At 68.4% G+C, this 57671-nt stretch carries 57 protein-coding genes (2 of these 57 running past the window's edge); 24 read left to right on the top strand and 33 right to left on the bottom strand.

Features of this window, described 5'->3' with window-relative positions; translation table 11 throughout:
* A protein-coding gene (locus C5E41_RS13185; protein WP_104376095.1) for a molybdopterin-dependent oxidoreductase crosses the window boundary here: on the bottom strand, positions 1-1234 show its 5' portion. Its footprint begins 410 nt before the window's first position; the window shows 1234 of its 1644 coding nt (coding positions 1-1234); its start codon is at positions 1232-1234; its stop codon lies off the left edge, out of view.
* A 271-nt stretch (positions 1235-1505) separates the two neighbouring features.
* Here C5E41_RS13185 and C5E41_RS13180 point away from each other — a divergent pair, with 271 nt between their 5' ends.
* On the top strand, positions 1506-2771 hold the full coding sequence (locus C5E41_RS13180) for a S1C family serine protease (protein ID WP_258080935.1): 1266 nt from the start codon (positions 1506-1508) through the stop codon (positions 2769-2771).
* A 77-nt stretch (positions 2772-2848) separates the two neighbouring features.
* Here the strand turns inward: C5E41_RS13180 and C5E41_RS13175 are convergent, their stop codons facing one another.
* The gene (locus C5E41_RS13175; protein WP_104376134.1) at positions 2849-3349 is read right to left on the bottom strand and encodes a winged helix-turn-helix transcriptional regulator; all 501 of its coding nucleotides are present in this window, start codon (positions 3347-3349) and stop codon (positions 2849-2851) included.
* A 117-nt stretch (positions 3350-3466) separates the two neighbouring features.
* On the opposite strand from C5E41_RS13175, the gene C5E41_RS13170 reads away from it, so the two are divergent.
* Together C5E41_RS13170 and C5E41_RS13165 are read left to right on the top strand one after the other, a co-directional pair.
* On the top strand, positions 3467-4168 hold the full coding sequence (locus tag C5E41_RS13170; RefSeq protein ID WP_104376094.1) for an SDR family oxidoreductase: 702 nt from the start codon (positions 3467-3469) through the stop codon (positions 4166-4168).
* Between the two features lie 38 nt (positions 4169-4206).
* Positions 4207-4632 (top strand): tautomerase family protein, encoded by a 426-nt coding sequence (locus C5E41_RS13165; RefSeq protein ID WP_104376093.1) that lies wholly within the window; start codon positions 4207-4209, stop codon positions 4630-4632.
* Positions 4633-4696: 64 nt separating this feature from the next.
* Here C5E41_RS13165 and C5E41_RS13160 read toward each other — a convergent pair whose 3' ends face one another.
* The 5 genes from C5E41_RS13160 to C5E41_RS13140 all read right to left on the bottom strand — a co-directional run bounded on the left by C5E41_RS13160 (position 4697) and on the right by C5E41_RS13140 (position 10602).
* Entirely contained in the window at positions 4697-5122 is a 426-nt protein-coding gene (locus C5E41_RS13160; protein WP_219823149.1) for a VOC family protein, read from the bottom strand.
* A gap of 169 nt (positions 5123-5291) precedes the next feature.
* Positions 5292-7082, bottom strand: coding sequence for an AMP-dependent synthetase/ligase (locus C5E41_RS13155; protein ID WP_104376091.1), 1791 nt, complete (start codon positions 7080-7082; stop codon positions 5292-5294).
* Between the two features lie 124 nt (positions 7083-7206).
* Positions 7207-8133, bottom strand: a complete 927-nt coding sequence (locus C5E41_RS13150) for an alpha/beta hydrolase (protein WP_104376090.1) — start codon at positions 8131-8133, stop codon at positions 7207-7209.
* A 22-nt stretch (positions 8134-8155) separates the two neighbouring features.
* The gene (locus tag C5E41_RS13145; protein ID WP_104376089.1) at positions 8156-8986 is read right to left on the bottom strand and encodes an SDR family NAD(P)-dependent oxidoreductase; all 831 of its coding nucleotides are present in this window, start codon (positions 8984-8986) and stop codon (positions 8156-8158) included.
* Complete coding sequence (locus C5E41_RS13140; protein WP_104376088.1) at positions 8983-10602, bottom strand: flavin-containing monooxygenase; 1620 nt, start codon at positions 10600-10602, stop codon at positions 8983-8985. The genes C5E41_RS13145 and C5E41_RS13140 overlap by 4 nt, the downstream gene beginning before the upstream one ends.
* 60 nt (positions 10603-10662) lie before the next feature.
* On the opposite strand from C5E41_RS13140, the gene C5E41_RS13135 reads away from it, so the two are divergent.
* On the top strand, positions 10663-11322 hold the full coding sequence (locus C5E41_RS13135; protein ID WP_104376087.1) for a TetR/AcrR family transcriptional regulator: 660 nt from the start codon (positions 10663-10665) through the stop codon (positions 11320-11322).
* 2 nt (positions 11323-11324) lie between these two features.
* On the opposite strand, the gene C5E41_RS13130 is transcribed toward C5E41_RS13135, so the two are convergent.
* From C5E41_RS13130 to C5E41_RS13110, 5 genes are all read right to left on the bottom strand, one after another.
* Positions 11325-13085 (bottom strand): MFS transporter, encoded by a 1761-nt coding sequence (locus tag C5E41_RS13130; protein ID WP_104376086.1) that lies wholly within the window; start codon positions 13083-13085, stop codon positions 11325-11327.
* 7 nt (positions 13086-13092) lie between these two features.
* On the bottom strand, positions 13093-13665 hold the full coding sequence (locus C5E41_RS13125; protein ID WP_104376085.1) for a hypothetical protein: 573 nt from the start codon (positions 13663-13665) through the stop codon (positions 13093-13095).
* Positions 13666-13734: 69 nt separating this feature from the next.
* Positions 13735-15795 (bottom strand): bifunctional phosphatase PAP2/O-acyltransferase family protein, encoded by a 2061-nt coding sequence (locus tag C5E41_RS13120; protein WP_181063221.1) that lies wholly within the window; start codon positions 15793-15795, stop codon positions 13735-13737.
* A gap of 31 nt (positions 15796-15826) precedes the next feature.
* Positions 15827-16744 (bottom strand): DMT family transporter, encoded by a 918-nt coding sequence (locus C5E41_RS13115; RefSeq protein ID WP_104376083.1) that lies wholly within the window; start codon positions 16742-16744, stop codon positions 15827-15829.
* A 98-nt stretch (positions 16745-16842) separates the two neighbouring features.
* Positions 16843-17883, bottom strand: a complete 1041-nt coding sequence (locus C5E41_RS13110) for a glycine betaine ABC transporter substrate-binding protein (protein ID WP_104376082.1) — start codon at positions 17881-17883, stop codon at positions 16843-16845.
* Between the two features lie 190 nt (positions 17884-18073).
* On the opposite strand from C5E41_RS13110, the gene C5E41_RS13105 reads away from it, so the two are divergent.
* From C5E41_RS13105 to C5E41_RS13095, 3 genes are all read left to right on the top strand, one after another.
* Positions 18074-18748, top strand: coding sequence for a response regulator transcription factor (locus tag C5E41_RS13105; protein ID WP_104376133.1), 675 nt, complete (start codon positions 18074-18076; stop codon positions 18746-18748).
* Positions 18745-20328, top strand: coding sequence for a HAMP domain-containing sensor histidine kinase (locus C5E41_RS13100; protein ID WP_104376081.1), 1584 nt, complete (start codon positions 18745-18747; stop codon positions 20326-20328). Before C5E41_RS13105 ends, C5E41_RS13100 begins: the two co-directional genes overlap by 4 nt.
* Before the next feature lie 107 nt (positions 20329-20435).
* Positions 20436-20765 carry a heme-binding protein gene (locus tag C5E41_RS13095; RefSeq protein ID WP_104376080.1) on the top strand — a complete coding sequence of 110 codons (330 nt, stop codon included), beginning with the start codon at positions 20436-20438 and terminating at the stop codon, positions 20763-20765.
* Between the two features lie 79 nt (positions 20766-20844).
* Here the strand turns inward: C5E41_RS13095 and C5E41_RS13090 are convergent, their stop codons facing one another.
* From C5E41_RS13090 to C5E41_RS13075, 4 genes are all read right to left on the bottom strand, one after another.
* On the bottom strand, positions 20845-22065 hold the full coding sequence (locus C5E41_RS13090) for an NAD(P)-dependent malic enzyme (RefSeq protein WP_439956413.1): 1221 nt from the start codon (positions 22063-22065) through the stop codon (positions 20845-20847).
* Between the two features lie 578 nt (positions 22066-22643).
* Positions 22644-24233 (bottom strand): FAD-dependent oxidoreductase, encoded by a 1590-nt coding sequence (locus C5E41_RS13085; protein WP_439956414.1) that lies wholly within the window; start codon positions 24231-24233, stop codon positions 22644-22646.
* A 51-nt stretch (positions 24234-24284) separates the two neighbouring features.
* The gene (locus tag C5E41_RS13080) at positions 24285-24551 is read right to left on the bottom strand and encodes a hypothetical protein (RefSeq protein WP_104376078.1); all 267 of its coding nucleotides are present in this window, start codon (positions 24549-24551) and stop codon (positions 24285-24287) included.
* Positions 24548-25402 carry a PHP domain-containing protein gene (locus C5E41_RS13075; RefSeq protein ID WP_104376131.1) on the bottom strand — a complete coding sequence of 285 codons (855 nt, stop codon included), beginning with the start codon at positions 25400-25402 and terminating at the stop codon, positions 24548-24550. Before C5E41_RS13075 ends, C5E41_RS13080 begins: the two co-directional genes overlap by 4 nt.
* Positions 25403-25434: 32 nt before the next feature.
* On the opposite strand from C5E41_RS13075, the gene C5E41_RS13070 reads away from it, so the two are divergent.
* The gene (locus tag C5E41_RS13070; RefSeq protein ID WP_104376077.1) at positions 25435-26517 is read left to right on the top strand and encodes a magnesium and cobalt transport protein CorA; all 1083 of its coding nucleotides are present in this window, start codon (positions 25435-25437) and stop codon (positions 26515-26517) included.
* 63 nt (positions 26518-26580) lie between these two features.
* Here C5E41_RS13070 and C5E41_RS13065 read toward each other — a convergent pair whose 3' ends face one another.
* The 4 genes from C5E41_RS13065 to C5E41_RS13050 all read right to left on the bottom strand — a co-directional run bounded on the left by C5E41_RS13065 (position 26581) and on the right by C5E41_RS13050 (position 30022).
* Complete coding sequence (locus tag C5E41_RS13065) at positions 26581-27180, bottom strand: suppressor of fused domain protein (protein WP_104376076.1); 600 nt, start codon at positions 27178-27180, stop codon at positions 26581-26583.
* A gap of 22 nt (positions 27181-27202) precedes the next feature.
* The gene (locus C5E41_RS13060; RefSeq protein WP_104376075.1) at positions 27203-27694 is read right to left on the bottom strand and encodes a general stress protein; all 492 of its coding nucleotides are present in this window, start codon (positions 27692-27694) and stop codon (positions 27203-27205) included.
* Between the two features lie 161 nt (positions 27695-27855).
* On the bottom strand, positions 27856-28905 hold the full coding sequence (locus tag C5E41_RS13055; protein WP_104376074.1) for a fused (3R)-hydroxyacyl-ACP dehydratase subunits HadA/HadB: 1050 nt from the start codon (positions 28903-28905) through the stop codon (positions 27856-27858).
* A 169-nt stretch (positions 28906-29074) separates the two neighbouring features.
* Complete coding sequence (locus C5E41_RS13050; RefSeq protein WP_104376130.1) at positions 29075-30022, bottom strand: HpcH/HpaI aldolase/citrate lyase family protein; 948 nt, start codon at positions 30020-30022, stop codon at positions 29075-29077.
* A 50-nt stretch (positions 30023-30072) separates the two neighbouring features.
* Between C5E41_RS13050 and C5E41_RS13045 the strand changes: the two genes are divergently transcribed.
* From C5E41_RS13045 to C5E41_RS13005, 9 genes are all read left to right on the top strand, one after another.
* Entirely contained in the window at positions 30073-31425 is a 1353-nt protein-coding gene (locus C5E41_RS13045; protein ID WP_104376073.1) for a magnesium transporter MgtE N-terminal domain-containing protein, read from the top strand.
* On the top strand, positions 31422-32030 hold the full coding sequence (locus C5E41_RS13040; RefSeq protein ID WP_104376072.1) for a DUF1003 domain-containing protein: 609 nt from the start codon (positions 31422-31424) through the stop codon (positions 32028-32030). The genes C5E41_RS13045 and C5E41_RS13040 overlap by 4 nt, the downstream gene beginning before the upstream one ends.
* Positions 32031-32142: 112 nt before the next feature.
* Positions 32143-33639: a lytic transglycosylase domain-containing protein gene (locus C5E41_RS13035; protein WP_104376071.1), complete on the top strand. Its 1497-nt coding sequence runs from the start codon at positions 32143-32145 to the stop codon at positions 33637-33639.
* Positions 33640-33802: 163 nt separating this feature from the next.
* On the top strand, positions 33803-34639 hold the full coding sequence (locus C5E41_RS13030) for a lytic transglycosylase domain-containing protein (RefSeq protein ID WP_104376070.1): 837 nt from the start codon (positions 33803-33805) through the stop codon (positions 34637-34639).
* A 140-nt stretch (positions 34640-34779) separates the two neighbouring features.
* On the top strand, positions 34780-35916 hold the full coding sequence (locus tag C5E41_RS13025; RefSeq protein WP_104376069.1) for an Mrp/NBP35 family ATP-binding protein: 1137 nt from the start codon (positions 34780-34782) through the stop codon (positions 35914-35916).
* Between the two features lie 61 nt (positions 35917-35977).
* Positions 35978-36943, top strand: coding sequence for a DivIVA domain-containing protein (locus C5E41_RS36175; protein WP_439956415.1), 966 nt, complete (start codon positions 35978-35980; stop codon positions 36941-36943).
* A complete protein-coding gene (locus C5E41_RS13015; RefSeq protein ID WP_104376068.1) occupies positions 36940-37512 on the top strand; it encodes a DNA-3-methyladenine glycosylase I in 573 nt (190 codons plus the stop codon). Before C5E41_RS36175 ends, C5E41_RS13015 begins: the two co-directional genes overlap by 4 nt.
* Positions 37513-37691: 179 nt before the next feature.
* Positions 37692-37859: a DUF3117 domain-containing protein gene (locus C5E41_RS13010; RefSeq protein WP_064902036.1), complete on the top strand. Its 168-nt coding sequence runs from the start codon at positions 37692-37694 to the stop codon at positions 37857-37859.
* 141 nt (positions 37860-38000) lie between these two features.
* A complete protein-coding gene (locus C5E41_RS13005; protein ID WP_104376067.1) occupies positions 38001-38903 on the top strand; it encodes a putative RNA methyltransferase in 903 nt (300 codons plus the stop codon).
* 154 nt (positions 38904-39057) lie between these two features.
* On the opposite strand, the gene C5E41_RS13000 is transcribed toward C5E41_RS13005, so the two are convergent.
* Positions 39058-39918 (bottom strand): sigma-70 family RNA polymerase sigma factor, encoded by an 861-nt coding sequence (locus C5E41_RS13000; RefSeq protein ID WP_104376129.1) that lies wholly within the window; start codon positions 39916-39918, stop codon positions 39058-39060.
* A gap of 72 nt (positions 39919-39990) precedes the next feature.
* Between C5E41_RS13000 and C5E41_RS12995 the strand changes: the two genes are divergently transcribed.
* On the top strand, positions 39991-40491 hold the full coding sequence (locus C5E41_RS12995; RefSeq protein WP_104376066.1) for a DoxX family protein: 501 nt from the start codon (positions 39991-39993) through the stop codon (positions 40489-40491).
* Here C5E41_RS12995 and glgA read toward each other — a convergent pair.
* On the bottom strand, positions 40467-41624 hold the full coding sequence (gene glgA / locus C5E41_RS12990) for a glycogen synthase (protein WP_104376065.1): 1158 nt from the start codon (positions 41622-41624) through the stop codon (positions 40467-40469). The genes C5E41_RS12995 and glgA overlap by 25 nt on opposite strands.
* 170 nt (positions 41625-41794) lie before the next feature.
* Here glgA and glgC point away from each other — a divergent pair, with 170 nt between their 5' ends.
* Positions 41795-43009, top strand: coding sequence for a glucose-1-phosphate adenylyltransferase (gene glgC / locus C5E41_RS12985; RefSeq protein WP_104376064.1), 1215 nt, complete (start codon positions 41795-41797; stop codon positions 43007-43009).
* A 27-nt stretch (positions 43010-43036) separates the two neighbouring features.
* On the opposite strand, the gene C5E41_RS12980 is transcribed toward glgC, so the two are convergent.
* The 5 genes from C5E41_RS12980 to C5E41_RS12960 all read right to left on the bottom strand — a co-directional run bounded on the left by C5E41_RS12980 (position 43037) and on the right by C5E41_RS12960 (position 47501).
* Positions 43037-43285: a hypothetical protein gene (locus C5E41_RS12980; RefSeq protein ID WP_181063220.1), complete on the bottom strand. Its 249-nt coding sequence runs from the start codon at positions 43283-43285 to the stop codon at positions 43037-43039.
* Between the two features lie 130 nt (positions 43286-43415).
* Complete coding sequence (locus tag C5E41_RS12975; RefSeq protein WP_104376063.1) at positions 43416-45074, bottom strand: ABC transporter permease; 1659 nt, start codon at positions 45072-45074, stop codon at positions 43416-43418.
* Positions 45071-46036 carry an ABC transporter ATP-binding protein gene (locus C5E41_RS12970; protein ID WP_104376062.1) on the bottom strand — a complete coding sequence of 322 codons (966 nt, stop codon included), beginning with the start codon at positions 46034-46036 and terminating at the stop codon, positions 45071-45073. The genes C5E41_RS12975 and C5E41_RS12970 overlap by 4 nt, the downstream gene beginning before the upstream one ends.
* 24 nt (positions 46037-46060) lie before the next feature.
* The gene (locus C5E41_RS12965; RefSeq protein ID WP_104376061.1) at positions 46061-46714 is read right to left on the bottom strand and encodes a TetR/AcrR family transcriptional regulator; all 654 of its coding nucleotides are present in this window, start codon (positions 46712-46714) and stop codon (positions 46061-46063) included.
* A gap of 148 nt (positions 46715-46862) precedes the next feature.
* On the bottom strand, positions 46863-47501 hold the full coding sequence (locus C5E41_RS12960; RefSeq protein ID WP_086006960.1) for an O-methyltransferase: 639 nt from the start codon (positions 47499-47501) through the stop codon (positions 46863-46865).
* Between the two features lie 216 nt (positions 47502-47717).
* On the opposite strand from C5E41_RS12960, the gene sigE reads away from it, so the two are divergent.
* From sigE to C5E41_RS12935, 5 genes are all read left to right on the top strand, one after another.
* Positions 47718-48578 (top strand): RNA polymerase sigma factor SigE, encoded by an 861-nt coding sequence (gene sigE, locus C5E41_RS12955; protein WP_104376060.1) that lies wholly within the window; start codon positions 47718-47720, stop codon positions 48576-48578.
* Between the two features lie 65 nt (positions 48579-48643).
* A complete protein-coding gene (locus tag C5E41_RS12950) occupies positions 48644-49033 on the top strand; it encodes a hypothetical protein (RefSeq protein ID WP_104376059.1) in 390 nt (129 codons plus the stop codon).
* Entirely contained in the window at positions 49018-50592 is a 1575-nt protein-coding gene (locus C5E41_RS12945; protein WP_104376128.1) for a trypsin-like peptidase domain-containing protein, read from the top strand. The genes C5E41_RS12950 and C5E41_RS12945 overlap by 16 nt, the downstream gene beginning before the upstream one ends.
* A gap of 9 nt (positions 50593-50601) precedes the next feature.
* Complete coding sequence (gene tatB / locus C5E41_RS12940) at positions 50602-51066, top strand: Sec-independent protein translocase protein TatB (RefSeq protein WP_104376058.1); 465 nt, start codon at positions 50602-50604, stop codon at positions 51064-51066.
* Between the two features lie 139 nt (positions 51067-51205).
* Entirely contained in the window at positions 51206-52042 is an 837-nt protein-coding gene (locus C5E41_RS12935; protein WP_104376057.1) for a hypothetical protein, read from the top strand.
* 58 nt (positions 52043-52100) lie between these two features.
* Here the strand turns inward: C5E41_RS12935 and C5E41_RS12930 are convergent, their stop codons facing one another.
* The 6 genes in view from C5E41_RS12930 to dapE are tightly spaced (at most 45 nt apart) and all read right to left on the bottom strand, a layout consistent with a single transcriptional unit that may run on beyond the window.
* Positions 52101-53024: a glucosyl-3-phosphoglycerate synthase gene (locus tag C5E41_RS12930; protein ID WP_104376056.1), complete on the bottom strand. Its 924-nt coding sequence runs from the start codon at positions 53022-53024 to the stop codon at positions 52101-52103.
* The gene (gene folP, locus C5E41_RS12925) at positions 53021-53899 is read right to left on the bottom strand and encodes a dihydropteroate synthase (RefSeq protein ID WP_104376055.1); all 879 of its coding nucleotides are present in this window, start codon (positions 53897-53899) and stop codon (positions 53021-53023) included. The genes C5E41_RS12930 and folP overlap by 4 nt, the downstream gene beginning before the upstream one ends.
* 45 nt (positions 53900-53944) lie before the next feature.
* Complete coding sequence (locus C5E41_RS12920) at positions 53945-55714, bottom strand: long-chain-acyl-CoA synthetase (RefSeq protein WP_104376127.1); 1770 nt, start codon at positions 55712-55714, stop codon at positions 53945-53947.
* Positions 55715-55755: 41 nt separating this feature from the next.
* Entirely contained in the window at positions 55756-56322 is a 567-nt protein-coding gene (locus C5E41_RS12915) for a TIGR00730 family Rossman fold protein (protein ID WP_439956416.1), read from the bottom strand.
* Entirely contained in the window at positions 56316-57119 is an 804-nt protein-coding gene (locus C5E41_RS12910) for a TIGR00730 family Rossman fold protein (protein ID WP_104376054.1), read from the bottom strand. Before C5E41_RS12910 ends, C5E41_RS12915 begins: the two co-directional genes overlap by 7 nt.
* Before the next feature lie 18 nt (positions 57120-57137).
* Positions 57138-57671 carry the 3' end of a succinyl-diaminopimelate desuccinylase gene (gene dapE, locus C5E41_RS12905; protein ID WP_104376053.1) on the bottom strand. It continues 567 nt past the right edge of the window, so the window shows 534 of its 1101 coding nt (coding positions 568-1101); the start codon falls outside the window, past its right edge; its stop codon occupies positions 57138-57140.

Genomic DNA, 57671 nt, shown 5'->3' with positions numbered 1-57671 from the left:
ACTTGGTGGCCGAGACGTAACCGTAGAGTCCGGGCACGACCAACCGGGCCGGATACCCGTGTTCGACGGGCAACGGCTCACCGTTCATGCCGACCGCGAGCAGGGCGTCGCGACCGTCGGTGAGCGCGGCGAGCGGACTTCCAGCGGTGAAGCCGTCGGCACTGCGCGACAACACCATATCGGCGTCCGGATGCGGCCCAGCCTCGGCGATCAACTCGTCGAGCCGATAGCCCAGCCAGCTCGCGTTGCCGATCAGATCGCCGCCGATCGGATTCGAGACGCAGGTCAGCGTCACCAAGCGCTCCACCGACGGCCGGCGCGCCAGATCGGCGTAATCGAGCCGGATTTCGCGGTCCACCATGCCGTGGATCCGCAGTGACCACGTCTCCTTGCTGACCTGCGGAACGGTCAGGGCGGTGTCGATCCGGTAGAAGTCGGAATTCGGGGTGAAATACGACGCCAGTCCCGGTACCCGCAGATCCGCGGCCGGATCCACCGGGGGCACAGGCACATTCGGCGGCGGCAACCGCACCGCCGCCCGTTCCCCCGCCACACTGCGCGCGCTCGCCCCGAGTACGCGCCCGGCGATTCCGGCCGCCACCGCCAGTACTCCCACCCCGACGATCCCCCGGATCACCTGCCGCCGATCGACCTGCGCCACATCGGGTTTCGCCAGGCGCGGCCATGCGGCTCCGTGTGCGCCGGCACCGCCACCCGAGCCCGCGCCGACCTGTTCACCTTCGATCCGAATTTCCGCCGCCGCGGCCCCGCCACCGCTACCACCCCGAGCCATGGCCGGCGCACCGACCGCCTCGTATCGCCGGATCAGCCACCGCAGCGACACAATTGCCAGCGCCACCCCGACGAACGACGGCAACGCCCAGGTCCAATCGGCCGCAGGGCGTTCGAGCGCAGCCCATGCCGCACCGATACCGAAGACGCCGAGCACCACCGATCCGATCGGCCGCGCGGTTCGCTCGACCACCCCGGCCAGCGCCGCGACGATCAGCGCCACCACACCCATCAGCAGGTACAACATCATCTTGTCGTCGGTGCCGAAGGTGTCGATCGCCCATTCCCGCACCCCGTCGGGCGTGTGGTCGACCACCGTCGCCCCGATCGCCGCCAACGGCGCGCTCCCCGACCCCACCGGCACCGACACCAGTTCCGCGACACCCAGCGCCAGCCCCGCGGAGACGATCCCGCAGGCCGCGCGCAGTCCCGATCCGGCCATAACCGCGAGCGTACTGCGGATTCCACCCGACGATCCCGCCCGAACGGCCGCACCGACCACAGCGTCACAGATTCGTCAGAAAGGGCGGATTCCGCCTGCCGGACGGCGGGACCGACCTCGATGACCACGCAACCACCACTCACGCCCGGCGTGATCCGGCCCACGTCGGCAGTTCCACGGCAAGGACCCAGCCACTTCTCAGGAATCGCGCGCTTAATTGATACAAGGATCCGAATGCGTCGGGGCCCGGGTCCGAGCCGACACACAGGATGTGACCGAACAGGACGTGATGAGCGTGTATCCGAACGAGGGCAATCGGCCGCACCAGCCCGGACCGTACGAACCACGGTCGGGCGCGTATGGTCCGCACGGGTATCCAGGTCAGCCGCCCTACCCGGGGCAGTATCCGGGACAGCAGCAGTACCCGCCGCGAGGACGCGCGCCACGGCACGGCCTGACCTTCGGAATGCTGGCGGCCCTGGTCGCGGTGGTGGCGCTCGCCATCGCCCTGGTCGGCTCCCGCATCGACGCCCACGGCCCCGGCCAGGCGGCCCCGTTCGGCCACGGCCAGGGTTCGGTGGTGCAGCCGGTCGATTCGCAACCGCAGTCCACGGCGCTGGAGCAGGCGGCGAATGCGGTAGTGCCGGGCATCGTCGTGATCAACACCGAGCTCGGCATGCAGAACGGCGCGGGCGCCGGAACCGGCATCGTGCTCGGCTCGGGCGGCACCATCCTCACCAACAACCACGTCGTGGAAGGTGCTACGGACATCTCGGTCACCGACCTCGGCAACGGCCGCACCTACAGCGGCAGCGTCGCCGGATTCGACCGTCGAGACGATCTGGCCGTGGTGACGTTGCAGGGCGCCTCCGGCCTGCAGACAGCGCCGCTCGGCGATTCGGACCAGGTGAAGGTCGGCGACGCCATCGTCGGTGTCGGCAACGCGGGCGGCACCGGCTCCCCGACCGCCGCGGCCGGACGCGTCACCGCACTGGACCGGTCCATCACCGCCAGCGACGAATCGGCCGGCGCCGCCGAGCAGCTGACCGGGCTCATCCAGGTGGCCGCGAACATTCAGCCGGGTGATTCCGGCGGTCCGCTCATCAACAGCTCCGGCCAGGTGGTCGGCGTGAATACCGCTGCCTCCCAGGGTTTCCAGCTCGGCGCGAGCGGCGGTCAGGGCTTCGCGATTCCCATCGACACGGCGAAGACGATCGCCGCGCAGATCCAGGCGGGTAAGAGTTCGGACCACGTGCACATCGGCGATTCGGCGTTCCTCGGTATCACGATGAGCGATGCCAACGGTTCGGGTGCGCTGGTCCGCAACATCGTGAGCGGCGGTCCAGCACAGGCCGCGGGCCTGGCCCCAGGCGATGTGATCACCGGGCTGGACGGTCACAGCATCGATTCGGCGACCACCATGACCAACACGATGGATCAGCATCACCCGGGCGACACCGTCACACTCACGTGGGTCGACCGCTCCGGACAGAGCGAATCCGGTCGAGCGTCGCTCGCCCAGGGACCCGTCGGCTGACCCTGCGGCCGACGACATCCGACCCCGCCGCATCCCAGCGAGGATGCGGCGGGGTTCGCGTATCGGCCGCCGTCCTCTCAGTCCGCGGCCGGCGAAGGTCGCTTCCGCCCCGACGAGTTCACCCGGATCTCGATCTCGTCGGCCTTCTTGTCCGGTACCTGCTCAGGCGTCACCCGCACCCTCACCACCGCCCCGGATTCCCGGTCGACGAACGACAGCGGCGGCTTTCCGTCCTGCAGATATTTGTCGCCCCACTGCATCAGCGACAGGAATATCGGCAACAGATCCTCACCGGCCGCGGTCAGGCGATACTCCGCGCGTTCGCGCCGACCGGGTTCGCGATACGGCACCCGCTCCACGACGCCCGCCGATTCGAGCTGTTTGAGCGCGCGCGAGACCGCCGGCGCCGACGTCCCGATCCGGGTCGTGAAGTCCTCGAATCGGGTTGTCCCGTAGAAACATTCGCGAACGACGAGGAATACCGTCCGAGTGCTGAGCAACTCGAGCACCCGTCCGGCCGAACATCGGTCACCGATCGACCAGGCATCCCGGTCGCTCAGTCGCGGCTCGAACATCATCGACACGAGACCATGTTACCTAACGCTTGCGTTACTCAGCCAGCTGTGCTGTCATCTAACTAACGAAATCGTTACCCAGGGCGGACGGTCGCCCCGAACGATCCGAAAGGACGAACGATGGCCGAAATCGAAGGCGCGGTCGCACTGGTGACCGGCGGGCAGCGGGGGCTCGGCAGAGCTTTCACCGACGAGCTGCTCAGGCGCGGCGCCGCCAAGGTCTACACCACCGCCCGCGCCCCGAAAACCGCCGGCGACCCCCGCATCGAGCCGCTCGCCCTGGATGTCACCGACGCAGATTCGGTTGCCGCCGCGGCACTGCGGGCCCGCGACGTCGAGATCGTGGTGAACAATGCGGGCGTTCTCCTGCCCGCACCGCTGCTGACCGCCGATATGGCCGACATCGTCACCACGTTCGATACCAACGTCTTCGGCGCGCTGCGAGTAGCCCAGGCATTCGCGCCGATTCTGGCGGACAACGGCGGCGGCGTCCTGATCGACATCCATTCGGTGCTGTCCTGGGCCGCGGGCGCGGCGGCCTACGGTGCGTCGAAGGCGGCGCTGTGGTCGCTGACCAATTCGCTGCGGCTGGAACTGGCCGCACAGCGCACGCAGGTGGTCGGCGTTCATCTGGGATTCGCCGACACCGAGATGGTGCAGCGCCTCCCGGGCGACAAGCTCGCGCCGAGTGTGGTGGCCGAGGCCGTCTTCGACGGCGTGCTGCGCGGCGATACCGAGGTGCTGGTCGACGACGTCACGCGCGGCGTGAAGGCGGCGCTGTCCGGCCCCGTCGAGGGCCTCGCACTGACCATCTCCCGCTGAACCCGTTACCGCACATCATCTTTCGAAGGGAATCACCGATGCCACTGTGGCATGTCTACCATCCCGCCGACACCTACTCCGACGCCGACAAACAAGACTTCGCCCGAGATATCACCGCGTTGTACACCTCGTTCGGCTTGCCGGAGTTCTACGTCGTCGTACTGTTTCGGGAGATCGAGGAGACGTCCTTCTTCGTCGGCGGGAAGCCGTCGAACACCACCGTGCGAATCGTCGTGGAACATCTCGCCCGCCATCTGGACGACCCGCAGATGCGCAAGCGGTCGACGCAGCGGCTCAACTCGATCATGGAGCCCTACACCGGCGCGCGTGGATTGCACTGGGAATTCCACACCTACGAATCCCCGCGCGATCTGTGGATGATCGACGGACTGTTCCCACCGGACGCCGGCAGCGAGGCCGAAAAGGCATGGGTGCGCGCCAACGAACCCATTCCCTACAGCTAACTCTTCCACCACCGACGCCGCCCCGCCGCGGACGATGCGGCGGGACACGGCATGCGGTCGAAATCTATTCGCCGCCGTACAGATTGATCATCCACGGCACCGAGAATTTGTCGGTGACCATGCCGAACTGCTGCGCCCACTCGGTTTTGCCCAGCGGCATGGTGACCTGTCCGCCCGCGGACAACCCGGTGAAGATCCGTCCGGCCTCGGCCTCGTCGTCCACATCCAGGCAGACGCTGAACGGCACGTTGTCGTGGTTGATCTGCTGATCGGGCGGACAGTCCGACCCCATCAGCAGCTGGTCCTCCCGCCAGGTCAACGCGGCGTTGGCGATTCGTTTGCCCACCTCGTCGGGCAGATTCCCGCCACCGCCGTCACCCATGTCGCGATAGCGGACCATCTGCAGTTCCCCACCCAGTACCGACTGATAGAAGGTGAATGCCTCCTCGGCATCACCGTCGAACAACAGATATGCGGTAGCCGACTTCACGAGTGCCTCCTCCGGAATGAATACGGGCCTGCGGCCGGCGGCCGCGGCCCCACAGATGAGACGGCGGCAGCCGGAGAAAATCATCGCCGGTGATCGCGCATATCGTCGCACGTCGCGAACCAGAACGGCCCGCCTTCGAGAAGGCGGGCCGTTCGGCGTACGGGCGGGCTCAGCCGTAGATCGCCTCGACCTCGTCCGCGTAGTTCTTCATCACCACGTTGCGTTTGAGCGACATCTTCGGCGTCAGCTCACCGCTCTCCTCGGTCCAGTCGACCGGCAGGATGCGGGTCTTCTTGATCGCCTCCGCGTGCGAGACCAGCTTGTTGGTGTCCTTGACCGCCTTATCGATCTCGGCGGTCAGTTCGGGTAGCTCGATCAGCTTCTCGATCGGCGTGTCCTCGGGCACGTTGTTACGGGTCTTCCAGCCGGGCAGCGCCTCCGGGTCGAGGGTGATCAGCGCGCCGACGAACGGCTTGCCGTCGCCCACCACCATCACCTGGCTGATCAGCGGATGCGAGCGCAGGGAATCCTCGAGCATCGCCGGAGAGACGTTCTTACCGCCGGCGGTGACGATGATTTCCTTCTTGCGACCGGTGATCGTGATGAAGCCCTGCTCGTCGATCGCACCGAGATCGCCGGTCTTGAACCAGCCGTCGTCGAAGGCGTCCTCGGTGGCGGCCGGGTTGTTCCAGTAGCCGGCGAAGACGACCGGACCGCGCAGCAGTAGCTCGCCGTCGTCGGCCACTTTGGCGGCGTGACCACCGAGCGGGCGGCCCACCGAGCCGACCTTCAGGTGCTCGGGGGTGTTCACCGACACCGCGGCGGTGCTCTCGGTCAGGCCGTAGCCCTCGTAGATCGTGACGCCGATGCCACGGAAGAAGTGGCCCAGCCGCGCCCCGAGGGGGCCGCCGCCGGAGACCGCGGACTTGCACTGCCCGCCCATGGCCTCGCGCAGCTTGCCGTAGACCAGCTTGTCGAACACGGTGTGTTTGACCTTGAGTACGAGGCCCGGGCCACCGTTGTCCAGCGCCTGGCTGTACTCGACGGCGGTGTCGGCGGCCACATCGAAGATCTTGCCCTTGCCGCCGTCGTGCGCCTGCTGCTTCGCGCCGTTGAACACCTTCTCGAAGACGCGCGGCACCGAGAGGATGAAGTCCGGCTTGTACTCGCCGAACTGCTCGACCAGCGTCGACCAGTCGGCCGTGTGCGCGACGGTGACGCCCGCGTCGAAGGCCGCCAGCGCGACCGCGCGGGCGAAGACGTGGGCCAGCGGCAGGAACAGCAGCGACCGGTGGCCCGGCTTGAGGAACTGCGGCATCGCGGCGCGGTCGGCAGCCGATTCGGCGTAGAGGTTGGCATGCGAGAGCATGACGCCCTTGGGCCGGCCGGTAGTGCCGGAGGTATAGATCAGCGACGCCGGCGACGCGGCCTTGACCTGCTTGCGGCGCTCGTGCACGGCCTCGTCGCCGAGGTCCTTGCCCCGGGCGACCAGGGTGTCGATCGCACCGTCGTCGATCACCAGCGGTTCACCCAGTTCGGGCAGGCCATCCTCGATGTCGGCGATGGTGGCCCGGTGCCGGGCGTTCTCGACCACGATCAGCTTGGTGCCCGAATCCGACAGGATCCAGCGCGCCTGTTCGGCGGAGGAGCTGTCGAAGATCGCGACCGTGCAGCCGCCTGCCGCCCAGATGGCGAAGTCCAGCACGACCCACTCGTACCGGGTGGAGGCCAGGATGGCGACCCGGTCGCCGAGTTCGATGCCGGAGGCGATCAGTCCCTTGGCCACCGCGGTGACGTGCTTCGCGAATTCCGCCGCGGTGACATCTGTCCAACCGCCCTTGCCGTCCGGCCTGTTGAACACCACCAGGCCGGGCGTGCGCTCGGCGTGCCGGAAGGCGCCATCGGACATATTGGCGTCTTCGGGGATGGTGTAGGTAGCCGGGACTTCGAACTCTCGCATCGGTGCCCTTCCACGTGGTCTACTCGCCAGTAATTTACGCCAGCCACAACGGCAGGTTCCGCCTGGCCGCCCGGTCGAGGATTTCCGACAAGGGTGCGGCCGGGCGGAACCTGTCCTACGGCTTCTATCCTATGGATCCGGTTTGCGCTGGTTGCAGCGACTGACCGAGGAATCCTGCCAGTTCGCGCGCGGCGAGCGCGGCCGGCGCCACCAGCGAGGCCTGCAGCTGCGAGACGTGCCAGAGCCCGCGCGTCACCGAGAACCGAACCGGCACCTCCGCGGCCCGCAGCGCGGCCGCCAGGCGCACGCACTGCGAATGCAGCAACTCACCCTCGTCGACCTGGACGTAGGTCGCGGGCAGCCCATCCAGCGACCCCAGCAGCGGCGCGTAGCCCGGATCCAGCGGATCGCCGTCGCCCAGATAGGCGGCGGCGCACAACCGCGACCACGCCCTGTTGACCACCAGATCCCGCTCGCGCGCCGGCAGCTCGTTCGGATCGGCCCACGGGGCGATCAAACCCAGTGCGGCGGGCCGCATTCCGTGCCCGTCACGCAGGCGCAACGCCAGCGCGAGCGACAGGCCGCCGCCGGCGGAATCGCCCGCGACCGCGATCTGCTGCGGCGCGAGCCCGGTGGACACCAGCTCCGAAAATGCCGCCTCGGCATCGTCGAGCGCGGCCGGATACGGATGTTCCGGCGCCAGCCGATAGTCCGGAACATAGACCGGACAACCGATTTCGCGCGACAGATGCGCCGCAAGCGACCGATGGGTGGCCGGCGACCCGATGGTGTATCCACCACCGTGCAGGTACAGCACCGCACCCGGGCCGTCGGCCGGTCCGGCGGTCACGCGCTCGGCGGGACGCCCGCCCAGCCGCATCCGATGCACCCGGGTGCCGGCGGGCAGCGTCTGCAGCACCGAACCGGCGTCGAGCAGGTAGCGCTGGGCCTCCCACGGCAGCCGGCTGTGCATCGCGAACCGGAACATCGGCCCGAGGACGGCCCGCGCGACGGGCAGCGGCAAGGACAAGGGTTTCGAACGACCAGGCATCACAGTCGGTTCCCGCGGCGAATCAGGGCAGGAATCGGCTGTTGACGAGGTTCGCGATGCGCTGGTAGTAGGACGCGGTGGTGCGCACGAACAGATCGAGCGCCTTCGCCTCCCAGCCGATCAGCACCCGGCCGTGGCCCTTGCGTACGGCCTCGGTGATGACCTGCGCGGCCATCTCCGGGGTGTGCAGCGCGAGTTGCTTGTCGAAGAACGAGGAGAACTTCTGGGCGTCGATCCCCTCGGCGTAGGTGGCGTTGCGCGCCACGGCGGTCTTGATACCGCCGGGGTGGACGCAAGTGACCTTGACCGGGTGCTTGCGCGCCATCATCTCCTGGCGCAACGATTCGGTGAATCCGCGCACCGCGAATTTGGCCGCGTTGTAAGCACTCTGGCCCGGCACCGCGATGAGGCCGAACAGGCTCGACACATTGATCACGTGGCCGTCACCGGAGTCGATGAGGTACGGCAGGAACGCCTTGGTGCCGTTGACGACGCCCCAGAAATCGACATCCATGATCCGCTCGATGTCTTTGAACTGGGAGTCGACCACCTCGCCGTGGAAGGCGATACCGGCGTTGTTGTAGATCTGGTGCACCACGCCGAAGTGCTTTTTCACCTCGTCGGCGTAGAGCAGCACCGCTTCACGCTCGGCCACGTTGAGCCGATCGGACTTCACCTGCGCACCCAGCGCCTCGACGCGGCGGACGGTTTCGGCCAGGCCGTCGGTATCGATATCGGAGAGGGCGAGTTTCGCGCCCCGGCGGGCCAGATTCTCGGCCAGCGCGCGGCCGATACCCGAGCCGGCGCCCGTGATCACACATACCTTGCCCGTGAAATACGCGTCATTGCTCACTGTGCTGCTACCACTTTCAGATCGGGACCCGCGGCCCCGTCGGTCGCTCGGGTCGTGTCGTATGCCGCGACGTCGAATTTCTCGGTCAGCTTGCGGAAGCGGAACGTGAAATCGGGCCACAGCGTGGTGTTGTTGCCGTGCTTGTCCAGATACCAGCTGGCACAACCACCGTTGAGCCAGACGCTGTTGGACATGCGGTGCTGCAGATCGCGGTTGTAGCTGTCCTGCGCGTCTTTTCGCACCTCGACCGTGCGCAGGCCGCGCTGGTCGAACGTGGCGATCGCGTCGGCGATGTAGTTGATCTGCGATTCGATCATGTACACCATCGAGGTGTGGCCGAGGCCGACGTTCGGGCCGAGCAAAAAGAACATGTTCGGGAAGTTGTGGATCGCCGCGCCCTTGTAGCCCTGCTGCCCGATCTCGTCGAACAGTTCGGTGAGCGTGCGGCCGTCGCGACCGGAGATCGTCTCGTACACCGGCGAATCGGTGACGTGGAATCCGGTCGCCACGATGAGCGCGTCGATCTCGCGCTCGGTGCCGTCGGCGGTGACGATGGAATTCGCGCGAATCTCGCGGATGCCGTCGGTCACCAGGTCGACGTTGTCGCGGCCGAGCGCCGGATAGTACTCGTTGGAGATCAGCATGCGCTTGCAGCCGATGCGGAAGTTCGGCGTGACCTTCTCCCGCAGCCGCGCGTCCGGCACCTCGAGCCGCAGCTTCAGCCGGGCGAGGCCCTCCAGCGCGAGCATGGCCGGCGGGAATTTCGCCAGGCCGACGACCTGCGTTTCGCGGGCGGCGTAGATGGCCGCGCGCGACAACTTCTGCACGCCCGGAACGTATTTGAAGGCCAGCCGCTCGGGCAGCGTGTACGGGCGGTCGAACCGCGGCAGCAGCCACGGCGCGGTGCGCTGGTACACGTCGAGATGGGCCACCTTCGGCGCGATCGACGGCACGATCTGAATGGCCGAGGCGCCGGTGCCGATCACCGCGACCCGCTTGCCGGTCAGATCCGCCTCGTGATCCCAGCGCGCGGAGTGGAAGACACGGCCCCGAAAATCGTTGATGCCCTTGATATCCGGCAGGTTCGGCTCACACAGCGCGCCGACGGCGGAGACCAGGATATCGGCGGTGAACGCGCCCTTGCTGGTCTGCACCTCCCAGCGGGCCTGCTCCTCGTTCCACCGGGCGCCGGTCATCTCGCAGTCGAAGATGTGCTTGTCTCGCACGCCGTGACGGTCGGCCACGCTCTGGATGTAGGACTGGATCTCCGGCTGCTTGGAGAACGAGCGCGACCAGTTCGGATTGAGCGCGAACGAGTAGGAGTACAGCTGCGACGGCACATCACAGGCCGCGCCGGGGTAAGTGTTGTCGCGCCAGGTGCCACCGACGTCGTTGCCGCGCTCGAGCACAAGGTAGTCGTCGCGACCCTGCTGGCTCAACCGGATGGCCAGACCCAGCCCCGAGAATCCACTGCCGACGATCAACGTATGCACATGACGCGCCCCCGCTGCACTGCGGCTCCGCTCATCCCGGCCTCCGCGGTGCTCTCCGTGGTCACGCAAGCTGCCACCTCCGAGCGCGGCGCTACGGTCGATGTCTGTAACCCTACGACTCATGTATCAAACCCTACGATCCTATTGAGCAGGAGTCAACAGTATTGACTACCGTTCAGTAGGATGGCAACCGTGAGTCACAACGGTCCCGGCACCAAACGGGTACGGCTGAGCCCGGACGAACGCCGCGAACAGCTGGTGTCTCTGGGCGTGAAAATGCTGCGCGACCGCACGCTGGAGGACATTTCCATCGGGGAGATCGCGCGGCAGGCGGGAATTTCGCGCGGCCTGCTCTTCCACTATTTCGCCTCGAAACAGGATTTCCAGCGCGCCATCGTGCGTCGCGCCAACGAGGAACTACTCGCTCGCACCATGCCCGACCGCAGCCTCGATCTGTTCAGCATGCTGCGCGACGCGGTCGAACGCTACATCGACTATGTCAGCGAGAACCGGATCTCCTATCAGGGCTTGCTGCGCGGTCCCGCCAGCGGCAGCCCCGAACTGATGGCCCTCGCCGACGCCACCCGCGATGCCATGGTGGACCGCATCCTCACCGAAACCCCGCTCGCGGCAGACGATCCCGAACTGCCGCGACTTCGCCTGGTCTTCCGCGGCTGGATCGCGTTCGTCGAGGAGACGACGCTGATCTGGTTGCGGGAGGAGCAGATCGGCCGTACCGAGTTGATCGACACCCTGGTCGGCGCACTGCCCGCGCTCGCCATGCATCCCGTGCTCACCGAATGGCTGGCCGGTTCGGCCGACGGCAGCATCCTGCCCGCGTGATCTCACTCCTCGTGCACGTATCCGGCGCGATCGCCGCGCCGGGGTAGCCAGAGCGCGGTGACCACGGCGGCGACCAGAATCATGATCGCCGACACCAGCAGCGCCACCTCGAGTCCGCGATGGAAGGCCTCGTAGGTGGCATGGATGACCCGGTTCACGATCGGCCCGTAGGCGGCCGAGGCCGCCGCGTCACCCCCGGCCGGAACGTCGCCGGTCTCGATGGCGTCGATGACGATGGCCTGGAAATTCGCCGGAACGCCGATCTGCTGCAACCGATCCCGCAGGTCGGAGTTCAGGAAAGAGTTGACCAGCGACCCCAATACGGCCACACCCACCACGGCGCCGACCTGACGCATGGTGTTGGTGGCCGCGGCGGCCATACCGGAGTGTTCTGCCGGCACCCCGGACAGAACGGCGGAGGTGAGCGGCACCACGGCGATCCCGAACCCGAGTCCCGCCAGCATCAGGGCCAGTGCCAGGGGCGTGAATTCGACTGTGACGCCCAGGAACTGGCGAGTGAGCAGAATCCCCGCGGCGCCGAGCACGCAGCCGGCGATCATCGGTGTGCGGGAGCCGCGCAGTGCCACCCAGAATCCGGAGATCAGCGAGCCGACGATGATGGCCACGGCCATCGGGCCGAACACCGCCGCGGTTCGCCAGCCCGAATAGTCGACCACCTCCTGCAGATACAGCGCGGTGAAGAAGAAGATCGAGAAGATCCCGAAGTAGACCGCGAACGCGACCACCAGCGCACTGCGCACCAGTGGGCGCTCCAGGTAGTGGAAGTCGAACATCGGATTGGCCGCGCGCGACTCCACCACCAGGAAGGCGACGAGGGCGATCGCTCCGATCACGAACAGCGTGATCACCGAGGCGGCCGAATAGCCCACCTGCTCACCGGAGATGGCCGCGTAGATCACGCAGCCGAGAAATGTCGCGCCCAGGACGAATCCGGCCCAGTCGACCGGGCCCGGCTGCGGATCGGCGCTCTCCGGCACGAATTTCAGCGCCGCCGCCAGCACGATCACGCCGACGATCAGGTTGAACCAGAAGATCGAGCGCCAGCCGAACGCCCCGACCAGCAGGCCGCCGATCACCGGCCCCAGCGCCAGCGCCAATCCGGAGACCGCCGCCCACGCGCCCAGCGCCTTCGCGCGGGCGCCGCGACCGGGGAAGATGTGCCGGATCACCGACAGCGTGCCCGGTTCGGAGGCGGCCGCACCGACCCCCATCACCGCACGGCCGGCGATCAAGATCGAGACACTGCCGGCCACCGCGGACAACACCGAGCCGAGGGCGAACACCACCAGCCCGCCGACCATGACGCGTTTGCGGCCCCACCGGTCGCCGAGGGTTCCCGCGGTGAGCATCAGACTCGCGAACACCAGCGTGTAGGCATTCACCACCCACTGCAGCGACACGACACCGGCATGCAGGTCGGACTGGACAGCGCCGAGGGTGATGCTGACGATCGTGGTGTCGAGGAAGGTGACGAACAGGACGGCCGTGACCACCGCGAGCGCCACGTAGGGACGCGCGGCGCCGGGCGATACAGGTTGCGCCGCAGTGGAATCCACCGGCTGCGCGCCGACCGCACCGCTCGCCGCCGCGGTCTCGGCACGCGCACTCGCGACGGGACCGGTCCCCGGCGCAGCGGATTCGGAGCCCGCCCCCGCCCCGGCAGCCGGTGCGGCCGAGGCGTCGCGGCGCTGCGGGCGACCCGATCCGGCACCGGGGCGGTCCGACGGGTCCGACGACGTCATCGCGACCTCAACTGGTCGGCGCGGGAAGAATGGTGGGGTTACCGGGCGCCGCGGGGGTCGCGCCGGAGGCCGGCGGCGCAGCCGGACTCGGCGTCCCCGAGGCCGCACCGCACACCGGCGGGGCCGCGCCTTCCAGTGTGAGCAGCGCGCAGAAGGTCGCGGCCGTCACCTTCCAGGTGCCCTCGATCTGCACCGCGCCGCCCTGCTGCCCGGACAGCGCCGGGGTGCCGTTGAACAGCACGTCGAAGGTGACGTCGGCGTGATCGGTGCTGATGCTCGCGACATTGGTGACCTTGGCCGAGGCCGATTCGGCCATCGGCGAATCGGCCTGCGCCTTGATCACGGCGGCGAAGGCGGGCCCGTTTTCCAAGAGGGCGATCTTCTGGTCGGCGGAGGTGGATCCGTCGAAGAAGCGCTCGAAGTTCCGGCTGACCGCCTGGGTCACCGTCTGGGCCCCGCTACTCGACGATTCGGCGGACTTGCCGTCGGAATCACCGCTGCCGCAGGCGGCCGCCGCGGCCACCAGCGCGGTAAGTGCGCATGCCGCAAGCATTTTCGCCGCGATCCCACGATTGAACATAATGCGGCCTCCCTCGGTGACGGTAGGCTCGGTGATCAACTCGCTCGAAGACTACTCGCCGGGCCGGGGCTACGGACGCTTATCGGACACGAATGTGGCGTCGGCGAGTTCGGCCAGTACGTCGGGCAACTCGGCGACGACTGCCCGGGCATCGAGGATCGCCGGATCCACCGACAGCCCGATCCCCAATTCGCCGTTCCAGCTCAGCACCCCGGCGACCAGCGGCACTCCCGGCGCCGACGGCAGAATCGGAAACACCTGGGTGATCGGCATATTCGCGAAAGTCATCGCCACATCGGGGCCGGCCATATTGGAGACGATCGCGTGGAAGAACCGCCCGCCGTACACCGACCGCGCGAAGGCTCCCACCGCCGGTTCGGGAAACAGCCTGAGCACCCGATCCATCACGAAATGCGAGGCGAGCGCCCGGGTTCCGGAATGCAGCCGGTCGCTGCGAGTGCGAATCTCGGCCAGTCGCTGGGCCGGGGTCGCCGCCGTCAGCGGGATATCGATCATCACGGCGGCGGTCGAATTGCCCTCCGCCCCCGTCGTAGGGTCGCGCACCATCAACGGCACCGCCACCCGGATCTGCCCGTGCAATCGCTCACCCAGGTCGGGGCGCAGACGCTGCAGCGCGGTGACGGTGACGCTCAGCAGCACGTCGGTCACCCGGGCGCGGTGCGAACGGGCCACGGCCCGAACGGTTTCCAGATCCAGCGAGCAGACGGTGAACACGCGTCGCACACAGTCGTCGGGCAGTGTTCCCTTCGGCTGGGCGTCGGCGGCCAGCTGCGCCAGGCCGGCCGCGGTACCGGCGACGGCGGTACCCCAGCTCGGCGGTTTACGCTCGGCCACCGGCAGATCGATGGTCGGTCGCAGCAGTCGCAGCGCCTGCACCACCGTGCCGATGCCGTCGGCGACCACGTGATGCAGCAGCAGGACCACGCCGATCGCGCCCGCCTCCGGGTCGCGCACCAGCACGAGGCGCCACAGCGGCCGATCCTTGGGCAGCACCTCGGCGGCCAGATCCGTGACCACCCGGCCGATTCCGTCCACCCGCCGCGCCACCGCGCTCGGCGTCATCGCCACTTCGGCCGTCGCCGCACCGAAAGCCGTCCCGGGCCCGGCCTCTCGACCACTCGGCTCATCGGCGACACCCGGATCGCTACCCGGAATCGTGCGCTCGGTCACGTGCCAGTCCCAGTCGACCGGACTGTCCACCCAGCGTGCCCGGCGCCACCGCCCCGGCTGGTCCAGACGCTGCTGGAACCGCGGCAGATGTGCCAGCTCGCCCTGGACCAGCTCCCGCACCGCGGCGAGGCCGGGCCCGCCGTCGGCCCGCGGCTGGAACACGACCATGCCACCCACCTGCTGCGGAATGCCGGACTTCTCGATGTGCAGGAAGAACGCGTCGGCGGGAGGCACCACGGGCGGTCGCGCATACCAGCGGTCGACCAGCTGGATACTCACCGCGACGAAGGCTACCGCGATCACCGCATCGAGGACGAAGTGGTTCGCGGTCGCAACGATCACATAGGTGGTCAGCCCGACGTGCACGGCGCTGAGCACCTGCACCACCCAGCCGCCGGAGACCCGGGCCAGCACCACGCTCACCCACAGCGCCCAGCCGACGTGCAGCGACGGCACGGCCGCGAGTTGATTCGCACCCGACACCAGCGACGAACCCCAGGACCCCCAGGTGTGGCCGTTGACGACGGTGTCGGTGAAGCCCAGCTCGGGCAGCAGTCGCGGCGGGGTGACCGGGAAGAGCGCGAAACACGCGATGGCCAGGATGTTCAGCAGCAGGAACGAGTCACGGGCGCGGGCGTAGTCGGCGCGGCGGCGAAAATACAGCCAGAACAGCAGCGCGAAGGCACTGACGATGTAGGTGAAGGCGTATTCGTAGTTGGCCAGTGTCGCGAGCAGCGCGCGCGACTCGAGCCAGCGGTTGAGCGGATGCTCGAAGTCGATCGCGAGCCACTGTTCGAGATCGAAGATGCGATGAGCATTGCGATCGGCCAGTTCGCGGCGGGCCGGGGTGTGCAGCGCGTCGACCGCCAGGTACAGCCCGAAGACCGCGAGCCCGACCACACAGTCCCGCCATAGCACCGGACGCGACGGATTCCCCACACAACCGTCATAACACATGTGTCGCAAGCTTTTACGACATCAGGCTGGGCGATTCGTCGGTAATCTCCTTGTTACCGGCGTAGAAGGCGCGGGCCAGCGGCGAATGGGCGAGTCCGCCGATTCCCGCCGCGATCAGCGCTCCGGCGACCGCGACCCCGGCCAGCGACCCGGCGGTGTGCGGTAGCGCGACCTTGAAGGCCAGCACGCCGACCACGTAACTGACTATCGGATTCGTCACACTCATGGCCGCGATCGCCCACGGCAGCGGCCCGGCGGCGAAGGCGGTCTGTTCCAGGACCAGCCCACTGAGGGTGGAAACGGCGAGCAGATAGCCGGGCCAGTCGGTGGCGGTGGCGGGAATGCCGCGATCGATCAGATCCTCGGTGGTCAGCTTCATGAAGACGGCGCTCATCGCGAAACAGACGCCGGCGGCCATCGCGACGAGATTCGCCGCCACCCAGATCGGACAGCGGATACTGATCAGGGCCAGCAACGCCACCAGCGCCGCGGCGGAGAAGGTGGCCAGCAGGACGCGCGCGCGATCCGGGTCACCCGCCAGCGGCGCCACGCCGCCGACGCCGAACAGCACGCCCAGGCCGGCGCAGACCAGCAGCGCGAACCAGATGTCGCGCCCGCGCGGGCGACGCCGACGGCCGAACGCCTCGAGCGGAACCGCGAACAGCAGCTGCGTCGACATCAGCGGCTGCACGGCGGCCACCGAGCCCAGATGCAGCGCCGCCGCCTGAGTGAAGAAGCCCGCGAGATTCGTGATCCAGCCGCGCAGCCACGTGCCACTGCGCAGCAGCCGGTGCATGAGCGTGGTCATCCCGAAGACCCGGGCCGCCCGGGGTTGTTCGGCGACCACGGTACGTGCCGCGCGCTGCTGCAGATAGCCGGCCGCGGCGAACAAGAATGCGGCCAACACTCCCAACGCAATGACCAGAACCATGCGGAACTCCGCTCAGGTGATCTATTCGCACTGTACGCCCGAATCCGTATCGAACCTGATCATGACCGATGAGCGGGAACGGCGGACAAGCGGGGTGCTTAGAGGGCGTGTTCGTCGAGCCAGGCGCGGGCGAGGTCGGCCGCCGAGGCATGTTCGTCACGCACGCGGCGGATCATGGCCGCGAATTCGGCTGTGGTGAGCTCGCCGGCGACGTAGTTGAGTTTTTTGACCTGCCGCTGGTCCAAGGCGCCCTGACGCAGTAGCGGGACGACGTTCTGGGCGCGGAAGGCATAAGCCGGATCTGCGACGACGGCCGGATCCGCGCCGGCAGCCGAATCGCCGGGGCCGCCCGGCAGCAGGGCGACGGCGGAGGTGAACACGCCCGCGTCGACGGTTCGGTCACGCAATGCCTGTCGTAGCTCGGCGTCGCCCGGAAATTCGGCGTGGTGGGTGATGTCGCAGCCGTAGACCGTGCGCAGCGGCGTTACGACGTCGCGCTGCGGGTCCGGCGGCGTCCGGAGCGGGTCGAGTTCGCGCCCGCCAGCGATGCCGACGGTCAGTTCACCGCAATGCGGCGCCAGATCGGCCGCGTTCGCCGGATAGCGCGCGGCCGCCGCGGCACCGAGCGCGAGTTGCGGGCGCAGATCGGTGGCGTCGGCGAGATCGGACACCGCCAGTCCCTCCGGGACGGCCCGGCTCAAGTCGTCGGCGACCGAGCCGACATAGCGCGCCTCGAGCGTGACCGGCGACCCCGCCGTCATGTCGACCGCCGGGCCGGGCGCATGATGTGCTGCGACGCTCTCGGCCGTCGCCCGATCCGGCGCGGTCGCCGACGACGAGGAGTCGAAGGTGGTCAGGAGATCACCGCTGGTATCGCCGACCAGAGTGATCGTGCCCGCGTCCAGGGCCGCCAGATAGTCCGCACGCTGTCCGAGATGCTTCTTCACCATCGTCGGCGTACCGGCGCGCGCGAGCGCCTGGGCATAGATTTCGGCGAGCACCTCCGACTGCGCCGAATCGCCGGCGCCGACAGTGATCGTCGATTCGCCGTCGTCGTTGGCACATGCCACCGCGAGCGTGGCGACGGTGACGGCGACCAGAACCCGGGCCGTCACTCGCACCGATCCGGCCAATCCCATCCGGCGACACCCACTCCCGATAGTCAGCGACAACCACATCCGGCGGCCGGGGCGCCCCGGCACAGGAATCGTAGGTGGGCCGCGTCCGGGCGGCCGACCCGCACCCGCCCCGCACTCCCCGCCGACCCGCGAACCGGACTCTCGAGCAGGATTCAGCCGGGTCTCAGCGGGCGCGACGAATAATGTGCGGGTGCAGCCGGGACGCATTCTCCTGATCGAAGACGCCGACGCCATTCGCACGGCGGTCGCCGCGGCCGTGCACGCCGCCGGGCACGAGGTCCTGGCCCGCGAGCACGGCGATCGGCTCGAGCCCGACCTGGAGCGATTCCGACCCGACGTCGTCGTCCTCGACGTGATGCTGCCGGGTCGCGACGGTTTCGGCCTGCTCGAGGTGGTGCGCGCCCGCAGCAGCGCCGGGGTGGTGATGCTGACCGCGCGCGACGGTGTGGAGGATCGGGTGCGCGGACTGCGCTCCGGTTCCGACGACTACGTGGTGAAACCCTTCGACCTCGCCGAACTGGTGGCACGGATCGAGGCGTTGCTGCGGCGGATGGGGCGCATGCACCGTCGCATCGTCATCGACGATCTGGTGCTGGAAACCGATTCCGGCGTGGTGCTGCGCGGCCGCGATCCGATCGGCCTCACGGCCACCGAATTCAAACTCCTCGCCTACCTCGCCTCCCATCGCGACCGAGTCGTCACCAAAACCCAAATCCTCACCGCGGTCTGGGGTTACGAGGACTACGACCCGAACCTCGTGGAGGTCTACGTCAGCGCGGTGCGCCGCAAACTGGAGGAACACGGACCGCGACTGCTGCACACGGTGCGCGGTATGGGCTACACGTTACGGGCGAACTCGCGATGAGCGGCAACCCGGACGACATCGCAGCCGCGCCGCCCGGCCGCCCGGACGATGCGGGGTTCCCCCTTTCCGGTTCCCAGCCGGGCCGAGACCGGCCGTCTCCACCGGCCGCAGCGGAACCCGAATCGCGCACACTGCCGACGATATCGCTGCGACGCCGGGTAACCGTCACGGCGGCAGCGGTTTCCGGCCTCGCACTGATCGTGGTGGCGCTGGCGGTGCACAGCTTGTTCGCGATCGTGGTGGCGCGCAGCGAGAATACGGTACTCACCGACCGAGTCCAGCTGGCCCGCCAACTCGCGCAGCAGAACACCCCGCCCACGGAATTGATCGCGCGCCTGGACAATCGCTCGGTGCGGGCGCGGCTGATCCTGGCCGACGGCAGTGTCTACGGCAGCCTCTCGCCCCGGCACGTCGGTGACGGCAGCGCCCGCACCAGAACCATCACCCTCGCGGGCGGCGCGGTGGACCGGGCGCGGCTTACCCTGCAGGTCGACACCCCGCTGCTGGACAAACTGCGCTCACGCCTGGGACTGGTTCTGATCGGCGTGACCGCGACCGCCATCGTCGTCATCACAGCGGCACTGTGGTTCGGGCTGCGCCGGGCGCTGGCGCCACTGGATTCGATGACCCGGCTGGCCCGCGAGATCGCCCACGGCGGCCGCGGCCGCCGCCTCTCCCCCGCCCGCACCGATACCGAATTGGGCCGCACCGCCAGCGCTTTCGATGAGATGCTGGACGCCCTGGAGGGCGCCGAAGTGCGGGCGCGAGCCTCCGAGCAGCAGATGCGCGCCTTCGTCGGCGATGCCGCGCACGAACTGCGCACCCCGATCGCGGGGATCAAGGCCATGGCCGAAGCGGTGCTGCACCAGCCCGCCGATATCGACACCGAAGAGCGCGAACACATGTACCTGCTGCTGGTGCGCGAGGCCCAGAGAGCCGGTCGGCTGGTGGAGGACCTGCTGGATATGGCTCGCATCGACGCCGGCCTCACGCTGCACCCGCAATCGGTCGATCTCCACGACCTGGTTCGCATCCAGCTGGATCGAATGCGAGTCCTGAATCCCGATATCGATGTCCGACTCGCCGGCCGGCCGGTGCGGGCGCTCGTCGACCCCGAACGCATCGGCCAAGTTCTGGTCAATCTGCTGGCCAACGCCTGCCAGGCCATGGGACCGGGCGGAACGGTGAGCGTGACCGTCGCCGGCCCCGCCACGCCGGATCACGAACCGGGCGGCGACCCGCATGCGATCGCCGCACCGACCGGGCCGCACGGCATGGCCCCCGTCGCCGAAATCCGTGTCGCCGATACCGGTCCGGGCGTACCCGCCTCGGAACGCGAGCACATCTTCGACCGCCTGGTCCGCCTCGACGCCGCCCGCGACCGTCGCCGCGACGGCGCGGGTATGGGCCTGGCCATCGCGCGCGGGATCGCCAGGGCCCACGGGGGTGACCTCCGCTGCGTCGAGCCGCCGCCCGGAACCACCGGCGCGGTATTCGTACTCACGCTTCCGCCGGCTCCGCCGCCGGCCGGTGCTCACCCCAGCCGCGCAGGGAGCGCCGAGGGCCGCCCCCCTTGCTGAAGTTCGGCTGAAGATCCGCCGGGTCCACTCGGCGTTTTCAGGGTCCTTTCAGATTCGGCGCGCAGATTCGGATCCGACACGTTCCCGTCACGAATGGAGTTACCGGTATGAAGCGCACTGTCGCCGCCCTGCTGGCCGGCACCGCCGGAATCGCCGCCCTCGCCGTCGCCGTGCCCGGCGTCGCCTCGGCCGACGCCCCGCAGTGCAGCCCGCAGGCACGCGCCCAGGTCCAAGCCCAGACCGCCCCGCAGGTCGCCGCATTCCTGGCGAGCCACCCGGATCTGGCCGCCGAGCTCGCCAAGGTGAAGGGTATGCCGAAGGATCAGCGCAAGGCCGAGATGCAGGCCTACCGCCAGGGCCACCGGCAGGAGCTGAAGGACTTCCGCGGGGTACGGCAGCCGATGATCGACTACCACAAGTCCTGCCACAAGAAGTAGCGGCCGCGCATCGGCAGCGGAATACGGCGAGGGCGCCCCGGGAGTTCCCGGGGCGCCCTCACTGTGGTCGAACCTGGTGTTACGCAACACCTTCCGCGCGCGCGGCCGCGGCCACGGCCTCGGCGACCGCCGGAGCGACCCGAGGATCGAGCGGGCTGGGGATGATCTTGTCGACCGAGAGTTCGTCGGCCACCACACCGAAGATGGCGTTGGCGGCGGCGACCTTCATGCCCTCGGTGATCCGGCGCGCACCGGCATCCAGCGCGCCTTTGAACACGCCCGGGAAGGCGAGCACGTTGTTGATCTGGTTCGGGAAGTCGCTGCGACCGGTCGCCACGATGGCGGCGTAGCGGTGCGCGACCTCCGGGTGGATCTCCGGGTCCGGGTTCGACATGGCGAACACGATGGACTCCGGCGCCATCGAGGCGATCAGCTCCTCGGCGATGGTCCCGGCCGACAGGCCCAGGAACACATCCGCACCGGCCAGCGCCTCGGCCGCACCGCCGGTGACGCCACGCGGGTTGGTGCGCTCGGCCAGATCGGCCTTCACCTCGTTGAGGTCCCCGCGGTCGCGGCTGACGATGCCCTTCGAGTCGAGCACCACCACATCCGACACGCCGGCGGCCAGCAGGATGTTCGAGCAGGCCACACCCGCGGCGCCGGCGCCGGAGACGACCACCTTCAGGTCGGCGATATCGCGCCCCTGCACCGTGGCCGCACCGTTGAGCGCCGCCAGCACCACGATGGCGGTGCCGTGCTGGTCGTCGTGCATGACCGGGCAGTCCAGCGCCTCGATGACGCGCTTCTCGATCTCGAAGCAGCGCGGGGCGGAGATGTCCTCCAGGTTCACCGCACCGAAGCTCGGACGCAGGCGCACCAGGGTTTCCACGATCTCGTCGACATCCTTGGTGTCGAGCACGATCGGAATCGAGTCCAGTCCGGCGAACTTCTTGAACAGCGCGGCCTTGCCCTCCATGACCGGCAGCGACGCCCGCGGACCGATGTCACCCAGGCCGAGAACCGCGGTGCCGTCACTGACCACGACCACCAGACGATCGGTCCACGTGTAGCGCTTGGCCAGCGCCTCGTCCTTGTGGATGGCGCGACTCACCTGCGCGACGCCCGGCGTGTACGCGATGGACAGATCCCGCTGGGTCTCCAACGGTGCGGACAATTCCACCGAAAGCTTGCCACCGAGATGGCCGGCGAAAATTTCCTCGTGCGTGATAGCGGACAGATCGGTCGTATCGGTTTCACGGCTCGCTGTAGTGGCATTCGGTGCGTCAGTCACAGATGACACGATTTCACTCCTGCTCGGTCCGGGCTGAACCGGCTCACGGTTACCGCCGGGTTTTCGTTTAAAAGGTCGTCGAAATTCGAACGATGTGCGCCGACCGGGCGTTCACGCGGTCGCGTAAAACCGTCGGTTGTCAGGTCGCGGCATGCCGTGGAGGTACTTCCGACTACGGCATACGCGCGTTTGCGCCTTTGCGGGCTTGCTTCATTGCGATCTGGCCGCGCACGATCCATCGAGCGAGAACCGGACGGGTGGTCCGGGCAAGGCTGCGGGGTGATCCGCGGATCGGAGCCGTGCGTCACGAACCGAAAGTCACCAACCGTCCCGGACCGGGCGGTGGCGTCGGCCGGGAATCCGCAACATTCTGCCAGTACGGACAGGGAGTTGCAAAATCGCTCCTCGACCCCGGGCGTGGTCCCCTCGATGCGGGACCGGCCCGGGGCCGGGTGTCTACTGCCATCTTCCGAGGGTAGGGCCGCCGAATTACCTGCGCGTAAGGGGATACTCGCCCCCGCTGGGAAGCAGCGGTGAACAGTCCCACCGCCACCCGGAACGCCGATGTGAGCTCATGCCCTATTCGCTCACGCCGGGCGCACCCAGATCTCGTTCACGCCGCCGGTCAGCAGGCGGCGGCGCCAGTTGCGGACCGGGCCGGGATGATCGGTGCGCCGATGCAGGCCCCGGGTCTCGGTGCGCGCCAAGGCGCTGTACTTCGTCCAGCGGGCCACCGCCAGCAAGGCCGCGGCCTGCCGGGCCCGCACCTGGTCGGCCCCGGTACCGCCGAGCCCGTATTCGGTGACCGGCCACATCGCGTCGAGTTCGGCGATGCTGTCGCGCAGACTGCCCGCACTGCGCCAATAGCTGCGCCGCAGCGGCAACGTATGTTCCTGCACCAGCCCGATCACGGCACGAGGATCGATGTCCGCGCGCGGATCGGCCCCGGGATGCGAATTCAGCCCGGCCCCCGGAACCGGCCGCGGTTCGCCGACGCGGCCCCGGCGGCGAGCGAACCGCGCCGCGCCCGATCCGGCCCACATGCCGGACGAGATCGCCCACCCGCCACCGTGCCCGTCGAACCCGCCGACCGCACCGGTGATCGGCTCCCGCGATGCCACGTCCCCTGCGGCGTACAATCCGGCAACCGTTGTGGCGCAATCGAATCCGACCAGCCTGATCCCGCCGGAGCCGCGCACGGTGCCCTGCAGGACCGGACGCAGACGCACCCGGCCGGCCGACGGCGACCCGCCGACGCCGGCCCCGGTGCTCGCCGGTACCGCCGTGGTTCCCGGCGGCGCCGCCGACGCGGGGCCGTACCGGACCGCGGAGTCCGGCGGAATGTCGGCGTAGACCGCCCTCCCCTCCGCCAGCGCGGCGAGGGCCACGGACCGGGCCGTGAAGTCGTCACCGTCGATGCGAGCCCCCGATTCGTCGTACAGCGACGCGAACCGGGGCTCACGCAGATCTCTCATCGTCGCGAGACCGTACGCGCCGGAGAACTCCATCCCCGACAATTCGGTGCCCGCCTCCGCCGCCATCAGCAGGCCCTCACCGGTATCGACATCGGTTCCCGCGCCGCCGGCCAGGAAGGCGCACCCACCGGTGGCCAGCACCACAGCGCCCGCGCGAACGGTCCAGCCGCGATACCGGTCGTCACCAGCGAGCCCACCGGCCCCGCATACCACGCCGTCGGCATCCACCAGCAGATACAGCGCCGGATGATGGTCGACGACCTGGACACCCAATCGGAACAGCGTGCGCCGCAGCGCAGCCAGATATCTCCGGCCCTCGAGATAGACGCGCGCCGACGGTCCGCCTCCGGTCTGCCGGTAGCCCCAGCGCAGCAGATGGGCGATGCGGTGATGAGTTTCGCCGAGCACCCGATCCATCCACTCGAGGTCACCGAGATCGCCGCCGCACGACAGGCTGTGCGCCAGGGCTCGCTCCCGATCCACTCCCGGCGGGATATCCCACAGTGCGACAACACCTTTCGACGTCGGACCGCATTCCCCGCAACGGCCCTTGTCGACCAGGATCACTCGCGCCCCAGCCGTCGCCGCCGTCAACGCCGCCCAGGCGCCCGCCGGGCCGCCACCCACCACCAGCACATCGGCGGACGTCTCCGCCGCGAACTCGGATTCCGCGCGAATAGTGGACCGGTTACGCACGCTCACAAAGGAAAATATTCGGCCACAATTCATCCGGCCGCAACGGTTACGCGGGGTTCAATTCCACCATTGCGTAACCAATAGGTAACCCGCCGCCACAAAGACGACCAGAGATCCGAAAAACGCCGGAATTCCCCGACGCCGGTCGGAAAGAATTTGCGCGCCTAGTGCCAGCGCCGCCATTCCGATATGCCAGCCGACACTGCTCGCACCCGGCCCCGGAAACCCGCGCCGCGCCCCCAGGACCGCAGCGCCGACGACCACCGCCGCCAGCACGACCAGTCCGGCGGCCACGGTTCCGCTGAGCGCCCGCACGACTCTCACGAGGCGATCACCGCGACGCCGCTCGCCTTCTCGGCCAGACGCTCGAATTGCTCTGCGCCCGTGCGGCATTCGCCCAGCCCCACGGGTTTGTCGGCGCCGTGGTAATCCGAGGATCCGGTACCTATGAGGTCCAGTTCGCGTGCCAGCTCGCGCAGCACCGCCCGGTCGGCGGGATTGTGGTCGGGGTGATCGATCTCGAGTCCCCCCAGCCCGTGCTCGGCCAGATCGCGGATGTCGTCGATGGCCAGCAGCCGCCCCCGGGTGCGGGCGCGCGCGTGCGCGACCACGGTCACCCCTCCGGCCGCGGCCACCATTTCCACCGCCTGCCGCAACGGAGTGTCGGCCTTCTCGACGTAATAGCGGCCGCGCGGAGCGAGCAGATCGTCGAAGGCCGCGCCGACCGTCGGGACCACACCGGCCTCGACCAGCGCTCGCGCCAGATGTGGGCGTCCCGCTGCCGGGCCCGCCGCGGCGAGTACCGCATCCGGATCGATCGGCAGACCATCGGCCACCATGAGATCGGCCATCGCGCGCACCCGTGAGACGCGTTCGGTGCGCAACCGCTCGCGTTCGGCGGCGAAGGCGGCATCGCTCGGATCGAACAGGTAGGCCAGCAGATGCACCGGCACCGGCCGGCCGTCCTCCCCCATGCCGACGCAGGACATCTCCATCCCGCGCACCAATCGCAGCCCCGGCGGCAGCGCGGCGACCGCCTCGTCCCATCCGGAGGTGGTGTCGTGATCGGTGATCGCCACCACGTCCAGCCCCGCCGCCGCGGCCGCGCGCATCAGATCGCCGGGGGTGTCGGTGCCGTCGGAGGCGGTCGAATGGGTGTGGAGGTCGATACGCACGCGTTCCATCTTGCCCAACTAGCATCCGGGGCGTGCCCTCGATACCGCCGTTTCCCCCGTTCCGTGGCTCCGGGAGGTCGCGGCGCGGGCCGCAGCTGCCCCGGATTCCGGTTCCCACCGCCCGCGCGATCGTCGACTGCGGCGTCTATATCGACGGCCGCCGCCAGTCCGGACATGTGACCCCGGCTGCCGCGCTGGCACAGGTGCGCGAGCGCGGTGACGGCTTCGTCTGGGTGGGCATGCACGCTCCCGACGTGGATCAGATGGCAGAGGTAGCCGAGATATTCGGCCTGCACGAACTCGCGGTCGAAGATGCCGTGCACGCCCATCAACGCCCCAAACTGGAACGCTACGACGACACGCTGTTCCTGGTGTTACGCACCGTGAAATACCTCGAACACGACCCCAATTCGGTCAGCGAGATCGTGCAGACCGGCGAGATCATGATCTTCATGGGCGCGGATTTCGTGGTCACCGTCCGCCACGGCGAGCACACCGCGCTGAAGGTGGTCCGCGAGGAGATGGAGAAGCGTCCCGAACGCCTGGCGCTGGGACCGGGCGCGGTGCTGCACGCCGTGGCCGACCACGTGGTGGATTCGTATCTCCTGGTGACTCAGTCGGTCGAAGACGATGTGGAGGGCATGGAGGAAGAGGTCTTCACCCCGCGCAGCCGGCTCACCATCGAGGCCATCTATCAGCTCAAGCGCGAGGTGGTCGAGTTGCGGCGGGCGGTCAATCCGCTGGCCTTGCCGTTGCAAGTGCTCAGCCGCAGTTCGGAGCTGCCGATGCCGAAGGAGATCAGCCGCTATCTGCGTGATGTCGCCGACCACCACACCGCGGTCGCCGAGCGGATCAGCGATTTCGACGAGGCGCTCAGCGCGCTGATCAACGCGGCGCTGGCGAAGGTCAGCGTCCAGCAGAACACCGATATGCGCAAGATCTCGGCTTGGGCCGCGATGGCCGCGGTGCCGACCATGATCGCCGGTATCTACGGCATGAATTTCACGCATATGCCGGAGCTGTCGTGGACCTACGGATACGGGATGGTGTGGATCGTGATCCTGGTCATCTGCGGTGCGCTGTTCGTCGCGCTGCGGCGCAACAAGTGGTTGTGAGGCTCGAAGTCGTTCCGAGACCCTGAGTTTCGCCGCACCGCGCCTGCCGTGCGCCCGCGCGGTCTACAGGTTCGCGGCGGCCCGGTGCGGATCCCGGACGTCGATCCCCGCTTCTGCCCACGCGTCCCGTAGCGCCGCGGCCCCGCGCACTCGCACCCACGCCGCCTCGGTGGCGGTGATCGGCGCGACCGCCAGGAATCGCACCGGATCGGCGGGTTCCGGCAGTGGAACCTCGGCGATATCGGCCTCGCCCAGCAAGACCGCGGTGAAAGGAGCGTTGTGCCACAACGGTTCTCCCAGGTCGAGCAGCGCATCCTGTTGCAGCACAACGCCTTCCACCGCGGGCGCGGCGATCAACACGCCGAGTCCGCGCGGCAGCCCCGCCTGGGCACCGGCACCGCCGCGCAGCGTCAGCACCAGTTCGGCGCGCGGGCCGCGCACGGGGTCGGCCAGCGCCGCCGCGGAATCGGTCATCGGATGCCGGGAGCCGCCGAGGGTGACGTAGTGCACGAACTCGCCGTCGGGGATGCGCAGGATGTCGATCGGCTCCAGGCCGAGGAAGGTCACCGACGCGGAGTCGAAGCGGGTGTCGTCGAATCCCGACCCCGTTCGGGGGATGTCGAAATGCGTCAGTACCGCGGCGCGCACCTGATCGAGTTCCATGGTCCTAGAGCGTGCCAGAGCCCTACAGCGCCAGGCGCGCCAGCATATCCCGCGCCTGCTCGGCCACCTTCGGGTCACACAGGACGTCGTAGCGGCCGGCGACCAACTGCATGGTGGAGGCGAAATCGCGGGTGCCTCGGGTGGCGGCGTACGGGATCACCGCCGAGATGAGCCCGAAGATGACGCCGCCGACCAGGCCGACCACCAGCGGCCCGATCACGCCGCCCGTGGTGAACAGGCTCAGCAGCAACCCCAGGAACAGCCCCAGCCAGGCGCCCGAAACCATGCCGCCGCCAATAACTTTGCCCCAGGTCAGCCGGCCCAGCACTCGTTCGACCTGCATCAAGTCGACACCCACGATGGTCATGTTCTCCACCGGGAACTGGTTGTCGGCCAGATAGTCGACCGCCCGCTGTGCCTCGGCGTAGGTCGGATAGGAGGCGACCGGCCACCCCGACGGCGGCGTCGGCAAGCCGGGCCGATTGCGATTCGAACTACCCAACGGATTGGTCATAACTCCACGATCCTAGGTCGATATCGGCGCTGCGGCTGGATGCGGCGCCCCGGCGGCAGCCCCGCGTGTCCGATTTTACCGCCGAAGGGTAGCGAATCGGACATCACACCGCTGAGGATCGCACAGGGGGACAGTGATCATCGACCCGGAGGAACCCCGCATCACGCCAAGCGGACCTCGGCGGTGGCCAGACCGAATATCTTGCGGCCCGCCGACTTCGCGACGACCACCACCACGGCGGTGCGCGTCTGGGGATCGAGGGATTTGATCCGGCCGGTGAATTCGACGACGCCGGCGGACCGGGCATCCACGATCGTGTAGTTCGACAGCCGCACGGCGTATCTGGTCAGCGCTCCGGGGTCGCCGAGCCATCCGGTGACGAAGCCCGCGCCGAGCCCCATCGTCAGCATGCCGTGTGCGATGACGTCGGGCAGGCCCGCGAGCGCGGCGACGCCATCGTGCCAGTGGATGGGGTTGGCGTCCCCCGAGACACCCGCGTAGTTCACCAGATCACCGCGTGTGACCCGCGCGGTGCGCGGCGGGAGCTCATCGCCGACCGCGACCTCTTCGAAGCGAACCACATTGTGCAGCACACGCTCTCGCGATACCTCGGAGAAGCGGTGGGCGCGGCGTGGCGCTACGGCGGCTTCGAGCACGTCCGCCTCCGAAAGACCCTGCGCCGCCGACGGAGCCCGGACACCGTGCATGATCACCCGTTCGATCGCGCCGCCGATTCCCGCGTCGATGTCGGCGCCGGTGACACCGACCGCGGTCGTGTGCATCACATGGACGACCTCGTCGAGGTGATCGGTGAAGGTGTTGGTGACGGTGATCAGATCCTTCCCGGCGATGCTGCGCACCGCGGCGACCTCGACATCGCTCACCAGACGGTCGCCGGAGACCACCGGCCGATGGAACTCGAAGACCTGATCGGTCTGCACGTACACGTCGTAGCCGGTGATGACGCGTTCGAACAGCCGGCGATTGGCCAGCAGCGCGGGGATCGACATGAAGGTGGGCGGTGCGACCACCGCGCCGTAGCCGTAGCCGGCCGCGGCGTCCTCCCGCCAGTGCACCGGACAGTAATCCTGTACGGCACGCGCATACTCGCGGATCTTCTCCCGCCCGACCTCGTAGTAGTCGTCGGCCCGGTACGCGTACCCGACCAATGACCTGGTGTACGCCGCCACATCCACGGCTGCCTGCGACAAGCCCGACTCCTCAACTCTCGGCTGCGCCGAAGTCTACGCGGGGCCCAACCGCCGAGCTGTCGATCCGCGGGGGCCTCAGGACATTTCATGATCCGCGGGCCGCGTGGTTGTGAGGTTGTGAGGTCGCGTCGCACCAGCGGTGGCGATGGGCTCGACGGCGACGCTGCTCCTACGCCTGCGGCGGCACGAAACTCGTCGTGCGAGTCATTCCGGCGGCCCGGCCCTTCTCCGCGACGACCTGCGCCATCTTCGCGCTGGCCTCGTCGATCATCTCGTCGCCGAGCATGACCGCGCCGCGGGCGCCGCCGGCGGTCGAGGTGTGATAGGCGTAGGCGTCCAGGATCTCCTCGGCGCGGTCGTAGTCGGCCTGGCGAGGGCTGAAGATCTCGTTGCACGCCTCGACCTGAGTGGGATGCAGCACCCATTTGCCGTCGAAACCGAGGGCCGCGGTGCGGGATGCCGCGCGGCGGAAGCCGTCGAGGTCGCGAATCTGCAGATAGGGGCCGTCGATGGCCTGCAGGCCGTGAGCCCGGGCGGCGAGCAGGATGGTCATCAGAATGTGGTGGTAGGCGTCGCCGGGTTCGTAGCCCTCGGGCTGTTCACCGACCACCAGGGTGCGCATATTGATGCTGGCCATGAAGTCGGCGGGGCCGAAGACCAGGGTCTGCACGCGCGGGCCGGCGCTGGCGATCTCGTCGATGTTGCGCAGTCCCTGCGCGTTCTCGATCTGCGGCTCGATGCCGATGCGGCCCACCTCGAGGCCGTTGGCCTTCTCCAACTGCGTCAGCAGCAGATCGAGCGCGCGCACCTGGGCGCCGTCGAGCACCTTGGGCAGCAGAATCGCGTCCAGATCGCGGCCGGCGCCCTCGACCACCGAAATGACGTCGGCGTAGGTCCATTCCGTCGTCCAGTCGTTGACCCGCACCACCTTGATCTGCTTGCCCCAGCCGGGCGAGTTCAGCGCGGCCACGATATTGGCGCGGGCGGCGGCCTTGGCGGGCGGGGCGACCGCATCCTCGAGATCGAGAAAGATCTCGTCGGCGGGCAAACCCTTGGCCTTGTCGATCATCCGTAGATTACTGCCGGGTACGGCTAACACCGATCGACGCGTTGACATGGGCGGCTCCTGAATCGTCTCGCGGGGCTGCACCACATAGCCTTGCACTTATGGCAGCAACGAAAGTTTTCGCCGCCAGGCTGGCGGGCCTGGTGGTACTGGGTCCGGACGGCGAGTCTATCGGCCGTCTGCGGGACGTGGTGATCTCCATCCGCTACGACCGCCAGCAACCCCGGGTGCTGGGACTTCTGGTCGAACTACCCACGCGCAAACGTATTTTCGTCCCGATGCTCCGGGTCAACGCGATCGAGCCGAACTCGGTCAACCTCAACACCGGCACCGTGAGCCTGCGCCGATTCGAACAGCGGCCCGGCGAAATGCTGGCGTTGGCGCAGGTGCTCGACTCCAAGGTGCGCGTGGTCGATCCCGAACTCCCGGACCTCGAGGGGGTGGACGTCTTCGTCGTCGACCTCGGCATCGAACAGAGCCGCACCCGCGACTGGGTGCTCTCGCGGGTGGCGGTGCGCGGACATCGGCGACTGGGCCGACGCCGCGAGGTGCACGTGGTCGAGTGGTCGGATGTGCGCGGGCTGACCCAGCACGAATTGAATCTGCCCGGTCAGGACGTCACCCAACTGCTCGGCCAGTTCGAGGGCCTGCGCCCGGCCGATGTGGCGCATCTGCTGCGCGAACTGCCCGAGAAACGCCGGATCGAATTGGCCCGGGCCCTCGACGACGAACGACTCGCCGACGTGGTGCAGGAACTTCCGGAGAACGACCAGGTCGACGTGCTGCAGAATCTGGGTGTAGAACGCGCTGCAGACCTGCTCGAGGCGATGGACCCCGACGACGCCGCCGACCTGCTCGGCGAACTGCCCACCGGCGAGGCCGAGGCGCTGCTGGCGCTGATGGATCCGGAGGAATCGGAGCCGGTGCGGCGCCTGCTCGAATATTCGCCCTACACCGCGGGCGGCATGATGACGCCCCGCCCGGTGGTGCTCACCCCCGCGGCGACCGTCGCCGAGGCACTGGCCCGCATCCGCGACCCCGACCTGACACCCGCGCTGGCGTCGATGGTGTTCGTGGTCCGCCCGCCGACCGCGACGCCGACCGGCCGCTATCTGGGCTGTGTGCATACCCAGGCGCTGCTGCGGGAACCGCCCGCGACGCTGGTCGGCGGGCTGGTCGACAGCGACCTGACCCAGCTGCATCCCGATGCCCCGCTGACCGCGGTCACCCGCTACTTCGCGACCTACAACCTGGTCTGCGGGCCGGTGGTGGACGAGGAGAATCACCTGCTCGGCGCGGTCAGCGTCGACGACGTGCTGGACCATCTGCTGCCCGAGGACTGGCGCGAACAGGACGAGGACGCCTCCGAACCGGCGCACACGATTCATTCCATCGCCGTGGCCGCACGCGCAGCGGAGGCAAGTAGGGCGGCGGCCGGGAGGGCGAAGGCATGAGTGAGCGCGGCGAACGCACGGCCCGCACGGACAAGCCGATCGCCCGGCAGCGCTTGGAGACTCCCGTCGAATCGCGGTTTCGCTTCGAGATCGACGCCGAGGCGGTGGCGCGGGGCAGCGAGACGGTGGCCCGATTCCTGGGCACCGGTCGTTATCTGCTGTTGCAGACGGTCGTGGTCGTGGTGTGGATCGGGCTCAATGTCTTCGCGGTCAGCCTGCAGTGGGATCCGTATCCGTTCATCCTGCTCAACCTGGCCTTTTCCACCCAGGCCGCGTATGCCGCACCGCTGATCCTGCTGGCCCAGAACCGGCAGGACAACCGCGACAAGGTATCTCTCGAGGAGGATCGCCGCCGCGCGGCACAGACCAAGGCGGACACCGAATTCCTGGCCCGGGAGCTGGCCGCGCTGCGGATCGCGGTGGGCGAGGTGGCTACTCGCGACTATCTGCGCCGGGAACTCGAGGACATCAAAGACGCTCTGGCGCGGCTCCAACTCCATACGCCTCTGGACGACGAAGATGCTGTCGAGACCGCGAAGTCCAAGAAAAGTACCGATAGAAAGAGGAGTCGAGTACCGATTTCGCCTCAAATAGATGGCGGCTGACCGGAATTATCGATAACAGGTTGCTGACCGACAGGTAACCTGGATCACGTTGTCCGTGGCGGCCCCGCGCGAATCAGGTCGCTCAACGACTACGAGGGGATTGGTTGTGCCGATGCGAATATCTGGACCGATCACCGTATCGGCGCTGGTGGTTGCGGGCTTGATGGCTACGGGTTCGGCGGCGCACACGACCGCCCGAACCAGTGCCCCCAGGACGGCCGAGGCGCGCTTGGCGGCAGCGAGCTCCCCCACCGACGCCGGCAACTCCGACGCCGAGGCGGTGGGGCTGGTACCCGCCGCTCCCGAACCCCCTCGCAAACTCAGAGCTATGACGGCGCCCGCGGATGGGGCGCCGTTGTTCGGCGGTACCGTGCCGCTGCAGGACATCGCATTGCCGGGCGGTAGCGGTGCCTTCGGAATTCCGGAGATCGTGCTCGCCGCCTATCGCAATGCCGAACTGACACTGCAGTCCTCGGAGCCGAACTGCGGTCTGAGCTGGAGCCTGCTCGCCGGCATCGGGCGGATCGAGTCCAATCACGCCGGGCACGGCCGCACCGACGCCGCCGGGACGACCATCGGCACCATCTACGGACCGTCGCTGGACGGCACGCTGCCGGGTAACGAGGTCATCAAGGCCGCCGACGGCAATTTCGTGCGGGCGGTGGGGCCGATGCAGTTCCTGCCCAGCACCTGGTCGCTGTACGCGTCCGACGGTAACGGCGACGGCGTCGCGGATCCGAACAACGTCTTCGACGCGTCGCTGGCCGCGGGCAAGTACCTGTGCTCGGGCGGGCTGAATCTGCGTGACCCGCAGCAGGAACTGCGCGCGGTCCTGCGCTACAACAACTCGATGGCCTACGCCGCCAACGTGCTGAGCTGGGCCAATGCCTACAAGACCGGCGGCGCGCCGACCCAGGTGCAGATCTCGCCCGATCTGATTCCGCCGGGCACGATGCAGGCCCCGCCCGCAGGCCCGGACATCCTCGCCGCGAACGGCAGCATTCCGACCACCACCGCGCCGCCGTCGCAGGCCACCACCACCGTGCCCACGCCGCAGCAGCCGACCCAGGTCATGATCAATATCCCGGGGCTGCCGCCGATTCCGTGCGGCATCTTCTGCCCGCCACCGCAGCCGAACCCGTGCGATCCGGCCGTGGTGCCGGCGCCGATGCCGCAACCCGGGCAACCCGCACAACCGGCCGCACCCGCCCAGACCCAGCGCTGGGCGGCGGGCGAGCCGGTGCGCCCGATCGATCCGCAGGCCGCCGAAGGCAAGCCCGTCGATCCGAACGCGCCCGCGAATCCCAATGCGGCCCCGGCCGATCCGAACGCACCGAAGCCGGCGGCCCCGGCGTGCACGCAGCCGCAGGGCCAGCCGGCGCCCGGCGCCCAGCCCGGGGCACCGGCACAGCCGAACGGCGCACCGGCGCCGGACGAGCCCGAGCAGCAGTCGCAAACGCCTTCCAAGACACCGGAACCCGGTCCGGAGGCTGCCGCGCCCGCACCGGCGGCGCCGCCGAGCCCGACACAGCAGCCGGGAATCACGCTGCCGTTCGGAATCGTCGTCCCGCTGCCCGTCCTGCCGGGTCCGCCGGCGCCGCCGCAGTAGTCGTTCGTGACCCTCGCCCGATCCGAAACCCCCGCTGAGGCGGGGGTTTCGGCGTAAACGGGACGAGCGGTCACGAAGCAGTAACGAAAAGGTCTCGGGTGCGGTAATCTGATCTCGTTGTGTCACGAAAAGCTCACAGCGAGCATTGGAGGGTCACCACATCGTGGGACGTCACCGTAAGCAGCCGGCCACCCCTGTCCGGCGAGGATCCGTTATCGCTCTGACCGGACTCGTCCCCGCGGGACTCGTCGCCGTCGGCGCCTCTGTCGCCGAGGTCAACACCGGCGAATTCACCGCTGTGGCTCTGCCGCAACACATTCCGGACGCCCAGCAGTCCGTCGACCAACAGGCGGCGCCGGACGAAATGATGCGCGCCGCAAAGCATCCCGGCCCGCCGATCGTGAAAACCGTTGCTCAACCCGAAGGCCGGGTCGCCGCCGATCTGCCGCCAGGACCGAACGGTATGCCAGGCATCGCCTACGCGGCCTACCAGAACGCCGAACGCATTCTGGCCCAAGAGGAACCGGACTGCCACATGCCGTGGTCGGTGCTGGCCGGGATCGGACAGGTCGAATCGCATCACGCCTACGGCAAGGCCGATTCCAAGGGCGTCGCGCTCGACCCGATCTACGGGCCCGTCCTCGACGGCAGCCTGGCGGGCAACAACGTCGTGCACGCGACCGGCGACGATCTCGACGGCGGTATGCAGGGTTTCACCCGCGCGGTCGGCCCGATGCAGTTCCTGCCCGAGACGTGGCGCAAATACGCCGGAGACGGCGACGGCGACGGCATCGCCGATCCGCAGAACCTGTTCGACGCCGCCCTGACCGCGGGCAATTACCTCTGCTCTGGCGGGCTGGACATGACGGATCTGTCGCAGCAGTCCAAGGCGATCATGCGCTACAACAACTCGATGGCCTACGTCGCCAATGTGATGGCGTGGGAGGTCGCGTACCGGACGGGTGTAGCGCCCAAGCCCAGCCAGCTGCCGCGCATCTGAGTCGAACAGTGACGGGCCCAGGCTGCCGCCTCCGGCCCCGTCGCTCCGGTCGCTGTGTCTATGGCGACCTACGCGGTGGCCTCCGTGGTTACGCAGGCTGCCGCCTCCGGCCCATCGCTCCGGTCGCTAGACTCACCACTATGCCAGTGGTTACGGAAGCGGATGTGCGGGGCGCGCTCGCAAAGGTGGACGACCCGGAGATTCGCAAGCCGATCACCGAACTCGGCATGGTCAAGAGCGTCTCGGTCCGCGACGACAGTAGTGTGCACGTCGAGATCTATCTGACGACCGCGGCCTGCCCGCTGCGTACCAAGCTCACCGAGATGGTCACCAAGGCGGTGGCCGACGTCGCCGGCGTCGGTGCCGTGACCGTCGACCTCGATGTGATGAGCGACGAGCAGCGCACCGAACTGCGCAAGCAGCTGCGCGGCGATTCCGCCGACCCGGTGATCCCGTTCGCCCAGCCGGGGTCGCTGACCCGCGTATACGCGGTCGCCTCCGGCAAGGGCGGCGTCGGAAAGTCGAGCGTCACCGTCAATCTCGCGTCCGCGCTCGCCGCGCGCGGTCTGTCGGTCGGCGTGCTGGACGCCGATATCTACGGCCATTCCGTACCGCGCATGCTCGGCACGGACCAGCGGCCCACGCAGGTCGAGCGGATGATCATGCCACCGGTCGCCCACGACGTGAAGGTCATCTCGATCGCCATGTTCACCCAGGGCAACACCCCGGTGGTGTGGCGCGGCCCGATGCTGCACCGGGCACTGCAGCAGTTCCTGGCCGACGTGTTCTGGGGCGATCTGGACGTGCTGCTGCTGGACCTGCCGCCCGGCACCGGTGACGTCGCTATCTCCATCGCTCAGCTCATTCCCAATGCCGAGATCCTGGTGGTGACCACGCCGCAGCCGGCCGCCGCCGAGGTCGCCGAACGAGCCGGGGCGATCGCCCTGCAGACCCGGCAGCGCATCGCCGGCGTGGTGGAGAACATGTCGTGGCTGGATCTGCCCGACGGGTCCCGCATGGAGCTCTACGGTTCGGGCGGCGGCCAGGCCGTCGCCGACCGGCTTACCCGCGCGGTTGGCGCCGAGGTGCCGCTGCTCGGCCAGATCCCGATCACCCAGGAATTGCGCGAGGCCGGTGACGAGGGCACCCCGATCGTGCTGAGCGACCCGGAAAACCCCGCGGCACAAGCCCTTCGAGGGATCGCCGACAAATTGGCGGTGCGCCGCCGCGGGCTGGCCGGTATGTCGTTGGGCATCGACACCACCCGTCACCTGTAAAGCGACACCGGCCCGCCGCAGCTGCCGAGATCGCTGTCGGTGTCGCCACTAAGCTCGACCTATGCTCACGCTGCTGTTGTACGTGCTCATCGTCGGCTTGGTGGCCGGGTTGCTGTTCCTGGTGGCCAGTGCGGTGTTCGGGCGCGGGGAGGAATTGGGGCCGCTGCCGGAGGGGACGACGGTGACGGTGCTGCCCGCCGCGGGGATTCGCGGATCGGATGTGCGCGCGTTGCGGTTCCAGCAGGTGTTCCGGGGGTACAAGGCGGGCGAGGTCGACTGGGCGCTGAGCCGATTGGCCGCCCGGATCGACGAGCTGGAAATGCAACTCGAGCGCAGCCGCAGCACCTCCCCGTCCACCGCCGGAGAACCGGAAACCCCACCGGCGCAACCGAATACGGGAAGCGTGCGCCCTCCCACGGACGCTCCCCCGGCCGCCGGTAACGGCACGACCACCAACTTCGGCACCGGAACCTTCTACGGCGGCGCCGGCTTCACGTCCCCGGCGGGCTTCGCCCCCGGCGTCGGTTTCGGCAGCCTGCCCGCCGGACCGGGAATGCCGACCGGCACCGCCTTTCCCGCAACCGGATACCCGGCGAACGGGTACGCACCGGCCACCGGCACCGCCCCGACAGTCGCGGGTCCCCGCACCGACACGCCCACCGGGTCCACCGTGGGTGAGCCGGGCAGCATCGGTCAGGCCCACGGCACAGTCGGTGGTGTCGCTTCGCCGACCGACGTCACCGCACAGGCCGCGGCACCGGCATCGGGCTCCGTCGAGCAGGCCACCACCCCGCAGGCTTCCGCCGGGAACGACGGGGTGGCGCCGACCGATCGGTCGACGACCGTCCGCCCACCCGATTCGGAGACCACGACCGAACCGGGAGCGGCCGGAACCACCGGTTACATCGCCGCCCCCGGGCCGGACTCGAAGACCGGATTCGCCCCGGCGACGCAGGCACCCGCCACCGGCTGGGCGCCGCCGCCGTTACCGGGCGACCCGCCTTCGGCCGCCGGAGGGCTTCGATGAGCGTCGAAGCGGTGGTGGACGACGGGAAGGTGCGCTGCGGCTGGTCGCAGTCCTCGCAGCTCTACCGGGACTATCACGACACCGAATGGGGACGGCCGCTGCACGGGGACGATGCGCTGTTCGAGCGGATGTGTCTCGAGGCATTCCAGTCGGGGCTGTCCTGGATCACGATCCTGCGCAAGCGGCCGGCGTTCCGGGCGGCCTTCGCCGGATTCGCCATCGACCGGGTGGCCGAATTCGGGGACGACGATGTGGAGCGGCTCCTGGCCGATCCAGGCATCGTGCGCAATCGCGCCAAAATCCTTGCGTGTGTCGCCAATGCCCAGGTTGCGCGAGAGCTGAGCCCCGGGCTGGACGAGCTGCTCTGGTCCTTCGCGCCGCCCGCTCGCCCGCGTCCGCGAGAACTGTCCGACGTGCCCGCCGTCACACCCGAATCCGTCGCTCTCGCAAGAGAACTCAAGAAGCGCGGGTTCCGGTTCGTGGGTCCGACCACGGCCTACGCATTGATGCAGGCGACCGGAATGGTCGATGACCATCTGGCCGATTGCTGGGTCGATCTGCGGCGTTGATCTCGCGCCACGCCGGTCGGTTTTCGAACTCAGGTACCCGACCGGTTCGCTGATAAGGAAGAATAGGCGTGGTGCAGCCCACCGGACATGCCTGTCGCGTCCGGCGGCTGCCTGTTGGTGACAACACATTAGTTCCGAGAAGTGCGCAGCAGACCGCGCGGATCTGGAGGGAGCAGAGGATGGCGGCCATGAAGCCCCGCACCGGGGACGGTCCCCTCGAGGCAACCAAGGAAGGGCGTGGAATCGTCATGCGGGTTCCACTCGAGGGTGGCGGGCGTTTGGTCGTCGAGCTCACGCCGGAGGAAGCGGCAGCTCTCGGTAAAGAGCTCACCGCGGTGACCAGCTAGCCGCTCGACCCAACGACATACACCGGTGCTGAAATTGCCGGCGCCGACCCGCGCGCGCAGATCCGGCCGGGTAACCGGCCGGATCTACGCCCGTCGCGTCGGCTTCCTCGACCGGGCGGCCGCGAGTGTCCGGCGGATCACATGACCGGTCCGAACCCCGGGACACGCCAGGCGACACCCGGCACGGCACCGGACCCGCCCACAGCCCCCGCCGCACCCCTGGCGGCGGTCGCATCCGCGGTGGCCTGCCCGGAATGTCATGGGGGTGTCGCGCTCCGGGACCGTCGCCTGGTGTGCGAGTCCGGCCACAGCTTCGATATCGCGAAACAGGGCTACGTGAGCCTGCTGACCGGCGCCGCGACCAAGATGACCGGCGATACCGCGGACATGCTGGACGCCCGGGCGCGATTCCAGAGCGCGGGCCATTTCGACCCGATCGCGCGCGCGACGGCCGACGTCGTCGCGGACGGCGCACCGACCGGAACGATTCTCGAAATCGGCGCCGGCACCGGTTACTACCTGGCGGCCGGGCTGGAGGCGGCGCCCGCCGCACACGGCATCGCACTCGACGTCTCGAAACCGGCGGCGCGCCGGGCCGCTCGGGCCCATTCGCGTGCGGCATCGATCCTCGCCGACGTCTGGCAGGGGCTGCCGATCCGGGACCATGCGCTCGACCGGGTGCTGTGCGTCTTCGCCCCGCGCAATCCGGCCGAGGTCGCGCGGGTGCTGCGCCCCGGCGGCACCTTCGTCGTCGTCACACCCACGCCGCGCCACTTGGCCGAACTCATCGCCCCGCTGGGGATGGTGGGCGTGCAGACGGGTAAGGACGCGCGCCTGATCGACGCGCTGTCCGCGGATTTCCGGCCTGCCGGACGCGTCACGGTCGAATACGAGATGACTCTGGATCACGCCGCGATCGCGAATGTGGCCGGTATGGGACCGTCGGCTCACCACGCCGCCGAATCCCGCGGCGACCGGATCGCCACGCTGCCCGAGTCGATGCCGGTCACCGCCTCTGTCACGGTCGCCGTCTACGGCCGCTGATATCGGCCCCGGCCGCCGGCATCCGCCCGATCCGGCGACAACCCAGCCGACAGCACGACCGCCCCCGTTTTCCTCCGCGTCCAACATGGGAGGCAGGACGAGCCGGCACACGCTCCCGGTCTCGAACATCGACGCATCAACATCTACCTGGCTCTCACCGGAAGAACGCCCCCACCCGCTGCCGGTCGGCATAGACGTAGATCTCCGCGATGCGTCCGTCCGCCACCGTGAAAGCCAGCAACACTCCCGGCTGTCCGTCGAACATGACTACCGCACCGGGTGCGTCGTTCACCAGCACCGGCCGCACATCCGAGGAGGGCCGGGCGAACAGCAGTGCACGACTGGCCGTGTCGCGCGGACCGCGAATTTCCCAGCCACCTCCCGCGCCGGCGGCGGCGCGCAGGACGACCTCCGGATCCAACTGCGCCACCAGGGCCTCGAAATCGCCGCGGCGAGCGGCCGCGAAGAATGCGTCCACCACGGCACGCCGGTCGCCGGGATCCTCGTCGGTCACCGGCGCGGCTCGCAGGCGACGCCGGGCGCGGCTGGCCAATTGCCTGGTGGCGGCGGAGGTTCGATCCAAGAGCGCGGCGATGTGATCGAACGGCACCGCGAAGATGTCGTGTAGGACGAAGGCGATACGTTCGGCCGGGTCCAGCTGTGACAGCACCATCTGCATCGCCAGGCCCACCGAATCCCTCAGCACCGCTTGCTCTTCCGGTGCCGAGCCCTGATCGGCGACGACGAGCAGCGGATCCGGAAACCGGGTGTCGCTCAGACGCTCCGGCCGAGACCGCCTGGCGCGCAACAGGTCCAAACAGGTGTGCGCCACGGCCGTGTTGAGCCAGGCGTCGAGATTGCCGACCGCGCGGGGTGGGCTGCGATGCACGCGCAGCCAGGTCTCCTGAACGGCGTCCTCCGCATCGACCGCCGAGCCGAGAATGTGGTGCGCGAGCGCCCGCAATCGCGGCCGCTGTTCGTGCAGCCGTTGCAGGGCCTGTTCGCGCTCGCTCACCCCGGTCACATCCTCGCCACCCGCTACGCCGTATCAGTGCGACCACCCACCATAACCAGCAAGGAGGCAGCCATGCGCAGCCTTACCCGCATCCAGCCGGCCCGTCCGACCACGCCCTTCGCCACCGCCGGACGCATTTTCCGCCGCGACCGCCCGCCGGCTCCGATCGCGAACGCCGGGCGTTACCGCACCGCCGCCTACCGGGTCGCGACCGCCGCCGTCGTCGCCGAGGCCGCAGTGGGCGGTGTCTGGGATATCGCGCGCATCCCGTTCGTCAGTGATGTGGTCACCCACCTCGGATATCCACGCTATTTCCTGGTGCTGCTCGGCGCGTGGAAGATCCCGGCCGCGATCGTACTGGCCGCTCCCCGACTGCCACTGTGCAAGGAATGGGCGTATGCCGGAACATTTTTCGTCTATACCGGCGCGATCGTCTCGCATCTGGTCACCGGTTATGCCCGTGCGGAAGTGGGGGTTTTGAGCGTGATGACCGCGCTGACCGTCACCTCGTGGGCGTTGCGACCGGCGGACCGCTGCCTGCCCGGCGCTCAGCCCTTGCGGATGCGGTCGTAGAGATCGGTGGTGCGGGCGGCGACCTGCGCCCAGCTGAATTCGGCCGCCGCGCGTGCCCGGCCGGCCGCCCCGAGCCGCGCCGCGGTCTCGGCATCGCCGGCGAGGTCGTTGACCAGGTTGGCGAGGTCTCGTTCGAAGTCGCGGGGCGCCTGCGGGTCGTAATGCGCCAGTCGCCCGGTCTGCCCATCGGCGACCACCTCCGGGATCCCGCCGACGTCCGAGGCGACCACCGCGGTGCCGCAGGCCATCGCCTCCAGATTCACGATCCCGAGCGGCTCGTACACCGAGGGACAAATGAAAACGCTTGCGGCGGAGAGGATCTGGCGCACCTGTTCGGTCGGCAACATATCGCGGACCCAGAACACCCCGCCGCGCGTCGCCGCGAGTTCGCGCACCGCCGCGGTCGCCTCGGCCTCCAGCTCCGGCGTATCCGGTGCGCCGGCACACAGCACCAGCTGGATCCCCGGGTCGATATCGCGGGCCGCGGCGAGCAGGTGCGCGACCCCCTTCTGCCGGGTGATGCGGCCGACGAACGCCGCGATCGGCGCATCGGCGCGTACCCCCAGTTCGGCGAGCACATCACGGGCCGCGGGCACCGGTCCGCCCGGGAACCACGCCCGGGTGTCGATTCCGTTGTGCACGACATGTACTCGTCCGGGGTCGACGGTCGGGTAGGCATCGAGGACATCGCGGCGCATGCCCTCGCTCACCGCGATCACCGCGTCGGCATTCTCCATCGCGGTGCGCTCCGACCACGACGACAATCGGTAACCGCCGCCCAGCTGTTCGGCCTTCCACGGCCGGCGCGGTTCGAGCGAATGCGCGGTGAGGACGTGCGGGATGCCGTACAGACTCGCGGCCAGATGCCCTCCGAGCCCGGTGTACCAGGTGTGGGAGTGAACCACGTCGACAGCGCCGACGGCATCGGCCATGCGCAGCTGCGCCGACATCATCTGCAAAGCGGAATTGGCGGCGTAGAGCATCGGATCGGGTTGATGGACCACCGCATCACCGCGTTCGGCGCCCATGCAGTGCACCGTCACGTCGCACAGCCGGCGCAACTGCGGGACCAGTTCGGTCACGTGTACTCCGGCCCCGCCGTACACCTCGGGGGGATATTCGCGGGTCAACATCGCGACCCGGAGCCGGTCGGGGTCGGCAGGCGATATCGGCTCGCGGCCGCCATCCGCGAAACTCACCGGTCCAACCTAATCCGTGCGCCCCCGTCCCACCACACCTGCCCGGCCACGCCGGAGTGAACCGCGTCGGACACGCCGTGGCCTGGGACGGTAGGTTGAATTCCGTGAGGAGCCAGCCGCACGTACTCGGAGTAGTGCTAGCCGGTGGTGAGGGCAAACGACTCTTTCCCCTCACCAAGGACCGCGCCAAGCCGGCGGTCCCGTTCGGGGGCGCGTACCGCCTGATCGACTTCGTCCTCTCCAACCTCGTCAACGCCGGGTATCTGCGCATCTGTGTGCTGACCCAGTACAAATCGCATTCCCTGGACCGGCACATCTCCCAGACCTGGCGCCTGTCCGGCTTCGGCGGCGAATACATCACTCCGGTCCCGGCCCAGCAGCGGCTGGGGCCGCGCTGGTATACCGGCAGCGCCGACGCGATCATGCAGTCGCTGAATCTGATCTACGACGAGGACCCCGACTACATCGTGGTGTTCGGCGCCGACCACGTCTATCGCATGGATCCCGAACAGATGGTCGCCCATCACATCGATTCCGGTGCGGGAGTGACCGTGGCCGGAATTCGGGTGCCGCGCAGCGAGGCCAGCGCTTTCGGCTGTATCGATTCCGACGAATCGGGCCGCATCACGCAATTTCTGGAGAAACCGGTACATCCGCCCGGCACGCCCGACGATCCGAATGTGACCTTCGCCTCGATGGGCAATTACGTCTTCACCACGAAGGTGCTGGTCGACGCGATCCGCGCCGATGCCGATGATGTCGATTCCGATCACGACATGGGCGGCGACATCATTCCGGCGCTGGTCGCCCAGGGGCAGGCCGGCGTCTACGATTTCGCGCGCAACGACGTTCCCGGCTCCACGGACCGCGACCGCGGCTACTGGCGCGACGTCGGGACGATCGACGCCTTCTACGCAGCGCATATGGATCTGGTCTCGGTGCACCCGATCTTCAATCTCTACAACAAGCACTGGCCCATTCGAGGCACGGCGGAGAACTTGGCGCCGGCGAAATTCGCGCAGGGCGGGCTCGCCCAGGAGTGCATCGTGGGTGCGGGCAGCATTCTGTCCGCGGCGACGGTGCGCAATTCGGTGCTGAGCTCGAATGTGTTCATCGAGGACGGGGCGACCGTGGAGGGCAGTGTGCTGATGCCCGGGGTGCGGATCGGCCGCGGTGCGGTGGTGCGGCACGCGATCCTGGACAAGAACGTGATGGTCGGCGAGGGCGAGATCATCGGCGTCGATCTGGACCGCGACCGCGAGCGGTTCGCCGTGAGCAACGGCGGCGTGGTCACCGTCGGCAAGGGCGTCTGGGTCTGAGCTCCGAATTCGAGCCGAGCAGCCGGCTCAGCGACCCGGCATCGGATACTGCGGTGGCGGGGCCGGTTCGGTGACGCCCGGACTTTCCGGCGTGTAACAGAACGGCGCACAGGTACCGTGCGGGACTCTCGGATATCTCGACGGATCGTCGAAGTTGTCGCCACTGACCAGCAACATCACCAGCAGTGCCACGAAGACCGCCGCGCCGAGGCTGACAAGAGCCAGGACCAGCCATCCGCGAGGCGCGACCTCGATCAGGATTCCGCGCTCGTACACTCCCCGCCTCCCGGTACCGCCGAATTACCCACTGTGCCAATGGTATCGGCAGCACCCCGATCCCGGCCACGGAAAGTGCCGCCCGGCGCTCCGGGGGCGGGAGCGACCGGGCGGTGAAATGCCTTGCGGATCAGCGCAGATCGCGCCGGCGCCAGCCCACGAGTCCGACCGCGGTGATCAGCGCCGCGAGCACCAGCAGCACGATGACCGGCACCGCGCGGAAATCCTCCGCCGGCAGTTTCGGCAGATGACCGTAGGGGTTGAGGTCCAGAACCCATTGCGGCATACCGGAGATCGAGCCGAGCAGATAGATCGCCACCCCCGCGGTGAACAAACCCCACGCCACCGGAGTCCAGCGCGGCAGCAGTCCGAACAGCAGCACGGTGATCGCGGTGAACACCCATACCGCGGGAATCTGGATCATCGCCGCTTCCAGCGCCTGCGGGAACCTGCCGCCCAGATCCGATGCGGCGATCCCGTAGGCCAGGCCGCCGATCACGCCGGAGACGAACAGCGCCACCACCGGACCGCCGAAGGCGAAGATCAGATGGCTTGCGGCCCAGCGAATTCGGCCGACGGCGCCGGTGAGGACGGTTTCGGCGCGATCGTCGCTCTCCTCCGCGTACATCCGCAGCGCGGCCGAGATCGAGAAGGCCGCCGCGCCCAGGCCGACGATTGAGAAGGCGGTGTTCAGAAAGGCCTGTTCCACCCCCTGCGAACCGCCGAGCCGGGCGATGATGTCGCGTACGGTCTGGCTGGAGCCGATCTCGTCACCGATGCCGTGAACCACGCTGCCGATGAGCAGACCGTAGAGCGCGAGCCCGACCGTCCATGCCGCCAGGGTGCCGCGCTGCAACCGCCAGGCCAGCCCGAACGGCCCGCTCAGCAGGGCCGATCCGACCGTGGGACCGGGCCGGTCGGCGATCAGGCCGGCCCCCATGTCGCGCCGCCGCAGCAGCGCATAGGCGACCGCGATCAACACCACGGTGGTCACCGCGTGCAACAGCAGCACCCACCAGCGATCGCCCGCGAAGGGGCGGACCTGCAGGGACCAGCCCTGCGGCGACAGCCAGGTGAGGATGTCGGTGGGACCGTCACCGGCCCGCGCGTCACCGATGGCACGCAGAGTGAAGGTCGCCGCGAGCACCGCGAGGGCGATGCCGCGCGACAGCCGTGCGCTCGCACTCAGCTGCGCGGCGACCGCGGCGACAGCCGCGAAGACGATGCCCGCGGCAGCCAGCGCCGCGCCGAAGGCCAGCGAGCCGTCGAACGGCACTCCCGACGAGGCGATGCTCAGCGTCGCGACGATTCCGACCGCCACGCAGGCGGCGCAGGTCAGCAGCAGGGTCGCGGACAGGGCGGCGAAGCGGCCCACCCGGGTCGAGGCGAGCAGCTCCTCGCGTCCGGTCTCCTCCTCGGCGCGGGTGTGCCGGATGACGGTGAGAATGATGGCGATGCCGATCAGGGTGTAGAACGCCCCCGCTTTCCACACGCCGGACGCACCGATGCTGGTGTTGTAGATCGGGCCGTACAACGCCAGCTGTGCCGGGCTGGACAGGATGGTGTGCGCGAAATTCTGCAGATCGGCCGGCGACGAGTACAGATTCTTCACGCTGGAGACGTAGACGCTGCCCAGCGGCGCCGAGAGCAGCAGCACCCACAGCGGCAAGACGATCCGGTCCCGCCGCAGATACAGGCGCAGCAGTTGCCCGGTGCCGGTGAAATCCGAAGAGCGGGTGGAGCGTTCGGCGAATCCGCCGTGCGGGCGGTCGAGGGTCGCGGTGGTCATTTCGTCGCCTCGCTCAATGCCTGCTCGTCCCGCGACGCGGAGGTGCGCGCCGGTCGCCGGGCATCGGCCGGCGCGTCGCCGGCGAGCGAATAATGGCGCAGGAACAGCTCTTCCAGAGTCGGCGGCTGACTGACGAGGCTGCGGACTCCGGCGTCGCCGAGCACCCGGATCAGTTCGCCCAGATGTTCGCTGTCGACCTGGCAGTGCAGCGTGTGGTCCTCGATCGTCACATCCTCGACGCCCGCGATGGCGCCGATAGCGCCCGGGTCGCCGATGAGTTCGGCCGTGATCGACGTGCGGCTGAGATGACGCATCTCGGCCAGAGTGCCGCTCTCGACGGTCTTACCGGCGCGAATGATCGTTACTCGATCGCACAGCGCCTCCACCTCGGAGAGGATGTGGCTCGACAGCAGCACGGTGGCGCCGCGCCCGGCCGCCTCTCGCGCACATTCGCGAAAGACCTGTTCCATCAACGGATCCAGGCCCGAGGTCGGTTCGTCGAGCAGCAGCAGTCGCGCGTTCGAGGAGAAGGCGGAGACGAGCGCGACCTTCTGCCGGTTGCCCTTGGAGTATGCGCGCGCCTTCTTGCGCGGATCGAGTTCGAAGCGCTCGATCATCTCGGCGCGGCGCCCGGTATCGATGCCGCCCCGCATCCGCGCCAGCAGATCGATCGTCTCCCCACCCGACAGCGACGGCCACAGCGTGACATCGCCCGGGACGTAGGCGATATCGCGATGCAGCTCGACCGCATCGGTCCACGGATCGCGCCCCAGCACCCGGGCCTGCCCCGAGGTGCGCGCCAGGATGCCGAGCAGAATGCGAATGGTGGTCGACTTGCCGGCCCCGTTGGGCCCGAGGAAGCCGTGCACCTCTCCCTCGGCGACCTCGAGGTCGAGGCCGTCCAGGGCGCGTACCGATCCGAAGTGCTTGTGCAACTTCCGGACCTCGATTGCCGATGACATCGAATCTCCTTGCGAGATAAGGGTTCACATTTCGGCGAGCAACGAGTCGAGCACCGAGGAATCGGCGAACAGGCCGTGGGTGTTGGCCTCGATGGCCGGCAGCATCATCTGGTCGGCGTACTCGCGCAGCGCTTTTCGAAAGTCGAGCTTTCCTTCATGGCGGGCGGCGTAAAGCTGCAGGTAGAAGAAGAATCCGCCGCCGTTCTGCACCGCCAGATAGTTCGCCGTCGCCGTTACGTCTCTGGGCCGGCGCAATGTGCCGGCCTCGATACCAACCTCGAGGTAGGACTCCACATCCGCGCGCATCTGATCGAACAGCGAGGTCATCAGCGTTCCGCCGGCCTGGAAGCTGCGCATCAGATACGCGATGTAGGGCGCGAACTCCTCGATTTCGGCGAGGGCCTTCAGGGTCGAACTCGGCGAGGGCTGCTGGACGTATTCCGTCTTCGCGGCCCGGACGACGGCCCGTACGTGCTCGTCACACGCCTCGCGCAGGCCCTCCTTGGAACCGAAGTGGTGATTGACGAGTCCGGGCGAAACCCCCGCCGCCTTGGCGATGGCCCGCACCCCGACCCCGAATCCCTCTTCTCCGAAGACGACGATCGCCGCGTCCCGGATGCGGGCGGGCGTGCTCAGATCCGAGGCGGATCCTTCCGGTACGGCTGCTCCCTTAAACACATGTTCAATATACTAAACACTCGTTCAATCCGCACGCAAGACTCGGCACGAGACAAATTTCGAAAGCCGAATGCGCAGGTCGACAGCATTGCGCGAGCTAATTCCGGCACCGGCCCGATCGAACCGCCGGACAACCGGCGAACGGCGACTAGCCGCGCGAGGCGCAGAGCAGCCCGTCGCCGACCGGGATCAGCACGCTGGTCAGGTCGGGGTCCTCGGCCACCGCCCGGGTCGCAGCCCGCACCGCCTGGGTCGCGGCATCGCGCTGCGCCGGATCGGGCACCCGCCCGCCCAGCAGGGCGTTGTACATCAGCACCGCCCCGCCCTCGCGCAGCAAACGTACGGCCTGCTCGACGTATTGCGGATGTTCGAGCGGGGCCGCGTCGATGAACACCAGATCGTAGGCGCCGTCGGCGAGCCGTGGCAGCACATCCAGAGCCCGGCCGTTGATCAGCCGGGTACGCGCGGGCGCGATATCGGCGGCGCGGAAAGCGTCCTTGGCCGCACGCTGATGTTCCGGCTCGGAGTCGATCGTGGTCAGCGTGCCGTCCTCACGCATGCCATCGAGCAGCCACAGGCCGCTGATTCCGGCGCCGGTGCCGACCTCGACCACCGCTCGGGCGCCGAGCAGCTGGGCGTACATACTGAGCAGCGCTCCCACCGACGGCGGTACCGGCGCGGCGCCCAGTTCCGTGGCCCGCTCCCGCGCGGCGATGAGGATCTCGTCCTCGACCACGGATTCCTCCACGTAGGCGAGGTTGCGCTGCAGGGCCGATGCCGCTGGGATGTGGCTCACGAATATGAGGCTAACGGCGTGACAGTCCGGGGGCGCGACGACGGCCCGCTCTTTTTCTCAGGTGTCCCTCAGCCTCCCCATACCACCGGCACATCGGGAACCGTCAGAGTATTGACCAAGCAAGGGCCGGCCGACCGCCGGACGGCGCCCGGGAACACCGGACTCAGGTCCGGGGTTGTACCCGGTACGCGACGACCACCACTCGTCGTGCGCCTACCACGGTCCCGAGTAGGAGGTCACCCCATCCACAAGGTCGATGCGGCGCGCGAGCACGCCACCCTGCCCGAGTCGAGTCTGCCGATCGGCGTCTCGGCCGATTACGAGTTGCCTGGTGCCGCTCGTAGCGATGTCCGTACCGAAGTCGAGGTGCGTCCGGAAGCCGAAGTCGGTCCCCAAGCGCGGGCCGTCGTCGCGAACGGCGCCGACTTCGACGATACCGAATCTGTCGCGGGCGATGCCGAATCTGTCGCGGGCGATGCCGCGGACGACGCCCTCAGCGGGACCGCCGCCTTCGACGCCACCGGCGACCGGACCATGATGCCGTCCTGGGACGAGCTGGTCCGCGAGCACGCCGACCGGGTGTATCGGCTGGCCTACCGGCTGACCGGAGACCCGCAGGATGCCGAGGATCTCACTCAGGAGACGTTCATCCGCGTCTTCCGCTCGTTGCAGAACTACCAGCCCGGCACGTTCGAGGGCTGGCTGCACCGGATCACCACGAACCTGTTCCTCGACATGGTCCGCCGACGCAACCGCATCCGGATGGAGGCGCTGCCCGAGGACTACGACCGGGTGCCGTCCGAAGGTCCCGGGCCCGAGCAGGTCTATCACGATGCCCGGCTGGATCCGGACCTGCAGCGGGCGCTCGACGCGCTGGCTCCGGAGTTCCGCGCGGCCGTCGTGCTGTGCGATATCGAAGGCCTGTCCTACGAGGAGATCGGCGCTACCCTCGGGGTGAAGTTGGGTACCGTGCGCAGCCGGATCCATCGCGGCCGTCAGGCACTGCGGGAATACCTTGCGCATAATGGTTCTCAGCAGCGGTTCGCCGCTGAGGAGAAAGTCGGGTAAACAGCGGTGCATCGCCGCGGCCGTGCCCGGCGAAGCTGTAGTCCGTCGGAAGGGTGTGCATCCGTATGACCGGCGAGGGTCGTTTCGCCCCCACCGAACACCTGGCCAGTGAGGCCGTCGTCGCATATGTCGACGGCGAGCTGAGAATGAACGCCTATCTGCGCGCGGCCGAACATCTGTCCCGCTGCCCCGAATGCGCCGCCGAGGTCGAGGCGCAGCAGCAGGCCCGGGTGGCGTTGCGCCGGGCCGCGCAAATGCAGATTTCCGTGCCGACCGACCTGCAGGACACGCTCAGCCGAATTCCATTGGCCGACCTGACCGGAAGTAGCGCCGAAAATATGTCCCGCGGCGCGAGTTTCTTCGGCCTGCGGGCGGATTCGTTCCGTTTCGCCTCCTCCTCGAATCGAGAATTGGGATTCGAGAGCAGGCGGTGGACGGGATGGTGGCGCAAGTAGAGTTTGCCAACGTGACCACCGAATCGACGCCGTCCGCTTCATCGGATTCGGCGGCCAGGGGGAACCTGAGGCCGTCGGACGCGCCCGTGCTGGGGCCGCGCCCGGTGTACCGCCCGGATATCGATAACCACACCGCCCGCGCTTTCCGCCGCCCCGACGGGCAGGCCGGATCCTTCGCACCGCACACCCAGGCCGCACCCGCGCCGCGTCACGACACTCCCGAATTGGTCAATCGCCCGCCGGACGCGGTGCTGGCCGAGGCCTTCGGACGGCCCGCGGGTTCGGACGAACTCCTGCAGCGCGATCCCGACGCCGGAGCCGACACGCCCGATAGCGGCGCACCGGTCGATCCCTGGCGCGATCCCGCGGCCGCGGCCCGCCTCGGCGATCCCGCCATCCACACCCCCGCCCCGCAGCCGCTGCCGCCGGGTGTCAAACTCGGCGCCCGCGAAGTACTGTTCGGCGGCAAGGTAGCGCCCAAGGCATTGGCCGTCCTGGGTGTGGTGGCCCTGATCATCGGCGTGCTCGGCGGCCTGGTGGGCCGGTTCACGGCCGAGAACACCGGGGCGCTGACCTCGCGCAAGATCGCGCTGCAGCAGGAGAGCAACACCGACAAACCACACAGCCAGGTCGCCAAGGTGGCCGACGCGGTGCTGCCCTCGGTCGTCTCGATCCGCGAGACCGTCGGCGACAACGGCGCCCTCGGTTCCGGCGTGGTCATCGACGGAAACGGCTATATCGTCACCAACAATCACGTCATCTCGATGGCGGCACAGGACAAATCCGGGCGGGCCAAGATCCAGGCCACCTTCTCCGACGGCACCAAGGCCCCGGCCCGGCTGGTCGGCCGCGACCCGAAGACCGACCTCGCGGTGCTGAAGGTCGACGTGAAAAACCTCACCGTGGCCCGGCTCGGAAAGTCGAGCGATGTGCAAGTCGGTGACGACGTGCTGGCCATCGGCTCGCCGCTGGGCCTGAGCAAGACCGTCACCTCCGGCATCGTCAGCGCGTTGCATCGCGCGATCCAGGAGAGCCCGGAGGCCGGTGACGACACCGCCGGCGCCTTCGACGCCGTGCAGACCGATGCCGCGATCAACCACGGCAACTCCGGCGGCGCCCTGGTCGACGGCGAGGGCCGGTTGATCGGGATCAACACCGCCATCCGCAGCGAGAGCGGCGGGTCGGTCGGCCTCGGCTTCGCGATTCCCGTGGATCTGGTGCAGCGGGTCTCGCAGACCCTGATCCGCGACGGCGTGATGTACCACCCGTGGCTCGGCGTCAGCGCGAAGACCAAGCAGGTCGAAAATGACGTCATGAGTGGCGCCGCGGTGGCCGACGTGGTCGGCAACAGCCCGGCCGCCAAGGCCGGTATCGCCGAGGGCGACGTGATCGTCAAGGTGGGCGATCGGCAGGTCACCGAACCGGCCGAACTCACCGTCGCCGTCCAGTCCCACCAGATCGGCGAGACGGTGAATTTCCAATTGATCCGCGACGGCCGTCAGGTCGATGTGCCGGTGACGCTGGAATCCGATAAGAACGCCCCGCAAGCACCCCAGTAGCCTGGTCTTATGTTCAATATCGGCTGGCCCGAGATGGTGATCCTGGTGGTCGCCGCGCTGGTGATTCTCGGCCCGGAACGGCTGCCGGGGGCGATTCGCTGGACCGCGCAGAGTCTGCGTCAGGTCCGCGACTACGCCTCCGGCGCCACCAGCCAGCTGCGCAACGATCTGGGACCCGAGCTCGACGAGCTGCGCAAGCCGCTCGAAGAGCTCAACGAACTGCGCAAACCACTCGAAGGTCTGCGCGGTATGACGCCGCGGTCGATGGTCACCAAGCACCTGTTCGACGGTGACGATTCGCTGTTCACCGGCACCTTCGGGGCCGCGAGTCCGGGCAACGGCTCGTCCGGCGATTCCGGCACCTCACAGACCGGATCGCCGAATTCTGTGACCCCACCCAACTATTCGGTGCCCGAGCCGCCGAAACCGCTCGACCGCAACGAAAAACCGCCGATCGATTTCGACGCCACCTGATCGAAAAGCACTGATAGCACCCATTACGGACCGTCCGGTCCGGCCCAAATGCCCGGTGCGCTCGATGGATTCGGCCCCTGCGGCGGATTCGTCAACCGGACTAGACACATCCGGGTGTCGAGCTATCTAGACTTCGCACATGTCAGCCGACGAGGTGGCACGGGTGTTCGCGATCGAGGACAAGGTCGAACGCCTCAAAGCTGCCACCGAAGGGGTCGCGGCGGCCCAGCAGACCATCAACGAGCTCACCCGCATCCGCCGAGCGGTGATCAGGGAGTTGCATGCCGAGGGCTGGACCTTCGCCAGGATCGGTGCGGCAGCAGGACTTTCACGCGCCCGGATTCACCAGGTCAGCACCCAGGGCCCGGTACCGGAGGGGCTGTTCTTCGGGCACGGCCCGCTCACCGTGCTCACCCCGGACCTCCGCGCGGTCACACGCGCCACGCCGCTGATCGGCGCGCCGGACGCTGCCGCCCCGCACCGGCTGGCAGAACTGTTGCGACAGCTGGGATTCACCGTCACGGTCGAACGATTCCTCCCCGGACGTCCCCTGAATCTCGACCGCGAGGGCCTGATCGTACTCGGCGGCCCCGAATTGTCGCCCAGCCTGCGCTATCTGGTGGCGGCCGACCCGCGGCTGCGCCGGACTCTGGCCCGGGCCGGGCGGGTCCGCCGCGCGATCGAGGACCGGGCCGCCCGGCGGATCTACCGCCCGGGCGGCACCGAGCCCTACGACATCGCCTATCTGGCGCGCCTGCCCCGCCCCGACGGCCACGGAACCATTCTCGTCATCGACGGACTGCATCCGCCCGGATCGCTGGGCGCGATACGGCTTCTCGGGACGCGGCTGGCGACCCTGCACGAACGCGCCGACACCCGCGCCTTCTCAACCGTGGTCGGCGTCCGCTACGACCGCCACACCGGCGAACCGATCGAAGTGGATCTCTTGACCCCGATCTACCGCCACGAACGCTGAGTCTCCGGCGTCGGCTCCGCCGCCGCGAGGTTTCAGGATTACCGGCTCGCAGCGGGGTTCAGGCGGCAACCTCTTCGGGGCGCAGAGTGTTCATCGGCGGCCGATCTTCGAGGTGCACATCGGTGGTCAGCGCCGTGAATTCCTCCCCGACCAACGGGAATTGCGTCAATGCCGCACCGGAGTCACGAATTCCGCTGCGTCCCAGAACGGTTCCGAGAATCTGTCGGCTCATGACGCCCAGATCGGACAGCGGACGATTGCGATGCGTGCGCACGCCCAGATTCACCTGACCGATCGCCGACAGGCCCAGCATGTCGAATGTGTCCAGCAGCAGACCGATCTCCACGCCGTAGCCCGGGGCGAACGGCACCGCGGTCAACAGTTCGCGCGTTCCCGCGTACTCACCGCCCAAGGGCTGCAACACCTTCGACAGATCCGGGCGCAACGCCGCCAGCAGCGGCCGCGCCACCAGTTCGGTCACCCGGCCGCCACCGTGCTGCTCCACCGCCGCACCCTGGCGCAGCGGACGCCGGTAGTAGGCCTTCACCAGATGCATACCGTCCACGGTCAGCAGCGGACCCAGCAGTTTCGGCACGAACATCGGATCCGGATCGATCAGGTCCGAATCGACGAACGCCACCAGGTCACCGGAGGTCGCGGCCAGCGAACGCCAGAGCACCTCGCCCTTGCCGGGCACCGGCTCCAGTTCGGGCACGGCCTGCTCGCGGGTGACCACCTGCGCCCCCGCCGCCCGGGCCCGCTCGGCCGTCGCGTCCACGGAACCGGAATCCAGCACCACCAATTCGTCGACCAGCGTGCCGAGCAACGGCCGGATACTGGCCACCACATCGGCGACCGTGCGTTCCTCGTTCAATGCGGGCAACACCACCGAAACGGTGCGCCCGTCCTTCGCGTCGACCAATTCGTCGATCGCCCACTGTGGTCGGTCCCACGTATTCGTGGCAGTCCAATCGAACGTCATACCAGACCTCGCAAGGTTCGTGCGGGGGGCCGGATGCCCTGAATCGCCGCGATCATGTCCACTACTCGCCGGGTTGCGGCGACCTCGTGAACTCGGAAGACCCGGGCGCCGGCCGCGGCCGCCCACGCGGTTGCCGCCAATGTCCCCTCCAATCGCTCGGAAAGTCCGACACCAAGAGTCTCTCCGATGAAATCCTTATTACTCAGCGCCATCAAGACCGGCCATCCGGTATTTACAAGAATGTCCACGGCCCGCAACAGTTCGAGCCCGTGATAGGTGTTTTTCCCGAAATCGTGGGTCGGATCGATGAGAATCGCATCCGCGGCGACCCCTGCCGCGCGCGCCGCCTCGGCGGCCCGGACCAAGGTATCGGTGACCTCGGACACCACATCGGCGTACCGGACCCGATGCGGCCGGGTACGTGGCCGAGCGCCGCCGGTATGGCTGCACACGATCCCCACGCCCAGTTCGGCGGCCACGCCCGCGAGCTGTGGGTCCGCCCCGGCCCAGGTGTCGTTGATCAGATCCGCTCCCTCGGCCACCGCCGCCCGCGCCACCTCGCTGCGCCAGGTGTCCACACTGATCAACAGGTCCGGATAGCGCGCGCGGATGGCCGCCACGAACGGCACCACGCGCCGCGCCTCCTCCGCGGCGTCGACCTCGTCCCCCGGCCCGGCCTTGACCCCGCCGATGTCGACCAGATCCGCCCCCTCGGACACGGCGCGGGCCACCGCGGCCATCGCGGCGTCGTCGGAGAAAGTGGCACCCTGGTCGTAGAAGGAATCGGGGGTTCGGTTGACGATCGCCATCACCAGCGCCCGATCCGTCGCCACCGGCTTACCGCACAGGGTGGACAGCGGTGACGCAGAACTCATGGCGGTGATTCTAGTTGCCGGGCCGGCGGCGCCCTCGGCCACGACCTAACCCCGGGGTGCGGTACCGGCCGCCACCTCGTCGGGATAGCTCGGGTAGAACGGCACATATCCCGGGTCGCGGCCCTTCAGCGCATAGACCTCGGTCGAATCGTCAGGGGTGAATCCCTGCTTGCGCAGATCCACCTTGCGGCTCTTGAAGGTCGACGTGGTCTCCAGTTCGGGCACCACGCGGACGAACAGCGGCACCGCATACCCGGGCAGGCGGTCGTAGAGCTGGGCGGCCAGGCCGGAGCCGTCGAAGGCGGCGCCGGCGGCGAGGGTTACCGCGGCCATTCCCGCCTTGCCGTCGGCTCCGGGCACGTCCACCCCGTACACCACCGCCTCGGTGATACCGGGCGCACCGTCGAAGGCGCCCTCGACTTCGGTGGTCGCGACGTTCTCCCCCTTCCAGCGGTAGGTGTCGCCGAGACGGTCGACGAAGGCGATGTGGCGCCAATGCTGGTCGCGCACAAGATCTCCGGTGTCGAACCAGCAGTCGCCGTCGTCGAATGCGTTGCGCACCAACTTCGATTCGGTCGCCGACTTGTCGGTGTACCCGTCGAACGGAGAACGGTCGGTGACCTTCGCCAGGAGCAGGCCCACACCACCGGAGGCAACCTTGCGCAGTCGCCCGTCGGGGTATCGCCGCGCCTTACCGGTCTCCTCGTCGAATTCCACCACGGCGTAGGGCAGCGGCCCGAATCCGGCAGTGCGGTCCACGCCGAAGGCGTTGATGAAGGCGATATTCCCCTCACTCGCGCCGTAGAACTCCACCACCCGGCCGATGCCGAAGCGCCGCCGGAATTCGTCCCACAACTCCGGGCGCAGGCCGTTGCCGACGGCAAGCCGCACCGAATGTTCGTGTTCGCGAGGCGATTCCGGCTGGTTGAGCAGGTAGCGGCAGAGCTCGCCGATGTAGATGAAGGCCGTCGACCTGGTCGCGATGACCTCGTTCCAGAAGTTCGACACCGAGAATTTGCGTCCCAGCGCCAACGTGGCCCGCGAGCCGAGCACCGCGCCGAGCGCGACGGTCATGGCGTTGTTGTGATACAGCGGCAGGCAGCAGTACATGGTGTCACCACCACGCAGGCGGATGCCCAGACCGCCCAGCCCGGCCATACTCTTCGTCCAGCGCAGGTGGGTCATCACGCTGGCCTTCGGCAAGCCCGTCGTGCCGGAGGTGAAGATCAGGAACGCGCGCTCGCGGGCACGGATGTCGGCGCACACCTGCGGGTCCGCCGGATCGGCGTCGCGGGCCAGTTCCCGCAGTTCCTCGGAATACAGCAGATTCGGCGGCGGCTCGGGCAGCGAGCGCACCGCGTCCTCGCATTCCTCGCCGACCACGTTGACCGTGCTGTCGAGCAGGCCGAAGCTGTGGGCGAGCACCTGTTCGCGCTGATTGTGATTGAGCAACCCGACGGTCGCGCCCAGCTTCACCGTCGCCAGGACCACGAACAGCGTCTCGGGGCGGTTGGTCATCAGCACGCCCACCACGTCGCCGCGGCGCACACCGCGCTGCGCCAGCACCTGCGCGAAGCAGTTCACCTCGGTATTGGCCTCACCGTAGGTGTATTCGCGGCCCTCGAAGCGCAGGAACGGCCGATCGGGATATCGCCGTGCCGCCTTCTGGAAGTACAGCCCGACCGAGGATTTGTTCTCGGAGCGCACCAGCATGCCGATGGCCCCGCGCAGCATGCTCGGCGTCTCCACCACCATCGCGGGCAGCCTGCGCACCAGATCCCAGAGACTGATCGTGTGTCGGACCTCGGTGCTCACATTCTCCTCCAACGGGTTCCGGTCGAGCGGTGTCGAATCGCTCAGGCGGTGCCGATGCGCGGCGCGGTCAGGGCTCGGAATGCGGATGCCACATCCGCGGTCACGGTAATCCGATCCAGTGCGGGCCGCCCGATGAATCCGGCCGCGCTCAGTTCGTCCAGCCACGCGAACAGCCCGCGGTAGTGGCCGTACGGATCCAGCACCACCAGTGGCTTGCCATGCAGTCCCAGGTATCCGCCGGTCCACGCCTCGAAGAATTCCTCCAGCGTGCCGATTCCGCCCGGCAGGGTCAGGAAGGCGTCGGCGCGATCCTCCATGATCTGTTTGCGCTCGCGCATGGTGTCGGTGACGATCAACTCGTCGCTGTCCACATCGGCGACTTCCTGATGCACCAGGCGTTTCGGGATCACGCCCGTGGTGCGGGCGCCTCCGGCGCGCGCGGCCACCGCCACCGCACCCATCATCGACACATGTCCGCCGCCGGAGACCAGTTGCCAACCGCGCCGGGCGATTTCACTGCCCACATCGGCGGCCAGCTGCAGCGCGCCGGGATCCGCGGCGCTGGCCGAACAGTAGACACACACCGCGTACGGCTGCCCGCTCACCACTGCCCCTCCGTTCCCGTGGACTCTTCGCCGCGGCGCGCGGCGGCCTGCAGCACGATGTCGACCAGCTCCTCCACACTGTCGGTCACGTGCAGCAGTTCCAGATCACCGGGCGAGATCTTGCCCGCGCCGGCCGGCGAATCCCGCATCCAGTCGACCAGCCCCGCCCAGTACCGGCTGCCGAACAGGATGACCGGGAAGCGGGTGATCTTGTGGGTCTGCACCAGCGTGAGCGCCTCGAACATCTCGTCCAGGGTGCCGAAGCCGCCGGGGAGGCAGATGAACGCCTGGGAGTACTTGACGAACATCGTCTTGCGGGCGAAGAAGTAGCGGAAGTTGATGCCGAGATCGACCCACTCGTTGAGCCCCTGTTCCATCGGCAGTTCGATGCCGAGGCCCACGGAGAATCCGCCCGCCTCACAGGCGCCGCGATTGGCCGCCTCCATCACTCCGGGGCCGCCGCCGGTGATCACCGCGAAACCGGCCTCGGCCAGGGCTGCGCCGATGGCCCGCGCCGCCTCGTATTCGGGCGTGTCCACGGGGGTGCGCGCCGAACCGAAAACCGCGACGGCCCTGGGTATTTCGGCGAGTGCGCCGAAGCCCTCCACGAATTCGCTCTGGATTCGGAGCACTCGCCACGGGTCGGTGTGCACCCAGTCGGTGGGTCCGCGGCCGTCGAGCAGATGCTGATCGGTGGTTCCGGTGCCCTGTTTGCGGGCCCGGCGCAACATGATCGGGCCCCTGAACTTCGGAGTGGACTTCGGTGATCTGGTCGGTGCCGGCTCGGACGCAGTGGACATGGGACCGAACCTACCGGTTCAGCCCTGGTGACCGGTCAGGTAGTTGCGCAGGATCTCGGTGACGACGGTGATCTGGCGGGTGGGTACGCGCTCGTCCACTTTGTGCGCCAGATTGGGGTCGCCGGGTCCGAAGTTGACCGCCGGGATGCCACGCGCGGCGAATCGCGACACATCGGTCCAGCCGTATTTCGCGCGCACCCCGCCGCCGCCGTGAGAGTGGACGCGCTCCACCAGGTTCTTCGCGGCCGGAGCCGACAGACCCGGCAGCGCGCCGGGCGCACCGTCGGTCCGCTCGAAGCTCACATCCAGTCCGTCGAACACCTCGCGCACGTGCTGGGTCGCTTCGTCGAGAGTGCGATCGGGGGCGAACCGGAAGTTCACCAGCACCTCCGCCTCGTCGGGCACCACATTGCCGGCCACGCCGCCCTCGACCTTCACCGCTGACAATCCCTCGCGGTACACGCAACCGTCGATGTCCACCTCACGCGGCACGTAGTCACGCAGCCGCTGCAGGACGGGCGCCAGCTTGTGAATCGCGTTGTCGCCCAGCCA

The sequence above is a fragment of the Nocardia nova genome, assembly GCF_002933465.1.
In the GTDB taxonomy this organism is placed as follows: domain Bacteria; phylum Actinomycetota; class Actinomycetes; order Mycobacteriales; family Mycobacteriaceae; genus Nocardia; species Nocardia nova_B.
The sequence above is the reverse complement of the archived record's forward strand: the minus strand, read 5'-3'. Positions and strand labels throughout refer to the sequence as shown.

Coding starts and splice junctions, on each gene's coding strand:
- C5E41_RS13040 (WP_104376072.1), top strand. CDS start 31,422: ATGAGTGAGCGCGGCGAACGCACGGCCCGCACGGACAAGCCGATCGCC.
- C5E41_RS13135 (WP_104376087.1), top strand. CDS start 10,663: ATGGCAACCGTGAGTCACAACGGTCCCGGCACCAAACGGGTACGGCTG.
- C5E41_RS13005 (WP_104376067.1), top strand. CDS start 38,001: ATGACCGGTCCGAACCCCGGGACACGCCAGGCGACACCCGGCACGGCA.
- C5E41_RS13095 (WP_104376080.1), top strand. CDS start 20,436: ATGAAGCGCACTGTCGCCGCCCTGCTGGCCGGCACCGCCGGAATCGCC.
- C5E41_RS13025 (WP_104376069.1), top strand. CDS start 34,780: ATGCCAGTGGTTACGGAAGCGGATGTGCGGGGCGCGCTCGCAAAGGTG.
- C5E41_RS13115 (WP_104376083.1), bottom strand. CDS start 16,744: ATGGTTCTGGTCATTGCGTTGGGAGTGTTGGCCGCATTCTTGTTCGCC.
- glgA (WP_104376065.1), bottom strand. CDS start 41,624: ATGTTGACCCGCGAATATCCCCCCGAGGTGTACGGCGGGGCCGGAGTA.
- C5E41_RS13045 (WP_104376073.1), top strand. CDS start 30,073: ATGGCAGCAACGAAAGTTTTCGCCGCCAGGCTGGCGGGCCTGGTGGTA.
- C5E41_RS13130 (WP_104376086.1), bottom strand. CDS start 13,085: ATGACGTCGTCGGACCCGTCGGACCGCCCCGGTGCCGGATCGGGTCGC.
- C5E41_RS13125 (WP_104376085.1), bottom strand. CDS start 13,665: ATGTTCAATCGTGGGATCGCGGCGAAAATGCTTGCGGCATGCGCACTT.
- C5E41_RS13050 (WP_104376130.1), bottom strand. CDS start 30,022: ATGTCAACGCGTCGATCGGTGTTAGCCGTACCCGGCAGTAATCTACGG.
- C5E41_RS13155 (WP_104376091.1), bottom strand. CDS start 7,082: ATGCGAGAGTTCGAAGTCCCGGCTACCTACACCATCCCCGAAGACGCC.
- C5E41_RS13015 (WP_104376068.1), top strand. CDS start 36,940: ATGAGCGTCGAAGCGGTGGTGGACGACGGGAAGGTGCGCTGCGGCTGG.
- C5E41_RS13010 (WP_064902036.1), top strand. CDS start 37,692: ATGGCGGCCATGAAGCCCCGCACCGGGGACGGTCCCCTCGAGGCAACC.
- C5E41_RS12970 (WP_104376062.1), bottom strand. CDS start 46,036: ATGTCATCGGCAATCGAGGTCCGGAAGTTGCACAAGCACTTCGGATCG.
- C5E41_RS12950 (WP_104376059.1), top strand. CDS start 48,644: ATGACCGGCGAGGGTCGTTTCGCCCCCACCGAACACCTGGCCAGTGAG.
- C5E41_RS12945 (WP_104376128.1), top strand. CDS start 49,018: ATGGTGGCGCAAGTAGAGTTTGCCAACGTGACCACCGAATCGACGCCG.
- C5E41_RS13065 (WP_104376076.1), bottom strand. CDS start 27,180: ATGGAACTCGATCAGGTGCGCGCCGCGGTACTGACGCATTTCGACATC.
- C5E41_RS13165 (WP_104376093.1), top strand. CDS start 4,207: ATGCCACTGTGGCATGTCTACCATCCCGCCGACACCTACTCCGACGCC.
- C5E41_RS12910 (WP_104376054.1), bottom strand. CDS start 57,119: ATGTCCACTGCGTCCGAGCCGGCACCGACCAGATCACCGAAGTCCACT.
- C5E41_RS13100 (WP_104376081.1), top strand. CDS start 18,745: ATGAGCGGCAACCCGGACGACATCGCAGCCGCGCCGCCCGGCCGCCCG.
- C5E41_RS13140 (WP_104376088.1), bottom strand. CDS start 10,602: ATGAGTCGTAGGGTTACAGACATCGACCGTAGCGCCGCGCTCGGAGGT.
- C5E41_RS13175 (WP_104376134.1), bottom strand. CDS start 3,349: ATGATGTTCGAGCCGCGACTGAGCGACCGGGATGCCTGGTCGATCGGT.
- folP (WP_104376055.1), bottom strand. CDS start 53,899: ATGAGTTCTGCGTCACCGCTGTCCACCCTGTGCGGTAAGCCGGTGGCG.
- C5E41_RS12935 (WP_104376057.1), top strand. CDS start 51,206: ATGTCAGCCGACGAGGTGGCACGGGTGTTCGCGATCGAGGACAAGGTC.
- C5E41_RS12995 (WP_104376066.1), top strand. CDS start 39,991: ATGCGCAGCCTTACCCGCATCCAGCCGGCCCGTCCGACCACGCCCTTC.
- C5E41_RS13150 (WP_104376090.1), bottom strand. CDS start 8,133: ATGCCTGGTCGTTCGAAACCCTTGTCCTTGCCGCTGCCCGTCGCGCGG.
- C5E41_RS13060 (WP_104376075.1), bottom strand. CDS start 27,694: ATGACCAATCCGTTGGGTAGTTCGAATCGCAATCGGCCCGGCTTGCCG.
- C5E41_RS12930 (WP_104376056.1), bottom strand. CDS start 53,024: ATGACGTTCGATTGGACTGCCACGAATACGTGGGACCGACCACAGTGG.
- C5E41_RS12975 (WP_104376063.1), bottom strand. CDS start 45,074: ATGACCACCGCGACCCTCGACCGCCCGCACGGCGGATTCGCCGAACGC.
- C5E41_RS13170 (WP_104376094.1), top strand. CDS start 3,467: ATGGCCGAAATCGAAGGCGCGGTCGCACTGGTGACCGGCGGGCAGCGG.
- C5E41_RS13110 (WP_104376082.1), bottom strand. CDS start 17,883: ATGGGATTGGCCGGATCGGTGCGAGTGACGGCCCGGGTTCTGGTCGCC.
- tatB (WP_104376058.1), top strand. CDS start 50,602: ATGTTCAATATCGGCTGGCCCGAGATGGTGATCCTGGTGGTCGCCGCG.
- C5E41_RS36175 (WP_439956415.1), top strand. CDS start 35,978: ATGCTCACGCTGCTGTTGTACGTGCTCATCGTCGGCTTGGTGGCCGGG.
- C5E41_RS13035 (WP_104376071.1), top strand. CDS start 32,143: ATGCGAATATCTGGACCGATCACCGTATCGGCGCTGGTGGTTGCGGGC.